Here is a 57,671-nt window from a genome sequence, read left to right on the forward strand (position 1 = left end):
AACGCTGCCGCACCGATGATTGGCGCGGCACGCCTGCTGTTTGAAGAGAGTATTTATTCATCTGATTAATAGCACCTTGCGAGCTTGCTCACGTGGTTCGCTTGCTGTGCCACGGACGAGCCCAGTAGGGTAAGGCTCGTCTAAAAAAACGACGTTGCAGTTGTTGTTATTGCGAATGGTCAGTTGCCAAAGATTATCCGCAGGTCGTGCTCGGCCAGGTTTTTCACACTGTTTTCAATCGAGGCATTCTTACAATGGAACTCAACGTAAATGGCACTGTGTATGAGGTTGAGGCGGATGCGGATACACCATTGTTATGGGTGATTCGCGACGATATCGGCCTGACCGGAACCAAGTACGGGTGCGGTTTGGCGCAATGCGGCGCCTGTTCGGTCATGGTGGACGGCGTGCTGCTTCGCTCATGCGTTACACCGGTTGAAGGTGTAAAGGGCAAACAGATTCGCACAATCGAAGCCATTGAAGACGACGAGTTGGGCAAGCGCGTAGTGGCCGCCTGGGTCAAGCATCAAGTCGCCCAGTGTGGCTATTGCCAGTCTGGCCAGGTAATGGCCGCCACTGCGCTGTTGCAGCGCATTCCCAAACCTTCCCAAGCCGATATTGCTGCCGCCATGACGAATCTCTGCCGTTGCGGCACTTATAACGCGATCAAGACTGCTGTCGATGAGCTTGCTGGTGCTTGAGCACGCGCAATTCGACTGAGCTGCGACGTGCCTGGTGACAATGCCGACGGCTAATCCTGACCACCTTTAATGGAGCAGGGATTGGTCTGCTGCCAGGCCGAGCATTGAATGCAAACACAGGGGAACACTATGTCAAAACTGGATGATTCAATCGCCGAGCGCGGCGTACTCTCCGACGCGCAACCTGTGAACGTCTCTCGCCGCCGTTTTTTGCAGGCATCGGCTGGCGTCACGGCGGGTGCGCTTGTTATCAGCTTCGGAATTCCCCTTGGCCCGTTGCGTGCTGCCGAGCGTGCCCAGGCATTGCCGCCTGGCGCCCGTGTACCGGCGTTCCTGGAGATTCGTCCGGATAATACCGTTCGCCTGCAGAGCCCCTTTATCGAGGGTGGGCAGGGTATTTTCACGGGCATGGCACAGGTCGTGGGTGAGGAGCTCGATATAGATCCAGCCAGCTTTCTGGTGGAGAACGCGGCGCCCGGGAGTGACTTCAAAGTCATGGAAGGTGGCATGCGCTTCACGGGTGGTAGCCGGTCGATGCGCGCGAGCTACATGACCATGCGCCGACTGGGCGCATCGGCGCGCCTGATGCTATTGCAGGCCGCGTCCTCCCACTGGAAGGTGCCTCTGGCGCAGCTAACTACCGAGCCAGGGCGGGTCATTCATGCCGCTTCCAATCGATCGATCACCTACGGTGAACTCGCGCCGCTAACGCTCGATTTGCCCATTCCCGATCCGCAAACCGTTACTCTGCGCGACCCTGCCACATTCCGCTGGATCGGTAAGCCGGTCCAGCGAATAGACGTCTACGACAAGTCCACTGGTAAGGCGCAATACACCATCGATACTCGTGTCGAAGGCATGCTCCACGCCGCGGTACAGCATGCGCCGCGCCTGGGTCTGCAAGTGGGGCTGGTGCGCAACGAGGATCAGATCAGAAACCTCAAAGGCGTGCATTCGGTGCACCGTCTTGAAGGGGCAGTGGCGGTGGTTGCGCAACGCTGGTGGGTGGCCAAGCGTGCCGTCGAGGCTCTGCAAGTGGAGTGGACGGAGCCGGGTGGCGATTCAACCGTGCGCTACATGCCGGCTAATTTCGACACCCAGACCTATGCGGAGCAACTGAGTAAAACCACCGACGCTGGGGATGAGGCCGAACGTGAGGGCGACCTGCAGCAAGGGCTGGCCGGCGCCAAGAAAATCGTCAGCGCGACTTATCATACCCAATACCTCAACCACGCCCAGTTGGAGCCGCCCTCGGCCCTGGCGCGCTTCGGGGCTGAAGGCAATCTCGATTTGTGGCTGCCGAACCAAGCCCCTGATCTGTTTTTAGCCGACGTCGCCAAACGCACCGGCCTGGACCCTTCCAGAATCACTCTTCACTCACCGCTGCTGGGTGGTTTTTTTGGCCGGCATTTTCTGTACCCGAATTCATCACCTTACCCTCAGGCCATCCAGCTGGCTCAATTCACAGGTCGGCCGATCAAGGTGATCTGGAGTCGCGAGGAAGAGTTTTTGCGTGACGTGCTTCGCCCCTCAGCTGTGGTGCGCTTTCGCGCTGGCCTGGATGAACAAGGCATGCCGGTGGCCTTTGAAGCAATCAGTGCCACGGAAGGGCCAACCGAGGGGATCGCTAACAAACAAGGAGACAAAATCGACCCGACCGCCGTCGAGGGCCTGGCCGGTAAAAAATACGCCATTGCCCATCGTCGGATCGCTCAACTGTACTCGCAGACCCCGGTGATGCTGGGCTACTGGCGTTCAGTAGGAAACTCCATCAATGATTTCATGTATGAAGCGTTCCTGGATGAAGTGGCGGATGCCGGGGGGCAGGACCCCTATGAGCTGCGGGCCAAGCTACTGCAGGGCAACGAGCGGCTGAGCAACTTGCTCAAAGCAGTGGCCGATCTCTCCGGAGGGTGGAAGCGAGGGCCTTTCACTGCGCCGGATGGCACCAAGCGAGCAAGGGGCGTTGCGATGGCATCGCCATTTGGTACCGAAACGGCGGTGATCGCAGAGGTTTCCATCAGCAACGGAGCCGTGAAGGTTCACGATATCTGGCAGGCAATCGATCCGGGTAGCATCGTCAATCCCGCGATCATCGAGGCTCAGGTCAACTCAGCCGTGGCCCTTGGCTTGTCTCAAACCCTGATCGAACAAGCCATCTACAAAGGTGGTACGCCGGTGGCGCGCAATTACGACCTCTACCGCATCCTCACACCGGAAATGATGGCCAGGGTTCATGTCCGTGTGGTGGAGAGTGGTGCGCCAATGGGCGGAATCGGTGAGCCGCCTCTGCCTGCGGTGGCACCGGCGGTTGCTAACGCCGTCTCGCGACTGACCGGTCAACGAATTCGCAGCATGCCTCTATCGCAGTACCGCTTCGACACCTGATGAGGAATGGTTCGTGAATAAAACTATAAAGTATCTGCTGCCAGCAGGCATCGTCGTGGCAGCTGGCTTGGGCTGGTTTGTCAATCGCACGCCATTTTCGCCTTTTGCTAATGAGGCATCTGCACCCTCGGCAGATGCACAGCTCGTCCAGCGTGGTGAATATGTCGCCAGGCTTAGCGATTGCGTGGCCTGCCACAGCACGCCCAAAGGTGCGCCGTTTGCCGGCGGCCTGGAGATGGCGACCCCGATGGGATCAATCTATGCCACCAACATTACCCCGGACAAACAAACAGGCATCGGTAATTACAGCCTGGCCGACTTTGATCGCGCAGTACGCAGCGGAGTCGCGGCTGACGGGCATAGGCTGTATCCGGCTATGCCTTACCCATCCTATGCCAAGCTCAGCGACGATGATGTGCGGGCGCTTTATGCGTTCTTCATGGCCGGCGTTAAGCCGGCGCAGCAGCAGAACCAGCAAAGCCATATCCCCTGGCCGCTCAACATGCGCTGGCCGCTGGCTTTGTGGAATACCGCGTTTGTCGATGACGGTGCCTATCAGGCCAAGCCCTCAGAGGATGCGCTGTGGAACCGCGGCGCCTACATCGTCCAGGGCGCGGGGCATTGTGGCAGTTGCCATACCCCACGCAGCTTGACGATGAACGAGAAGTCGCTGGATGAAAGCAGCGCTACTTTCCTCAGCGGTTCGCTGCTCGATGGGTGGTACGCGCCGAGCCTGCGCCAGGATCCGAACACTGGATTGGGGCGCTGGAGCGAGCAGGAGATCGTCGACTATCTGAAAACCGGACGTAACGCTCACAGCGTGGTCGTGGGCACTATGGCGGAAGTCTTCAACAACTCGACGCAATACATGTCCGACCCGGACTTGAAAGCCATTGCGCATTACCTAGTGTCGTTGCCGGGCGACCCAAAGCGTGACGGGCCGCCATGGAAGCCCGCTACCATACAGACGGCTGAACAACCTCAGTTGTCGACACCTGGGGCAGTCAACTACATGGCCAAGTGCAGCAGTTGCCACGGCAGTGATGGCAGCGGGCAGGCGCAATGGATACCTCCTTTGGCAGGCGCATCTTCATCGATGGTGAAGGAAAGCGCTACGAGCATCAATGCGACCTTGAATGGTTCCGAACGTGTCGTTGCCAATGGCATTCCGGATTCGTATCGCATGCCCCCATACCGCAACCAACTCTCTGATCAGGAAGTCGCTGATGTACTGACTTTCGTTCGCACGTCATGGGGTAATCAGGGAGGCGCAGTGAAGGCTGACGAGGTGAAGGAACTGCGTGAACGAACCAATCCGGCCAGCAGCAACCCGATCATCCTGCAGATGCGTTGAGAGAGTATGGTGAGGGCTTGGCCAAGGCCCTCGCCATACACAAGGAGTCCTCGTCGGGGAGAAGTGGTTCGTGAAAAGGTGGTCCGTGTTTTCGATCATTACGCTTCGGCGTGCATGATCCAAGCAGAACTCTGGTGTTAACGCCGTTGTGGGGCTAGCAATCAAGGCGCTACTTTCGACGTTTGGGTGCGTTCAGGGAACGTTGTGGCCAGCCGCTTGGATAAGCCCGTACCATTCGGGGCGGGTGAGCGGGATATTCGAGCCCGCGGCTGCCTCGACGAGGCGCTCGGGTCTCGTGGTGCCCAGTACCACTTGGATGCCGGCGGGATGACGAGTGATCCAGGCGGTCGCTATCGCGGTCGGAGTGGCGTCGTACTTCGCAGCGAGTCGTTTGAGTTCGGCATTAAGCTGCGGGTAGTCGGGAGAGTCAAAGAAGACCCCATCCTGAAAGGCTTTCTGGAACGGAGACCACGCCTGCAGCGTGATTTTATTAATCCGTGCGTAGTCTACGATGCCGCCACCGTCACGAGTGATTGAGTCGTCGAATCCGGTCATGTTCGACGACAGGCCTTGGGCGACGATCGTCGAATGCGTCAGCGAAAGCTGGACCTGGTTGGCCAGGATCGGGTGGGGCACGGCGGTCTTGAGCAAATCGATCTGACGGGGAGTATGGTTGGAAACCCCGAACGCGCGGACCTTGCCGGTGGACTCCAGATGGTCGAAGGCGCGGGCGACTTCTTCCGGCTCCACGAGTGCGTCGGGCCGGTGCAGTAGTAGCACATCCAGATAGTCGCTACCCAGCGCTTTCAGCGACCTCTCGGCCGACGCCACGATGTGCTCGTAGGACTGATCGTAGTGCCACGGGTCGGCGACAATACTGGTCTTGGACTGGAGGAAGATCTGCTCGCGCTCAGCGCTGCTGAGTCGCAGCGCTGAGCCGAACCGGCGTTCGCACAGGTGCGGGCCACCGCCGGGATGGTTGAATCCGTAGAGGTCGGCGTGATCGAAAAAATTGATGCCCGATTCGCGCGCCGCGGTGTAGAGCGCGCGGATCTGGTCATCGGTGCTGCCAGCAATGCGCATCATGCCCGCGACGACATTGGGAACCCGAGTGTCGGTTGATCCTAGTGGTACGGTCTTCATGAAAGCTCCTTGTCAGGACAGTGATGGGCTGTCGGACGCCTTGCGTGACTGCAGTGCACTCACCAAGGCTGGTTCGCAGGGCCAACTGTGAACTCGTTGATTGTCGTGTCATCGGGCTGGTCGATCGCGAAGGCTACGATGTTGGCGATCCGGTCTGGAGAAATGCCGTACTTGTCATAGATGTCCTGCATCTGGTCAAGCGCCTGCTTATCGCTGATCGTCGCCAGCAGTTCCGTCTTGACGGCGGCCGGGTAGATCGTCGCGGTGCGGATATTATTGCCTTCCATGGCGGATTCCATGCGAAGGACTTCCATGAAGTCGCGCACGAACCACTTCGTCCCGCCATAGACGGCGCCGCCCGGATACGCCTTGAGCCCCGCCACCGACGAGGTGGTGATGACGTGCCCAGACTTCTGTGCCAGGAACTCGGGTAGCACCGCTGCCACGCCATTCAAAACGCCCTTGACGTTGACATCGATCATCTGGTGCCAGTCTTCGGTCTTTAGTGCGGACAGGGGTGAGTTCGGCATCAGCCCTGCGTTCAGGAAAATGACGTCCACACGGCCAAATGTTTCTTTGGCCAGTTGGACGATGCGGTCGTTTTCCTCTTGCTTTGTCACATCCAGCATCTGATAAACCACCTGGCCTCCGCTCAGGAGAATCTCGTCCGAGATCTGCTTGAGCTTGTCTTCGCGTCGCGCACCGAGCACGATTTTGGCGCCTTTGCTCGCGAGCAGCTTGGCGGTTGCCTCGCCGATTCCGGACGATGCGCCGGTGATGATGACTACTTTGTCTTTGATCATGATTTCTCTCTCTGGATTCGGGCTGCGAAGGAGGCGCAGCAGATGATGAGGCGATATCTCAGGTCGGTGTTGAGCGCGTGGAGACTACTTTGTCAGCGCACGCTGCTCTTGGGAGAACACCACCCGAACATCGCCACGGCCGAGCGCCTGGGCCAGGCCAGTCGGATCGTCTACGCGGCCCAGACGGGTGTATGAGTAAGCTGAGTCGAAGGTCTTGTAAAAGATGACCACGGTGCGCGATCCCCAAAGCATAAGGTCTCCGTTGCGGATCGTGCCGGGCCGGCTTTCACTGGTGGGCAGCGCGTCATGCAGTTCTTTTTTCTTCTCGTTTCCGTGGAGGTCCTCCATGTCCAGTGTCAGCGGCAGCGTGGCGGCGAATGCGCGAGTGGCCTCGTTGTCGACCAGGGTGATGGCGAAGCGACGTTCCCCGACGGTCATCCACAGGCGTGATTCATCCGATTTCTTGGGTGCTTGAGTGACATCCTGCTCAGCGGCCTCGGGCAGCGCAGTGCTGGCGGCGTGGGCGGGATGGCCGCTGCACAGTGCAAGGAGAAGCAGCGGCATTCCAAGCTGTTGCATGGCCCGCCGGTGCCAGGAATGCCTACGACTTGCAGCGCCAAGAGAGGAGAGAGTGTCGCCTGCACCGACGTCAACGTTTTCGCAATTCATGTTGTTCTCCTTGTAATGCGGAAAATGGGCCAGACGCGTTGCCGCGCCTGCACGTGAATTCGCAGGTATCGAGCGCGAATTCACGCAGCAATATGGCGAAGACGCTCCTCAGCGAGTGGTCTATTGCCAGTTCTGGTTGCGATCCCCACTGGAAAGTCAGAAGTGTTGAGTGGCATGAGTCCATACCGTAGGGCGAGCCAGCCAGGTCAGCCGCATAGTGGCATTTTGCTCGCCAGGATGCGGTCGCCTCAATGCGTCAAGCGACGCCTGCCGCCGTGGCCAGGTGCTGTGTGAAGAAGGTCGTCAGCTTGTCGAAAGGAATCACGTCCACACGGTCATACAGATCGGTGTGGCTGGCCTCTGGAATGATCATCAGCTCCTTCGGCTGCGCCGCGGCCGCGTAAGCGGTTTCGCTGAAGTAGCGCGAGTGGGCGTTTTCACCGTGGATGAACAGGACCGGGCGTGGAGAAATTTCCGCGATGTAGGTCAGGATCGGCATGTTCATGAACGACAGGGGTGTAGTGATCGTCCACGAGTTGCCCGAGTTGACCGCGCGCGGATGGTGTCCGCGGGTTGTGCTGTAGTAATCGTGATAATCGACCATGAACTGCGCTTCACCACCCCTCAGTTCGTTGTAGGGGGGCTGGTACGCAGGGGCACCATTTTTCGCGTCGACCCAACGTTGTGCGCTCAGTTGTTCGAGCCCTTGCGTGCGCTGTTCGAGGGTCACGCTATCGTTGTAGCCCTTGGACATGACGCGGGTCATGTCGTACATGGTGCTGGCGACAACCGCCTTGACGCGCTTATCCAAGGCCACGGCATTCAGCGCCATGCCGCCCCAACCGCAAATGCCGATGACGCCAATTCGCTCGCGATCAACGGAGGGTTGCAGGCCAAGAGCATCCACTGCCGCGCTCACATCCTCGGTGTTGATGTCTGGCGAGGCGACGTTGCGCGGCTCACCGCTGCTTTCCCCGGTGTAGGATGCATCGAAGGCCAACGTGACAAAGCCGCGCTCGGCCATGGTTTGCGCATAGAGCCCGGAGGACTGCTCCTTCACCGCGCCAAACGGGCCACAGACGACAATAGCTGCCAGCTTTGCGCTGGCGTTCTTCGGTTGGTACAGGTCGCCCGCTAGGGTGATGCCATAGCGGTTCGTGAAGGTGATCTTCTTATGGTCCACCTTGTCGCTCTTGGCGAAAGTCTTGTCCCATTCCTGTGTCAGTTGCATGTGCTTGCCTTACATAAAGTTGAGATTGTTCCTGCCAGCCTGAATACCCGTCGAGCAGCAGGGCTTGTCGTCGGCGTAGGGGTCATAGACTTTTACAACCATGGGGAATATTCGTTTCGCAAATGGCGTAGCGCGTCGGGATTGGCTTTGCCAACTAATGTATGCCTGTCACTGCCTCAAAACATCCCATGAAATTGCAAGCATCTATGCACGCTATTGGATAATCGCGCCCCCAGGTCCCAGGCGGTTCGAAATGGAAACCTACCCCGATGAGTTCATGCTTGTTCGAATGACATATCACCACGCTGCGATGACCATTGATCATCGAGTCCCGTACCTGGAAGTATTCGGTCCGCCTGCATCAGCTCAGCCTCGCTATATGACCGGCGGAAAACCCGCCGCAGGCTGCGTTGGTAGCCGATTCGAGTGACTCGGTCTGGGACAGGCGATGGACGAGACCTTGTAGAGAACATCGGCCAAGTGCTTAACGGATGTGAAAGCTTGTTTGGTCAAGGCTTGTTGGGCTGCGTCGAAAGAGAGATCACAACCTCTGTTTCCGTTCCGGCGCTTCCTGCTGAAGCTGCTTCTAAACCCGTTCTTCAGGTCTGTAGGGGCAAGAGACCACTTGAAAAATTAGCCGCAGGCCGAAAAGTAATACTTCATCCAGGTTGTGGGCCGGTAGGTTTTTCCAAAAGAAAAGATGCAAAGCCCTGAATCGGTAACGGTAATCGTCTCAAGCATGTTACTTAGTTGTGAGTCGTGCTCGCTCGTAGTTGAGCGGGCACTAAATCACTGTGTTGATGTGCCATCGATGCGCGGTGATTTCTTGTATTGCGTACTTTTATTCATAGGGCCTAGCACGTGGCTGCATGTTTGAGCCCACTAAGCTCGTGATACTTTCAAACCATGTATAGGTAGCCATTAAGCGACGCCCCGCTAATAGCGCTTTTTAGAGCCAAGATGGCTGAAGAGTTATGGAGCTTCAGATTAACGATAAGACCTATCAGGTCGAAGCTGAGGGCGACACAGCCGCTGCTGTGGGTGATTCGTGACGAAATCGGTATGACGGGAACAAACTATACCTGCAATGGGGATTACGGGGGTGGTCTCGCTCAGTGCGTCGCTTGTTCCGTCTTGATCGACGACGTTGTGGCGCGTTCCTGTGTCATCCTCGCTATCTCCGGCCAGCGTACTTCCAGGTCGGCACGGTAGAAATCAAAGAAGCCGGCATCCCGTTGAGGGGGGCAGACAAAACGCGTCGCAGAGCATCACTCTGGAGCCCGGATGCAGATTCACCATCACCTCGCTGTGCAGTTTTGCCTGGGGGAATAATCGTCGCCACCTGTACTGCTTCTTCTTCGCCGAGCCGCGCGGCCGGCGGCAACGTAACGTTGCTGGCCGGTGCGTATAGAAGTCTTCAGCGCCGTAGCGACTTCGCACAAGGTTTTGAGTAAAGCGTTAAATTCGTTACAGAACTCTCCACTCCGCACTCCGGAAGAAATTTCGATGAACGAGCGACATCCTCACTCCAATAAGTCTTTTCTAGGGCCGCTCGTACTGATCGCGGCGGTGGTTGTCGCCGTCGGCGCCGCGTTCGCATACACAGCCGGTTGGTTGACACCCGCACGCCTCACGCCGACCAAGATCGTCGAGGTGCTGGCGCCGCCCGCAGGACCGGCTCTCGGTTTCCGCCGCGCCCATGCCAAGGGTATCTGCTTCACCGGTACCTTCGAGGCCAACGGCACGGGCAGCGATTTGTCCAAGGCACAGATGTTCGCCGCCGGCACCTATCCTGTGACCGGCCGCTTCAACCTCGCCTCGCCCGACCTCAAAGCGCCCGATGGCACAGCGCGCGTGCGCTCCCTGAGCCTGCGCATCCGAACGCCCGACGGCCAGGAGTGGCGCTCCGCGATGATCAATGCGCCGTTCTTTCCGGTCGCGACGCCGCAGGCTTTCTACGATTTGCAGGTGGCTTCTGCCGACAAGAGCCATCCGGATGCGTTGAAGAACTTCGCCGCTGTGCACCCCGAGATCGGCGCGTTTAGCCAGTGGGCCGGCAGCGCGCCGTTCACCAGCTCGTACGCCGAAGACCGCTACAACGGCATCAACAGCTTCGTCTTCACCAACGCGCAGGGCCAAGACAAAGCCGTGCGCTGGTCCTTTAAGCCGGTCGCCAAACCTGTGCCGGTCTCGGGCGACGAACTCAAGAAGCGCGAGCCCGATTTCCTGCTGACCGACATCACCGAGCGCGTCGCGAAGGCGACGCAGCGCTGGGCTATGACGGTCATGGTCGCCGACCCGGGCGACCCGACCGCCGACCCGAGCAAGGCTTGGCCGGAAGATCGCCGCAGCGTCGGCGTCGGCACCCTGTCGGTGACGAAGATTCAGCCTGAGGCCGATGGCTCATGCCGCGACATCAACTTCGATCCCACCGTGCTGCCGGCCGGCATGCGCACATCCGACGACCCTTTCCCCGCCGCACGTTCGGCCGCTTATTCGGTCTCGTACAACCGCCGGACCGCCGAAGAAAAAGACTATCCGCGCACCCCGTCCACCACCACCGCCGGAGCCAAGCCATGAGCCAAGTCAACCAGCAATTCGCGCCGTTGCAGCGGGCGCTTCATTGGGGCATGGCGATCTGTATCCTCGCGATGCTGTTCATCGGCGTCGGCATGGTCTCGACAATCACGCCCGCGTACCTGATGCTGGTCTCGATCCACAAGCCGTTGGGCATTGCGATCCTCGTGCTCGCGGTGCTGCGCCTGATCGTCCGCTGGCGCCTTGGTGCGCCGCCGCTGCCGCGTGACATGCCCGAGCCGATGAAGCTCGCCGCCAAACTCTCGCATGTCGCGTTCTATGTGCTGATGCTCGCGATGCCCTTGCTTGGCTGGGCCATGTTGTCGGCGGCGGACTACCCGGTGCTCGTCGCCGGGCTGCATCTGCCCGCCATCGTGTCGCCCGACGCCGGCCTGCACAGCTGGCTGTGGAACGCTCACAAGTTCCTCTCGTTCTGCTTCTTCGCGCTGATCCTGCTGCACCTCGGGGCCGCTCTGTTCCACGCGCTGGTGCGACGCGACGGCGTGTTCGAGGCCATGGCGCCATTTCCGGTACATCCGTCGGTCGACGGCAGGGTCGTGACCAAGTGCGCTGACTGACGCAGGCTCCGTTACCACGGGCGCCGTGGCGCACGCGTTCTCGGTGGGGCGAGATGAAATACCTCAGTGGGCATGTACTGTGGGACCACGACCTGCAGTGACCGTCGAGCTGGGAGGCTGGCACGAAGTGACGCTGACCCTCGCCGGATCACCGAGCTTCATAGAGATGTTCGTCGCCAAGTTCAGCGAGCCGCCGACTTGAGGTGCCTTGCCTAAACACCTGGCGTCGAAGCCTCCCGCCATTGGCGTTCGGACGCAGGGGGGCGCTTTCACGATGCAGAAACTTCGGCGCATGAACGGGATCGCAAAAGCAGAGAAATATCTGGATGCACATGCGTAGCACAAAGATTTACTAATTTATATCTTTCTTCGTAGGGTGTGCTAGCGGCTGTCAAATCAACCATTGGAACAGACATGAATCTGAAACTTGAGTGGGTTCTGGTCCCAGCATTTCTTGCCATGGGTTTTGCTGCCAGCGCGCTGGCCGCCGAGGTGCGGGCTGAGCGGGTGGCAACCGGATTGGAGAATCCCTGGGCAGTGGCCTTTCTGCCGGCAAATCGCTACTTGGTGTCAGAACGGCCGGGCCGGCTTCGGGTGGTTGGTGCCGATGGGAGCATCGGCCCGCCGGTTGAGGGGCTGCCGGCGATCGCGGCAGGCGGGCAGGGCGGGCTGCTGGATGTCGTGACCGACAGTGCTTTCGACGTGAATCGCATGGTCTACTTCTGCTTTTCCGAACCGGCCGCTGGTGGCGCGGGCAATAGCACGGCAGTGGCACGCGCGACGCTGTCGAGCAACATGGTGCGCCTCGACAACCTGCAGGTGATTTTCAGTCAGCGACCGAAGGTGAGCAGCTCCGCGCATTTCGGCTGCCGCATCGTCGAGGCGAAGGACGGGACGCTTTTCGTCACGTTGGGCGAGCGTTACAGCCGGAAGGAGGATGCGCAGAAGCTCGATAACCACTTGGGCAAAGTGGTGCGCATCCAGAAGGACGGCGCGGTACCGGCCGACAACCCTTTCGTCGGCCGCGCCGGTACCTTGCCGGAGATCTGGAGCTATGGCCATCGCAATAGTCAGGGCGCTACGCTCGGTCCGGACGGCCGCCTCTGGATGAACGATCACGGTCCGCAGGGCGGCGACGAGATCAACGTTCCGCTGGCGGGTCGCAACTACGGCTGGCCGGTCATCACCTACGGCGAAAACTATGGCGGCGGGAAGATTGGCGACGGCCTGACCGCCAAGGACGGCATGGAGCAGCCGCTGCATTACTGGGTGCCCTCGATCGCGCCGTCCGGCATGGCCTTCCTGACTAGCGACCGTTATGGGCCGGCATGGAAGGGCAATCTCTTCGTCGGTTCGCTCAAGTTCGGTTACCTCGACCGTATCGAACTGAAAGACGGTAAGGTCGTGGCCGAGCACAAGTTGCTGGAGGACGGGCATGCCCGCATTCGGGATGTCAGGCAGGGCCCTGACGGCCTGCTCTACGTGCTCACCGACGAACAGGATGGCAAACTGCTGCGTCTTCAGCCGCGCTGAGCCCCATCAGGGCAGGCATTGCGCAGCTGCAGCGTCGGCAAGCCGCGACGCCTGCCCGCAACCTCTTCGACGGCTTGCGCTCGCCGCCTCCCAAGGAGGAACTCGGCGATATCAAGCTGATCGTCGAGAACGATACCAGCCAGGTCGGTTCTGTGGGGAAATGTGTTTCAGGATCTCGACACCCGCGCTGGAAACAGAAGCGAGAAGCCCATTCAGGGTAACAGAGAGGCCGTCAACTCACATTTTCGAACCAGGCGGGAGCGTCCCAGGCCTTGTATTGATCACTCCAACCGTCAACCGTCAACCGTCAACCGTTCAGGTCAAGACCTCCTCTGGAATAACCTCATCGAAGAAATCAGCTGGGTTTGCGCTTGCTTTGATACGAATGCAGGAGCTCATGGAACATTCCATTGACGGTGCTTTCAGGGGGTAAGACTGTACCGGCAGAAGGTGACAACCGCCGATAGGTCTGCCAAGAGGAGGATCATCCTGCGATAACGCTCCCTGACCTATGTCCCTTAGAAGTCCATGGTCAGCCCCGCGTAAACAGCGCGGGCATCGAATGCGGCGTGCAGTGATTGATCCACTCCAACGCTGGTGTCATACCAGACTTGGATCTTGAAATACTTCAAAAACAAGTCCAGAATTAAGTTTTTTCCTGCTTCGGCAAGAAAAGAAACCCGTTAGATTTCAATGGGTCGGACGCCAGATACGAGTCTCGTTTCCCGCTCCAATTATTTTTCTATAGACTTCCATTGAAGTATGTAGAAACCAAAGAAAGAGGCTTCGGCCTCTTTTTTAGTTGTGCGCCAGGCATGGCGCGTTGCGCGCAAGCGCAACCAGCTTGGCTGTGGTGGCCTCGCTGGTGACTTGGAGGTGAAAGTCCTCTACACACCCGGCAAGGGGAAGTGTTAGCCAGAGGCAAGGGTGTCGCGGGCGACTGCGAATCTGAAGGAAGCCCGAGGCAAAATGCTGGCCTGACGAATAGGAAGCGGATCAGGCGGCGTAGCGGGGTAAGGTGGCAATGACTACCAAAGCCCAATACTTGCACGGAACGCTGCGACGTAGATCCGACAGGCATAAGCAGGAAGGTCACGCGAATTACCCTGGGAGATCTGTACGTTTGCCATTGTGCTACCGGGCGTCGAGAGGCGACGGGATGAGCGTGCAGAAGTCAGCCGAAGCCATAGTAAGTGGCGGTTAACCTCGTCACCAAGGGCCGAACAGGTTATGCCGCCAGTAGGCGTCAGAGTCTCGTTGAATACCGAAATGCAGAAATTTCTCCCAGAGAAGACTGTTACTCCGAGTCCCGGACAGTATCCGAGGATGACGGCTGACAGCGCACAGGTATTGGCGGCGTCTGTGACGTGGACGAACGCGGAGCCGGACACGCTGATGGCGCGGGTGCTTGCACCGGCCAATCTCAGGCGTGCGTATCAACGCGTAGTCAGCAACAAGGGCGCACCGGGTGCCGATGGCATGACGGTCGACGACTTGGCGGGCTACGTGAAACAGTATTGGCCGATCCTCAAGGTTCGGTTGCTGGCCGGTGAGTACCACCCGCAAGGTGTACGCGCCGTCGACATCCCCAAACCCAAAGGCGGGACAAGACAACTGGGTATCCCCAGCGTCGTGGATCGCCTGATCCAACAAGCCCTGCTGCAACAGCTGACGCCAATCTTCGACCCTCTGTTCTCGGACTACAGCTACGGCTTTCGTCCGGGCAGAAGCGCTCACCAAGCCATCGAAACCGCTCGCGGCCATGTGGCAGCGGGTCACCGCTGGTGCGTGGAACTCGATCTGGAGAAGTTCTTTGATCGGGTCAACCACGATGTCCTGATGGCTTACGTGGCGCGTCAAATCGAAGACAAGCGTGTGCTCACGTTGATCCGTCGTTACCTCGAAGCGGGAACGATGTCAGGTGGACTCGTCAGCCGACGGCAGGAAGGGGCGCCGCAAGGCGGCCCGCTTTCGCCGTTGCTGTCGAACATCCTGCTCAACGAACTCGACAGCGAACTGGAACGGCGAGGTCATCGCTTCGTGCGCTACGCCGACGATGCAAACATCTATGTGCGCACTCCTCGTGCTGGTGCACGAGTGATGGCCGGTGTCGAGCGCTTCCTGAATCAGCGTCTGAAACTGACGCTGAATCGGGAAAAGAGCCGAGTAGCGGGGTCTTGGATGTGTGATTACCTGGGTTATGGGATGAGCTGGCATCAACAGCCGAAGCTGAGAGTGGCAACCATGAGCCTGCGTCGCTTGCGTGACCGACTCAGGGAGCTGCTGCGTGGTGCACGGGGTCGCAAGATGGCGAACGTCATCGAACGGATAAACCCCGTGTTGCGTGGTTGGGCGGGTTATTTCAAGTTAACTCAGGGCAAGCGCGCAATGGAGCAGCTTGATGGCTGGATACGTCACAAGCTGCGCTGTATCGTCTGGCGTCAATGGAAGCAGCCTTCAACGAGGGCGCGTAACCTGATGCGTCTGGGGCTCGACGAAGGGCGCGCCTGCAAGTCAGCGTCCAATGGCCGTGGCCCATGGTGGAGCTCGGGAGCGTCACATATGAATCAGGCGTTACCGAAGAAACTCTGGGATCAACTCGGGCTGGTCTCGATACTGGATACGATAAACCGGCTTAGCCGTGTAACCTGAACCGCCGTATACGGAACCGTACGTACGGTGGTGTGAGAGGACGGCGGATGTAAATCCGCCTCCTACTCGATCCAGTAAAGTCTATTCTGGTACATCAATATCCACGAATTTTTAGTACATTTTTTAGTACATCAATTCGACGCTTGGTAAATCAGTTTTTAGAGCTGCTTGGCACTCCGAAAACGGTACAACCCTCCTTCATCCATATGAGTGGAGTTAGTACAATGGTCCTTACCAATACGGCGGTCCGACACGCCAGGCCTCGCGCCAAAAACTACACCCTTCCTGACTTTGATGGCCTTGCGCTTTTCGTGAATACGAAAGGCACCAAGAGCTGGCACTTCCGTTTTTCTTGGGCGGGCAAACAGCCTCGTATTTCGCTCGGTACTTATCCTGAAATAGGTCTACGCGATGCTCGCGCTCTGCGCGATATCGCCAGGGCGCTGGTCGCGATGGGTCTCGATCCCCGCGATCCGCGACGCCTTGAGCGCAATGCCAAACTGTTGGCCGAGAGAACACCTTCTTAGGTCGATGCGGTACAAGTTTTCGGTCCTTAGGGGAGCGGGACCGCCCGGGAATTCAAGCGGTGCTGAGTTGGGTTGCCAACTCTTTCGGTCTGTTGCTGGTCTTTAGCTCGCCCGCACACCTGAAAGCCAAGATCGTGATCCTTAGACTTTTAGTCCCAGAAGTCACCGTGCTGATCGACGGCATGGCGTGCACCCCTCAAACCTACCTATGCATCCAGATGAATGGAGCTTAGGCTGGAGCTAGGGTTATCAAGACTATGCTACGATTAAATAACGTAGATAACTAGTGAGGAGATTTCCATGAGCGTTACAGAGCAGTCGGGTGTCTCCACCTTGGTCGGTACGCCTAAGGAGGCTCGGGCTAGCTTAAGCCGCTCGCATGCGGACCGAGTGCTGGTCGTGTCTTTCGATCAGGTCAACCTCAGTGTATTTGAGGCGTTGGCGGAAAACTTCGCCAACGTGGCCTCCTCGATGTATGAGGTGCTGCAGGAGCGTCAGGACCCTAAGTCGCTCGAGCGACTGGCCGAGGTGTTTGTGACACGTAAGCCGCCTTCGCCTCGCCTGCTCAAGGAAGCGGCGATGCTGGTACAAGCCCGCAAAGCAGTGCTGGAGAGCGGTGACTGGTTGACCTCTGCAGATATCGCGCAGGTGGCCCAGTTGAGTAACCGCAACCCGAGTGCCCAGCCCAACAAATGGAAAAAGCAGGGGCAAATCTTTGCCATAAGTCACGGTGGGGTCGACTATTTCCCTGGTTACGGCTTGGATCCGGATGTGGGCTATCGGCCGCTCAAGGCACTCGCCAAAGTCATTCAGGCTTTTGGTGCCCACAAGGACGGCTGGGGTATGGCTTACTGGTTCCGCTCAGATAACAGTTTTCTGGGCGGCCAAAGGCCCCAGGACCTGTTGGCATCAGCGCCTGATCGGGTGATTGCTGCCGCACAGGATGAAATCCAGGGCATTGTCCATGGCTAAGCAGCGTACCGAGTCCAGTGAGGGTAGGGCGACGCCTCCCACGGACTTAGCGGCGTCCGTTACCCCGGTGCCTGTGGTTACGTTGCACGTCACTTTCACCGTGATCGCCAAAGGCGATGTGCTTCACCGTGTGCACCAGGATAAGTATCAGCCAGATCAATTCAATCCCGGTGTGCACGGCAACGCACGCTTCAGCCCGATTCAAGATGATCAGGGACGGGCGATTCCCACCTTGTATGGCGGCACGACCGTTGAGTGCGCCTTAATGGAGACCGTCTTTCACGACGTTCCCCATACGGCTGGCTTCAAGAGCTTCGACAAAAGCAAGCTAACTGGACAGGTGCATTCTGCCGTCCAGGTTAGCCAACCGCTGCACCTGGTTGATCTGTCCAGCGTGCCTCTGCGGAAACTGGGCATCACGCGCAAACAACTGATCGACACTGAGAAAGATCAATATCCTGCGACGCGCAAATGGGCAGAGGCGATCCACCGTCAGTGTCCAGATACCCAAGGGCTGTCTTGGGTGTCGCGACAAGATGATTCGGCACGTGTGGTGGTGCTCTTCGGCGACCGGATTCCAGACGGCGTGCTCCACCCGCAGGGCGCGTCACGCAGCTTGACCGGGGACTCGACTGTGTTCGACACGGTGCTCAATCTGGCAGAGCGGATCGGGGTTGTTATCATCGCGGGAAAAAGCTGAGTCAAAAGGGCCAAACATTGACCCTCGAATTCGCTCTATGAGGTAGGAATTGCCATTCCCCAATCTCAAGATCAACGCTGATGTCAGCGGGCTTTTCAGGGGCATTGGCGGTAGTTTGGTACGGGCCTGATGAAACATCGACGATCAATAGGTCTCGTGTGCATCCCCAGGAACGAACGGTGCTTGTCCCAGATCGCAGCAGGGACACGATGGCTGGCTCCGTGCTGGCCTTGGATGCGGAGCTCGTTATGATCGCCAACCAACCGTTGAATGATGAACTGGTGAGCCGGCTGGAAGATAAAATTCCAGCCATGGCGAAGGGCGCAATTCATGCGGCTTATATCAATACGCTGGCGGCCGGATTCAGTGTGATGGAAGTCCGTGATGGCATGCTCGTTGAGACAGTAGGCGATGGTCAGCACAAGGTTATTCGAGTGGCCAAGCCCAAGCATAAGGTAGCTTCGGGCAAGATTCTCAAGGTGCGCCGCTTCTTATAACGAAAGGTTGAGAGCCCCCGTATCTTAACGATGTCGCCGCGCAACGCGCGGGAAGTCTGAGACTTCGGCGAGTCCAGCCTTTATGCTGTGCAGGATAACCGCCAAGCTCGCCGGCGCGTTGGGTCCGCTGATCAGTGACCCTGGGCTCTCAGCTTAGCCAAGCCCTGTTTGATATGTCCGGCGTTCTCGCCGATCGTGTGAAGTGCCCCTCGGACGTTGGCGCCAATATCTGTTGCACTTTGGTTTTCTACCTTCAAGGTCAGTTCCATCACCGCAGCCTCCAAGGCGAGCTGATTTTGATATAGCCGCTCAAGAACATCAGAAAGTGAATATTCGCTGGGCATCGTTTTGAACTGGTCAAGTAATCCCGGACACCGATTACGGTGTTTATGCCGCTTTTTGCTCCATGGCTATTGGCGACAGGTAGTTGTTGTAGCTGTGGAGCCTAGTGCGGTTGTAGTACATGAAGAAACGCACCATGTCCGTTTTTGCCTCCTCGATCAGGCCGTAGCCGTTGCGAGGTACCCACTCTGACTTTAGCGTGCCAAAAAAGCGCTCAGTTGGAGCGTTGTCCCAGCACTGCCCTCGATGGCTCATGCTTTGCAAAATGCCGTGGCGCGTCAGTTCTTCTTGAAACTTGCGACTGGTGTACTGACATCCTTGATCTGAGTGAAACATCAGCCCAGGAGGACACGTTCGTACTTCTGTCGCCATGCGTAGCGCTTTGCTGACCAAGTTGGCGTCATTAACCAGAGAAAAAGCCCAGCCAATGACCCTGCGAGCATACAAATCAATCACGATGGCCAGATGAAGCCAGCGTTTGCCCACCATCAGACTGGTCACGTCGCCACACCAAACCTGATCGATTGCCGCCGGTTTGAAGTTGCGTTTTAGCCGATTGGGCGCGACAAATGCCTCCACGCCTCTGGATCTGAAGGGGTGGGGCTGACGTTGTTTACTGACAATGTTGGCCTCCCTCATCAGCGCTCGAACAAGGCTCCTTCCAGCTGTTATTTTCTGAGCCTTCAGGCCTTTGCTAATCATTCTGGAGCCCATGGCTTCGCGGCTTTCGCTGTGCAGCTCAACGACTTTCAACCTGAGTTCTTCACGTCTGATCCGCGGCTTGGCCCGCCGTTGAATCCACTCATAAAAGCTGCTGCGCTTCACACCGAAAACACGACACACCACGGCCGTCGGAAATGACTCTCTTAGCTCTGCGATCATCGGAAACGATCGGGATCCGACATCAAGAGAGCGGTAGCCTTTTTTAATATTTCGGCTTCCATTTCCATGCGCTTGATCTTGGCCTTCAATTCCTGAATCTGGCGTTGATCTTCGGTAATCGCCTTGGTGCCTTTAACTGGCTGCCCCTCACGCTCCTTGCGAACCTGATCAACCCAGCGTCGCAAAGCAGTGGGCCCGATATCCAGTGATGCACACACATCTAGAACCGGGCAGTTATCATCAAGCACCATGCTGGCAGCGTGCAGCTTGAACTCGCGGGTATAGACCTTTCTTTCGTTCATGGAACCTCCAAGTTGGCGAAATCATATCGCCCTTAAGAGGTGTCCGGAATTATTAGGCCAGTTCATTTTGGCTCCAATCAAGGACTCAAGAGCGTAGCAGCGGAAGGGGTGGAAACAAAGGGCGGTTGAATAAGCGAGCGCTACGCGATGCTCGCGCTCTGCGTGATATCGCCAGGGCGCTGGTCGCGAAGGGTATCGATCCCCGCGATCAGCGGCGCCTTGAGCGCAATGCCAAGCTTTTGAACCTGCAAAACACCTCCTGAGCGTCGTTTTAGCGTTGATGTGCTGCAGATCCTCGGCTTTTGGGAGAGGGGCGCGGCACCACCCGAAGATGTTGCCGTCGTGCGATGGGGTTCAAGCAATGCTGAATCGGGTTATGCCAACACCGTCGGTCTACCGTCGCCGGGCTTGAGAGCGATCGCGTGCAACACATCTGAATGCTAACTTTGTGCCCATAGACTCACGCCTCTACGCCATTGCACTGACCGGCGGCACGGCGTGCTCCCTTAAGCCTATCTATGCATCGGGATGAGTGGAGGGCCGGAGAGGGGAATTCTGCCGTCCAGGTTAGCCAGCCACTACATAACGCCCCGACTGGCTAATCGAAAGGTTCGCTGGACGTTCCGTACTCCGTACACGCAAGTTTGCCCTTCGCTGGCTGAGGCGTTATCGCCCTCTATTTCCGTCGACCCTATCAGACGAAGTAGGTTTCGAAATCCTTTTGCTTGTTGCTCCGGAGAGCGTGCGCCATCGACTATGTTGCCCATCGGTCGGGCTGGGCGACAAAGGCTTGGTGTGCATTCGAATTCGGAGGAACCTAACCCGTTTTTCCTAAAATCAATTTAGACAAAGGGGGTAGAGAAGTGAAGCGTAGCTGCTGGATCTGTTGGGGCGATGTATATCGAAAAGGAGACAGCCGCCCAGCTTCTACCGACAGCTGGAGACAACAGCGATTGCTTTCGCTCGGGATCTAGTTTTGCTTCCCTTTGTGGCGTCAGCCCCGTCCAGACACCTTCAGGACAGTTCAGTCGCCATCGCTTAAATCGAGGCGGTGACCGTGCTGCCAATAGCACCTTGCACTGATATCGATGGAGGGGATTCATTCTCACAAAAGACTATTGGCTCCCGACCACTTTGATTACCAACCTTTCACCCCACTCATGTCAGGCAGCTTATGAGCAATGCCCTTGTGGCAATCGATGCAGGTTGCCTCGCCATTGGCCAGTGAGGTCGAGTGCATGCTCGAGGCGCGCTTGCTTTGCCGGGTGAAGTCCATGAATTCGAAGTTGTGACAATTGCGGCATTCTCGCGAGTCGTTGGCCTTGAGTCGGGCCCATTCGTGCTCGGCCAGTTCACGTCGCAGGGCGAGGAATTTGTCGCGGGTGTCGATGGTGCCGAAAATCTTGCCCCAGACCTCCTTGGAGGCCTGCATCTTGCGCGCGATCTTATGGGTCCACTCGTGTGGCACGTGACAGTCCGGACAACTGGCGCGTACGCCGGAGCGGTTGGTGTAGTGGATCGTGTCCTTGAGCTCGACAAACACGTTGTCACGCATTTCATGGCAGGACACGCAGAACGTCTCGGTATTGGTCGCCTCCAGGGCAGTGTTGAAGCCGCCCCAGAAAACGATACCGGCGATAAAGCCCCCAAGCGTCAGGAAACCCAGGCTGTAATACAGGCTCGGACGACGCAGGACGCCCCAGTAGTCCTTGAGCAAGGCGAACAGTGCTTTCATGTTGCCTCCTCAAGGTTTCTTCGTGGCGTTGGCGTTGTCTTGCAGCAGTTTGTCGATTGTCTCGAAATTGTTTCCCACCAAAGGCTTCACGTCCGCCTGCGGTACATGGCACTGGTTGCAGAAGTACCGACGTGGTGAGACGGCCGCCAGCGCTTGGCCATCGCGGTCCATGTAGTGGGTGATGCTGATCATCGTTGCCTGGGTCCGTGCGCTGTTGGCACGGCTGTGACAGGACAGGCACTTGTTGCCGTTCGCGTCGACCTGATAGCCACGGATGGTGTGGGGAATGGTCGGCGGCTGGTCCGGGTAATTACGCTCGCGTTTGAGGTCTTTGTTTTCTTCATCGGTAATGGGCGGGGCGGGCATGTTCTGGGACAGAGTGCCGCCGGGGCGACGCCCATCCGGAGCTGGCGCGTCGAGCGGGTAGTCGATTTCAGCCGCGATCACCACGCCAATCGCGGCAAGCAGAAACAAGGGCAGCATTCGAAAAAGCATCAGGGTTCTCCTCAGGCCACGCTGACCAACTCGATGCGTATCGCGCACTTTTTGTAGTCGGTTTGCTTGGAGATCGGGTCGGTGGCATCGAGCGTGACCTTGTTGATCAGCTTGTTGGCGTCGAAAAACGGCACAAATACCAATCCTTGAGGCGGCTTGTTGCGCCCGCGGGTTTCGATGCGCGCACGGATCTCACCGCGTCGGCTGATCAGCTTCACTTCACTGCCGCGCCGTGCTTTCAAGGCCTTGGCATCCTCGGGATGCATGTACACCAGCGCATCCGGCACGGCTTTGTAGAGTTCTTCGACTCGCTGGGTCATGCTGCCCGTGTGCCAGTGTTCAAGAACGCGCCCGGTGCTCAGCCAGAACGGGTAGTCCGCATCCGGTGCCTCGGCCGGCGGTTCGTAGGGGAGGGCGAAAATGATCGCCTTCTTGTCCGGATAGCCATAGAACTGCACCTCGCTGCCTTTCTCCACATAGGGGTCCAGCCCCTCGCGATAACGCCAGCGGGTTTCCTTGCCATCCACCACCGGCCAGCGCAGGCCCCGTTCACTGTGGTAACGGTCAAACGCGGCAAGGTCATGTCCATGGCCGCGACCGAATTGGGCGTACTCCTCGAATAGCCCCTTCTGCGGGTAAAACCCAAAGGCCTTGGCTTCATCGTTTTTGTAGCCGGCTTCCAACTGCTCGACGGGGAACTGGTCCACCTGGCCATTTTTGAACAGTACCTCGAAGAGGGTCTTGCCCTTGAGCTCAGGTGCCTTGGCGAGCAATTCGGCGGGCCAGGTTTCATCGGTGGTGAAGCGCTTGGAAAATTCCATCAACTGCCACAGGTCCGACCGGGCGTCTCCCGGTGCCGTCACCAACTGATGCCAGAATTGCGTGCGTCGTTCAGCGTTACCGAAGGCGCCTTCCTTCTCCACCCACATGGCGCTGGGCAGAATCAGGTCGGCGGCCTGGGCGGAAACGGTGGGGTAGACGTCGGAGACAATCATGAAATTGTCCGGGTTGCGCCAACCCGGCAGGACTTCCTGCATGATGTTCGGTCCGGCCTGCATGTTGTTGCTGGCCTGGGTCCAGCACACGTTGAGCACACCGTCCTTGAGCATGCGGCTCTGTTCCACCGCGTGGAAGCCGGGCTTTTCCTGGATGGTGCCGGCGGGCAGCTTCCAGATTTTCTCGGCGGTGGCGCGATGCTTGGGATTGGTGACCACCAGGTCGGCCGGTAGTCGGTGGGAAAAAGTCCCCACTTCACGTGCCGTGCCACAGGCCGACGGTTGACCAGTCAACGAGAACGGGCTATTGCCCGGCTCACTGATCTTGCCGGTAAGCAGGTGGATGTTGTAGATCAGGTTGTTGGCCCAGACGCCACGCGTGTGCTGGTTGAACCCCATGGTCCAGAACGACACGACCTTACGCTTGGGGTCGGCATACAACTGCGCCAGGCTTTTCAGTCGCTCAGGTGCAACCCCCGTCTCCCTGGCGGTTCGCTCCAGCGTGTAAGGCTTGACGAAGGCGGCGTACGCCTCGAAGTCAATATCCGTCCAGGTGTTGGCCTTGCCGGCATTCTTCGCGCTGGTTTCCCGTGGGTCGTCAGGACGCAGGCCGTAGCCGATGTCGTCGGCACCCCGGGCAAAGCGAGTGTGCTTGCTGATGAAATCCTGGTTCACCGCGCCGCTTTCAATGATGTGGTTGGCGATGTAGTTAAGAATCAGCAGGTCGGTTTGCGGCTTGAACACCATGGGGATGTCGGCCAACTCGAAACTGCGATGTTCGAAGGTGGACAGCACCGCCACTTTCACATGGGGCTGGCTCAGGCGGCGATCGGTGACCCGGCTCCAGAGCACCGGGTGCATCTCGGCCATGTTCGAGCCCCAGAGCACGAAGGCATCGGTGGCTTCGATGTCGTCATAACAACCCATGGGTTCATCGGCGCCAAAGGTGCGCATGAACCCCATCACCGCCGAAGCCATGCAATGGCGGGCGTTGGGGTCGATGTTGTTGGTGCGAAAGCCGGCCTTCATCAGTTTATTGGCGGCGTAGCCTTCCCAGACCGTCCACTGTCCGGAGCCGAACATACCGACCGATTCCGGCCCCTTGTTTTTCAGGGCTTGCTTGAACTTCAGCTCCATGATGTCGAAGGCTTGCTCCCAACTGACCGGCTGGAATTCTCCCTGCTTGTCGTACTGACCGTTCTTCATGCGCAACAGCGGCTGGGTCAGGCGATCAACGCCATACATGATCTTTGAAAGAAAATAGCCTTTCACGCAGTTGAGCCCACGATTGACTTCGGCCTTCACGTCGCCATGGGTGGCGACCACCCGGTTATCCCGGGTCGCGACCATCACGCTGCACCCGGTGCCACAGAACCGGCAGGGCGCCTTGTTCCAGTCCAGGGTGACCATATCCGCTTCGGTTACCAGGTTGCTGGAAGAGGTTACGATCGGCAGGCCCGCAGCGGCGGCTGCAATGGCGGCGGCCTGGGTCTTGACGAATGCACGGCGGGTCATGCTCATTCGATGTCTCCTTCGGGCTCGAGGAGTTCGTGATAGATCAACGCCGCGTTGAGTACGCCGGGCAGGTTGTTGATCTGGTCGATGCGTTGCAGGATCTGGCTTTCATGCACGGCTTCAAGCACTACCACCAGTTTTCCGGCGGCACTTTCCTGATGCAGTTCCAGGCCATCGAGCAGGCGCAGGTTGGCCTTGACCGCGTCGAACATCTCCGGTCGGGCAAGTACGACAAGACTGGCGATATGCAAGGTTTCGTCCATGAACGGGCTCCAATAGCCTCAAGAAAAAGCCACCGGTCAGAGGGGTGGGCCAGGAGGGCCATACAGCATCTGGAAAAACCAGACGAGGAAACCGTAGCCGCCGACGATGGCGACCGACAGCAGCGGAAAGAGGAACACGACAAGGAAGAGGAACAGCCGGGTTTCCTTGCGGCGATCAGGTTTGCGTTCTTCAGCCAACGACATTGGGGCTTCTCCAGCCGAACCTGAATTTATACTAGGACAGAAAAATCAAACTGGCCTATTTGTCCAGTTTTTATGACGAGCGGCTATGTCCCATATGAGTCCAACAGCGGCAAGTCCTGTTCTTCATCTACTATTTATTTTCTAGGGAGAGGGAGCTTGCTCCCGGTTCCGCAGCGACGTCCTATCGCTGCGCTTGAGTTAGAAAATAGTAAAGATCAGTATTCACCAACGAGCTGGGTACATAAGAATATCAAGTCATTTTGAAACGACTCACCATGACTTGTTGGTGTTCTGCCAACCTGGCTAGCTCCGGGCTAGTCGCTGCTGTTTGATCAGCTCCGGCGCTGACCTGAATAGCGACATCGTTGATTTCCATCACATTTCGGTTGATATCTTCCGCAACGGCACTTTGCTCCTCGGCAGCGGTGGCGATCTGCATGTTGCGGTCGCTGATGCTCGAAACGCCCACGGCAATCTCCGCCAGTAGTTCCCCCGCGCGCTCGATATTGGAGGCACCGGTGCGCGTCTTGCTCAAGGTTTCCTGCTTCGAACTGGTGGCGCGATCCGAGCCAGCCTGCAGTTTGGTGATCATGTCTTGGATGTTTCCAGTGGACTCTTGGGTTCTTTGAGCAAGCGTACGCACTTCAGTCGCGACCACCGCGAAACCACGTCCATGGTCGCCGGCCCGCGCAGCTTCGATGGCTGCGTTCAGAGTCAGCAGGTTAGTCTGTTCGGCGATGCCACGGATAACGTCTAGCACAGTGGAAATCGAATCACTTTCATTTTTCAGCTCGACAACGATGGCGGCGGTTTGATCCGCTTGCTCGGACAGGTCTTGGATGACACGGACGGTCGCCTCGATTTCTTTTCTGCCTTTTTCGGTGCTTTGGCTCACCTGTTGTGACAGGGCTGCCGCATCGCCGGTGCTCTGCGCAACATCACGAACCGTAGCGCTCATCTCATTGATGGCCGTGACCACCAGTTCCGTTCCCTGGCGTTGGCGTTCAAGGCTCTGGCTGGTCTGAAATGTGACAGCCGAAGACTCTTCTGCTGCAGTGGCCACTTGCGCGGTCGCGGTTCCAATTTCTTGAATAATTTGACTGAGCTCGGTGGCCGTGCGATTTAGGTTGTTGGCAATTGTGCCGAACTCATCCCGCCCCTCATAAGTGGCGCGGCTGGTGAGTTCTCTTTCGGAAAGAGCGATCAGCACGTTATTGACTTCGCCTACTGCTGCCCTAATGTTACGGATGATGCAGTACGACAGCAGGGTCACTGCCGCCACTGCACCGCCTACCGAGCCTAGGACAACCCATAACACGAAATATGCGTGGTCGTGCGCCTGATTGGCCAACTTGCATATGTGCAGGCTGAGCGCATTTTCGACGTCACTCATCTGGTCTATTCTGGCTGTCGATAGCTTAAACCAAGACTCGGCTGGGACGTCGAGCGAGTGGCCCATAGGCGTTTCGAAAATCAGTCGCTGAAGCCTAGCCACTTCCATAGCGTCGGCTGCCGCCATCTTATCGTCCAGTTGACGGACGTAGGCCTCATCGGCACTGCCGCGAAAGCCCTCAGCATAAGCTGAAAATTCGCCGAGGTTTCGGCTGAAGGTTGAGAGCAGTTCTGAATCTACACGGTTCTGGTTGAACACCACCCCCAATGTCGCGCGCTCCCGGCCGGCTCGCTCTTTCATCTCGATGAACTGATTGAGTGAGGAAAGGCTTCGCGCCAACTCTGGCTTTTCCACACTGCGTTGAAGTGCATGAGTGTAGGCGATCAAGCAGCCTCGTATTTCGCTTAGTACCTTTCCTGAAATTGGTCTTGGGATGCTCCCGTTCTGTATGATGTGGCCAGGGTGCTGATCGCTAGGCTCCTGGTCATGAAAAATGCCTAAAAAGCGGTTGCTCAGCATTGAAAGTGGTATGCAAGTTGAGCATTTTGTTTCTGGTTGCGGGCCTCAAACATCCGGTCGGACCCAGAACCTCCCGCTTCAATTGACTGCTCCGTCGACTGACAGCTAGGCGCTCAGGTTCAGATGTAGAGGGGGCTGACTTTCGCTGTTCATGGCCAGTTAACCCCTTGAGCCAGGTCGGTGTTCAGTCGTTGGTCAGGTGCAGTTGCACTTCTAGGGCGTCATGCAGGAGTCGGACGACTTCGATCACGTCGTCGTTTGCCACACGATAGAACTCGATATGGCGTGGGCTCTTGACCGTCCCACACCATTTACCTGATGTTGATGATTCTGTTCAGATCGTCGGCAGGCGCTCCCCGGCGCAACTCACTACCTTCGACCTAGTGTTATTGATGGTGATCCGCGAGGCCGCTCAGCAGGTGTTGCTGGGCGATGATTTTTCGTTGACCAACGCCGTTTTGGTCATTGTCACGTTGACGCCATTGACATTGGTTTCTCATTGGTCAAACAGCGCTCACGCTGGTTTTTCCGTGTGCTCGATGGCGGGCCGACGATCGTGGTCGAAGACGGCAGAGTACTCGCTGAGCGCCTCAAGCATTCGCGGCTGGCAACGATGTCGGACTGCGCATTGCCGCACTCGAACCGGAACGCTACACCGGGGCAGGGTTCGCCATAAGCCACGCCAGCACCTTACGATGCGCGAAGTGAGCAGTCATAGTCTGCTATTGTTGATTTCCGATGGCAAACCTAATGATATCGATCAGCATAATGGTCGTTATGGTGTAGAAGACATGCGCCAGGCAGTCACCGAAGCTGATTTACAAGGCATCTATTCCTTCTGTTTGACCATCCACCGGCAGGCAGCAAACTATCTGCCTGCGGTATTTGGCGCGCGTCAATCCGCCTTGTTGCCCAGACCCGAGTTGTTGCCCGGCGTGAAGGGGATCAAAAGGCTGGTGATGGCTTGAACCTCCACAATTCGCCTTCTCTTTGGAGAGTCCTCTTATGCCTAAAGACAAGACCCCATCGTCGGTTGTTGCACAACAACTTCAGATGACGCTTTCGAGATGGGACGCTGAAGACACATCAAAAGCTTTTCCCACCCAAGGCATTAATGAGTTTCCTGAATTATCAAATACCGAGTTGGTTCACCTTCGTGTTCGTGTGATTGCACTGGAAAATCTGGTTATCGCGTTGCTCGCCCAAGGGACGGATCAACAGCTTACGGTCGCGCGTGAAATGGCTGGCTACATTCGGCCTAGACCGGGTTTTACCCAGCACCCTTTGACGATTCATGCTGCATCCCAAATGGTCAACAGCGTCGACCGTGCAGTGAGATTTCGAAAGCTGTCGGAAATATGAACAACCATCCTCCATTCGGTATGCAAGAGACTATTCGCCAATGATCGAGGCCTGCTTCAGTTCGACAACGGCATTGGTGGGTGTAAAGGCTTGTGGCTTGATGCGTGCAACCTTTGATCTGGCTCTGGATTTCTGTCGGATCCAGCGTCGTGGAGGCCTGCTCCCGGTTATTGAGCACCCGGCCTCGGTGTATTGGCTGATGCCAAAGGCGCCATCGAGGCACTGCGCGGCCTGGCCTGCGCGACACAGCTTGCTCTGCATTCAAAGATTTAGGTTTAGAAGTTACTGTGCGCGTCATCGCAGTGTCTCGTCCTGAATAAGGTTTACACCTTCTGACCTATCTTCAGGAGGAACCAATGGATTCAGGAAAAGGCGCAGTCATGAAGTCATCTCCCCACTGACGGGAAACTTCAGTCATGAGCCGAAAACCGCCTGCCATGAAAAAACCTTGGCGGGCGTCTCTCGTTCACGCTGATACCAGTCGTTTGATCCAGTCCAGCAGCACACTGGGTAGCAACTCGGGTCTGTGCAGTAAGGCATATTGCCGCGAGCCGAATACCGCTGGCAGGTAGTTCGCCGCCTGGCGATCGATAGTCAAACAGAAGGGATAGATGCCTTGGAGCTTGGCTTCGGTTACGGCCTGACGCATGTCTTCGACGCCGTAGCGGCCTTCATACTGGTCAACATCGTTGGGTTTGCCATCGGAGATCAGCAATAAGAGACGGTGCGTGGCAGCTTCGCGCATCAGCAACGTGCTGGCGTGGCGCAGGGCGGCGCCGGCCCGGGTGTAGCGTTCCGGTTCGAGAGCCGCTATGCGCCGACCGACTTCAAGGCTGTAACGCTCATCGAAGGTTTTCAGAGTTCGGATCGTGACCCGCTGCGGCCCTTCGCCGGAAAACGCCATCACACTATAAGGCTCGCCCAGGCTCTCTAGCGCCAGGCAGACCAGCAGCAACGCTTCGCGCTCGACATCAATGACCCGACGATGGCAGGACAGCCAGCTGTCGGTGGAGCCGCTGACGTCGATCAGCAACATGATCGCCATGTCGCGACGGCCACGACGCTGGGTCTGATACAGCGCCTGCGGCATGCTCAGGCCAGCTCGGGCCTCGGCGCAAGCGTCGATATACGCTTCCAGATCGATTTCGTCTCCGTCCCATTGTTTGCGTAGCCTGACGCGTTGGGCCCGCAGACTTTCGAATTGCCGACGGATGGCATCCAGCACCGGACGATGAGCATCAAGGGTTCGCTTGACCCATTGCTGCGGGCCTTCCCGAACAGGACACAGTTGCAGGGTCGCCCCCGGATCACGGTACACCTGGTGGTGATAATCCCATTCGGGATAGCTGATCGCGTGGGTTGCGAGGTCCCGTGCACGGTGCTGAAATCGGGTCCGTGGCGGGTCGAGGGACAGCAGCACTTCTTTCGGGCGACCTGCCGTCACCACCAGCCGGGCTTCGTTGAGTTCGGACAAAGACTCAGCGAAATCAGCCGCAGGGGTATCGGTATCCCGGTCGGTCGGGCGCTGCATGCCCATGGGGTCTTCGGCTTTTTCCAGCGGTTCGGCGGGTTGCACCATCCATAGGCCTTGTTCCTGATCGTCGTCCTCATCGGCACAGGCCTCGCGCGCAGTGGGCTGACGTGTGAGGCGGGCACTGCGTGGCAGGGCATCGTCGGTGTCGACTTCACCGGGCGGGGGCGAGACTTCCTGACCCGCCGACGGTTCGCGCAGGTCGCCGGTCCAGGCATCAAGGAGAAGCCTGTCTGGGCCGAGCCCGTGAGATTCTTCGCAGAGGAGGAGACGTTGCGCGAGTGCTTCCGACAGTTGCAGCGAATCGGCGGTGTGGGTGGGGGTCGCCAACTCTTCCAGAGGCGCGCCGCATTCATTGTTCAGCAGTAAACGCAGGAAGTTTTCCAGGGGTTGTCGCTGGCTGGGAAAGGTGTGAAGCGGCGGGCGGGTCGCCAGGGCATGCTGGCGCAAGTCATGGATCGAGGGCGCCAATCCCGGCAACAGGCGTATCAAATCCGCATCAGCCGCCCAAGCTTCGAGAAGTAGATAGACGCTGCGCTGCATCGGGTTGTCGAGGGCTGACAGGGCGTTTGCACTGCCTCGTTGGGCGCGCATCGCTTGTTGCAAGGCCAGGGCTCTATAACGCTTCAGGGTGGGCGGATTCTCGCTGCTTCCCAAATCCTGCGGTAGCCATATAGTCACGCCATCGGTCGCTGGGACGGCGCTTTGCTGACACGGCTTTTCGTGACGCACAAAAAGTTTCTTCAACAGCGTAGGGGGCGAGGGCGGTTGCGCGACGCGCAGCGAATAGTGGGTGTTGAACACTGCCTTGATCAGCAAGTCGAGGTGTTGTGCGACATCCCCGAGGGTGACGATTTTTTCAGTTTCCGAGGGGGGGCGGTGACGACGCCACAATGCCTGTGCATACACCGTCGCGTGACGTGCAACATCGGTAATGAGGTCCTCGGCTTCGGCCATTTAGATAAATGTCAGGTCGACAAGGTCGCGCATGGCAGCGACCAGTACCGCGTCGTCGGACAGCGGCGAGATCAACGCGACCCGACAGGCGATGGGCGCAGCAATGCCGCTGGTAATCAGTCGCGCAGTGGCAATCAACAGACGGGTACTGGGGACTTCCGCCAGGCCCCGGTCCTGCAGGGCGCGTATTCGCTGGGCGAGGGTGACCAGCGCGTGGGCGATGGCGTAGTCGGTTCCACCTTCATGGATGACAATGGCGATTTCGCGCTCGGCCGGCGGGAAATCGAAATCCAGCGCCACAAAGCGCTGTCGAGTGCTCGGCTTCAAATCCTTGAGTATTCGTTGGTAGCCGGGGTTGTAGGACACCACCAATTGAAAGTGTGGCGAGGCTTCAACGATTTCGCCGATTTTGTCCAGGGGCAGAATGCGTCGGTGGTCGGTCAGCGGGTGCAGGACGACAATGGTGTCTTGCCGCGCTTCGACCACCTCATCCAGGTAACAGATAGCGCCTTCGCGCACCGCCCGGGTCAGCGGGCCTTCCGTCCAGTGGGTACCTTGGTGACCGATCAGGAAGCGCCCGACCAGGTCGCTGGCACTCAAGTCGTCATGGCAGGAAATAGTGATCAGCGGGCGCTTGAGACGCCAGGCCATGTGTTCGACAAAACGGGTCTTGCCACACCCGGTGGGTCCTTTGAGCATGACAGCCAGCTGCTGTGCATGGCATTGATCGAAGATCGCCACCTCGTCGCCGCTGGACTGGTAATAGGGTTCAGCTTGCTGCGGCGCGGATTCTGCGGCCGACAGGTTCTGCTGCATTCGCGAACGATCCATTACAACGCTGCGCCCGACGCACGAGGCACCAGAACCGGATCGGCTTCATCGACATTGAATTGCGGCGCATGGCGGAAAAAATCGAAGATAAACAGCCCGACACCCAGGCTGAACATCGACGCCGTCGCCACCAGCATCAGGAAATGCACCTGAATCTTCAACTGCACATCCAGATAGCCCATGCCGAGAATGCGTTCCAGGTACACCTGAGCAATGCCCGCAGTGGCAAATGACAGGGTCATGCCGAACATCCCTCCCAACTGCAGCCAAAATGCCCAATAACCGATACTGCTTTCTTCCACGGGACGACGGGTCATGCCTGGAAGTGCGTAGGTGATCATCGCCAGGACTATCATGGCATAGGCCCCATAGAAGGCCGCATGGCCGTGCATTGCGGTAATCAGGGTGCCATGGGTCCATTTGTTGACGTCGGGGAAGGTATGAGCCAGACCGAGGAGGCCAGCGCCAAACATGGTGAACAGGGCGCTGCCCATGGTCCAGTGCAAGGCCAGTTTGTTGGGATGAGAGAGGCCGGAGCGGCGCATGGCGTTGTAGGCGTAGATCGCCATACCGACCAGCGCCATAGGCTCAAGTGCACTGAAGAAACCGCCCAATGGAAGCCAGTAATGGGGGACGCCGATCCAGTAATAATGGTGGGCGGTGCCAAGGATACCGGCAATGAACACCAGGCCGACAATCACGTACAGCCACTTCTCCATGACCTCGCGATCAGCACCGGACAGTCTGATCAGCAGATAGGCCAGAAAGCCGCCCTGGATCATTTCCCAGACACCTTCGACCCACAGGTGAATCGTCCACCAGCGGTAGTAGATCGATACCACGTAGTTTTCATAATGCAGCAGTGCAGGCAAATAAAGCACGGCGGCACTGGCCAGGCCCAACAAAAGAACGCCTTCGGTGGCAGTGAAACGCCCGGCTTTCTTGATGGTCATGCCGATGTTGTAGAGAAACATCAGCATGCAGATCACGATCACGATCTTGTGCGGCAGCGGTTGTTCGAGCAGTTTGTTCCCGGTGCCATAACCGAACAGATAGCCCAGCACGGCGGTGACCCCCATGGCCGTCCACAACCCGAGCTGGATATACGCCAGTTTGGTGCTGTGCAACTCGCCACGGGACTCGTCCGGCACCATCCAGTAGGTTGCCCCCATGAACCCGGTCAGTACCCAGACGATCAACAGATTGGTGTGTATTGCCTTGGTGACATCAAAGGGCAACACGTCCAGCAGGGGATCCGGTCCGAGGTATTTGGCCGCCGAGAGCAAGCCGAATACCAGTTGCAGACCGAATAGCGCCATGGCAACGGCGAAGTACCAGTAAGCGACGGATTGAGATCTGTAACGCATGGTCATCCCCTTTGATTACTGGAACGACGCCAGATAGGCGACCAGTTGATCGATCTGTTCGGGCGTTAGCGATTTGGCGAAGGTGTCCGGCATGAAAGACATGCCATTGGCGGAATACATGTCGCCCGGATGCAGGTACGCGCTTGGCGTGACGATGGATTCGCGGATGAAGCCTTCGACGTCCTTGGCCTTGCCCTTGTAGTCAGGCGAGGCAATGACCTGTTTGGCCCGAGCAGCCAACCCGGCCAGTGTCGGTCCGGCGAGATTGACTCCCGGTGCAATCGAATGACAAGCGCTGCACACCGGTGTGGCCGTGGTTCGAAACAGCGCCTCGCCCAGGGCGATCGGGTCTTCCTTGTCGGACACCGGGCGTGCGGCGGGTGGCTGGTTGCCACCGGCGACATTCTGTTGCGCAACGGTGAGGTCCATGCCGGGAATCGACGTGCCGGTCACCAGGATCGGCCGCGGCGGCCAGCCTTGATTGTCGACCTTGCTCACCCAATCCATAAAGGCGATCAACGCCGCGATTTCTTCGTCGTTGAGTTTTAGGTTCGGCATCAACCGGCGATGACGTTGCTCGTCATAAAACTTTGAGGGGTCTTTGAGGAACGCGGTGAGATAGGGGGTGCCGCGCTGCTGGGTGATTTTCGTAAGGTCCGGAGCGTAATACGCGCCTTCACCAAACAACGTATGGCAATTGATGCAATTGTATTCATGCCATACATCCTTGCCGCGAGTGACTTCTGGCGTGATCTGTTGAGCGTTGGTCAATTTTGGAAACTGCCGGTGACTATCAACCGTCATGCCAAGAAACACAATGGCGGCGATGGCCGTCGATATCAGCGCGAACGAGCGTGTCTGGCGTTTGTTCATTGCGAACTCCCTAGACGCCGATACCCGTCCAATAGGTGATGCCGATAACGCTGGCATAAACGACCGCGCTGGCCATCAGCACGAGCACGGCATAGCTGACTATCTTCAAAGCTTTTTGCACGGCTGCATCCCGAGTAGAAAGTGCAGTTGGAAAGTTCTTGGAAAAGCGCTCTGCCGGTTGGGTATTATTAACGATACCAAGCGCTGCATATTTGAGTGTGGTGGTTCAAGTTGTGAGAATGAATGATCTTGAGGGTAGTAGGCTTTGCATGGCTGTCAAGAAATTCTATGAAATTTTAACAAGTCGTAGTGACGGATACATAGAAGAAATTGAAATAATCAGGTGAAGCAAATGATCAGCATATCTCTATTGAGGGCGGAGGCGCATGGCATTCAGTCATGGTCAACCGTAAGCTCGATGGCTTCATGATATTTTGAGATCGGTATTTCGTCTCTTTTCATGATCCGGGATTCAAATTTCCGATCTAGATAGAGTCGATCGAGTAATCAAGGGCGGCGCAGCTCGAAAAAGTCCGAACGGTGGGAATCCATTTAGGAATCTGATCAAACATCGAATCGTTAATGATAGATATCAAAAACGACTTAAAAAGGCCCGCAAGCGGGCCTAAAAAGGGGGGGCTATTAGTCGCATGAAACTGTTCCGGCTTCTTACTCCTCAACTGCCACCAGTCGCGCACCTTTACGCGTGACCTGCTGCCCGACTTCAAATCTGGCATTGGGTGAGCGCACTGTACTAGTCTCACCTTGTGTGTTTTTTACTTGATAAGCGGTTTCAGATTTACCAATCCCTGTTTGCACCGCACTGCCTGCGAAAAAACCGCCAGCTGCGCCGACTAATGCACCAATCGGCCCCCCTACCGCGCCAACCATCATTCCGGTCAAGGCGCCGAAACCCTTGCCGGCAGTTGTGTCGGGGACTTCACGGATTATCTGGTCTGCCAGGCATAGCGGAGACAGTAGAGTACACAGGGTAAAACTGAGCGCGATTGAACGAGTCATGACATTGTCCCTTTGGGGTTTGCGTTAAGTTCAATACTCAATACACAAAACGGGCCAAGAATTTTATTCAACAATATCAATTAGTTAAGTATTTGAATGGTCATTACGACCTAGTCCGGAAAGGGTCATAATGACAAAACAATAGTCAATATGACTTCTCGACTGGTGGCTTATTCGGCGCCAGCTTACGGGACAGACGGTGAAGCGCCGCTAATAGACAATCCACCTCCTGAGAAGGTGCGACGCATCGGCGCGGGCAACAAGGGAGCAGCAGTAGAACTGCAATCATGGCGGCTACCGAGATTCCAGAGTTGTCGGGTGCCGAATTAGTCTGCCTTCATATCCGAGCTCTTGCCTTGGAAAAGCTAGTAATCAAAGAGAAGGTAGTCCGCTATGATTCTGCGATGACAACGCCACCAGACGGCCTCCCACATAGGATCGCATCGCTGGTCCTGACTGAGTTCTTGCAAACGCAAAAAAAGCCTGTTCAAGTTCTTCGGACGATGCATGGTCGCCATAGTTATGAAAACTTTATCTGATCCAGAGTCCATTAGTGTGGGCGCGATTCGGATATGTAAGTTGCTGCAACTTGAATATTGGCTCGGTCCAACAATACCAAGAGTGCTAACTATGACAATGAACATCGACTCCGTTTACTGTCTCTTGGAAGGCTTAGGCGTAGGGTTAAACGCTTCACCATCGATTGATGGTCCGTCGCCTGAAATTATATTTGCAGGGGGGGGGCGGAAATTTCGGTCATAGTCAATAAATAATCTATTCAAATCTGTATTTTAGACGAAAGGCGATAAAATCAGGCATGAATGCCCGTCACGAGAGGTTTTCGTGCCATGAGGAAAAATATATCGACCTGTTGGGAGATGCTATTTGTCTACTGGATAATCTTTTAAATAAATATTGAACCACTGGTGCTGATAATTGGTTTGACCCGTTTATAGAATATGATTGCTATTTTCGTGAGTAAGGAGGAGTGTTGATCACATAATTTCAGTTAAGAGCGATTGAGCATAATCGTTGCTCGACGGGTGTTTTTTCAGAGGTCGATCGCTCAGCGAATCCATGCGTGCTTCCAAACTCCCAATGCCCGGTGTCCGGCGTCCATTTCACTATGGGCTGATCATTTTGTTGTGCCTGATGTTCGATGGGTTTTTCGGATTACAGGCGAAGGATTATGGCGGGCTCGAGCAGCAGCGTGTAGAAGCCATATTTCCCGGTAGCGATGGACTTTCCGAGCCTGACGGCGAGTTCAAGGTTCGCACCATCCGCACCGGCAAAGAGGTGCTCGGTTACGTGTTCCAGAGTCAGGACGTGGTGGATATTCCGGCTTACTCGGGCAAACCGATCAACATGCAGGTCATCCTCGATACCCACGGCGTCATCCAGGATGCCTACGTGCTGGAGCACCATGAGCCGATTTTGCTGATCGGCATTCCCGTGGAAAAGCTTCATGCTTTCGATGCCAAATACAAAGGGGTCAAGGCCGACCGAAGGGTGGTCGTTGGCCGGTCCAGTGATCTAGAGGCGGTGACCGTTGATGGGATCTCCGGTGCGACGGTGACCGTCATGGTGGTCAATGAGATCATCATGCGCGCCGCGCAAAAGGTCGCCGTATCGCTGAAGCTGATCGAGGACAGGGCCGGCGCAGCACAAAAGCCCGCCACTGTGCGCCAGGACTTTTACGAACCCGCCACCTGGGAGCAATTGACCGGTAACGGCGCGGTGCGCCGGTTGAACCTGACCCGTGGCCAGGTTGATGCCGCCTTCAAGGGCACCGAAGCCGAAGGTATCGACAACGCCGCCGCCGATCAAGTCGATGACACCTTTATTGAGCTGTACATCGCCGATTTGAACCCGCCAGCCATCGGTCGCAATCTGCTAGGCGACAATCAATACCGTTTCCTCATGCAGGATCTAAAGCCGGGCGAGCAGGCCATCGCGGTGTTGGGCCGCGGCCTGTTCTCCTACAAGGGCTCGGGTTATGTGCGCGGCGGAATTTTCGACCGGGTGCAATTGCGCCAGTTCGGCAATGTCATCAGTTTCCGCGACATGGACCACCAGCGGCTCTCCGACGTGTTTGCCAAGGGCATGCCGGAATTCGATGAAATGTCGATTTTCATTGTGCGTGAACCGGCCCGGTTCGATCCGGGATCGCCCTGGTCGCTGGAATTGCTGGTACGTCGTCAAACAGGCGCAGTCAGCGGCGTGTTCAGTAGCTTCGAGCTGTCTTACCAGATGCCCGAGCAATACCTCCTGCGGCCACCGCCCACTGCCGAAGAACTGGCTGCCATCGAGGTTGCCAACCGGCCGACCTGGGTGAATATCTGGTACCAGAAAGCGTTTCAGATCGGGGTACTGTGCACGGCCCTTGCCGTGTTGATGGTGATTTTGTTCCTGCAGGACTCCTTTACCAAATACCCACGCTTCCTCCACTGGCTGCGTCGGGTTTATCTGGTCTTCACCGTGGTGTTCATCGGCTGGTATGCCCTTGGGCAGATTTCTGTGGTCAATGTGCTGACGTTCGTCCATGCCCTGTTCGAGAACTTCCGCTGGGAACTGTTTCTCACGGACCCGATCATTTTCATCCTCTGGACCTTCACCGCCGCCAGCATCCTGCTCTGGGGCCGTGGTGTGTTCTGCGGCTGGCTGTGCCCGTTCGGCGCTTTGCAGGAGTTGATCAACGAAGCCGCGCGCAAGCTGAAGATTCCGCAATACGAGTTGCCGTTCGCGGTCCATGAGCGGTTGTGGGCGATCAAGTACATCATCCTGCTGCTGCTGTTCGGCATCTCCTTGGAGTCGATGACCACTGCCGAGCAATTTGCCGAGGTGGAACCGTTCAAGACCGCCATCACCCTTAAATTCGATCGCCAATGGTGGTTCGTGGCCTACGCGGTGGCGTTGCTGGTGATCAATATCTTTACCCGCAAGGTTTACTGCCGCTACGTCTGCCCCTTGGGCGCGGCGCTGGCGATTCCGACCAAGCTGCGGCTGTTCGACTGGCTAAAACGCCGAAAAGAGTGCGGTACCCCTTGCCAGCTCTGCGCCAAGGAATGCGAAATCCAGGCAATCCACCCGGACGGCCATATCAACGCCAACGAGTGCCACTACTGCCTCGATTGCCAGATGACCTATCACAACGAAAACAAATGCCCGCCACTGGTCATCAAGAACAAGCGCAAAACGCGGAGCAAACCTGCGCCAGTGCTGGATCGCGAAGAGTTGATTCCTGTTGTGCAAGTGTTCGAGCCCTGAGCCACCTCGCTGCAAACGAGGTATCAAGACTCGATTGACCGAGCTTTTTCATATCTGCCCCCGATGGAGCAACACCCATGAGCGATAACAAGTCGAAAAGCGATCATGAAACCATGAAAGCAAAGCAGGAGACGGAATCGACCGGCCTGAGCCGTCGCGGTTTCCTCGGCACGAGTGCCGTAGCCAGCGTCGCGTTGGCCGGCGCCACGGCCCTGGGTAGCGTGGTATTCACCCGTGAAACCTGGGCGGCAGCGGCCAAGGACGCGCAATCGAAGGTCCACGTGGGGCCGGGCGATCTGGATGATTACTATGGTTTCTGGAGTGGTGGCCACCAGGGCGAAGTGCGGATCATGGGCATCCCGTCGATGCGCGAGCTGTTGCGCATTCCGGTGTTCAACATCGATTCCGCCACCGGCTGGGGCCTGACTAACGAAAGCAAGCGGATCATGGGTGACAGCGCCAAATTCCAGAACGGCGACTGCCACCACCCGCATTTATCCATGACCGACGGCAAGTACGACGGCAAGTACCTATTTATCAACGACAAGGCCAACAGCCGGGTCGCGCGCATCCGCTTGGATGTCATGAAATGCGACAGAATGCTCACCGTACCGAATGTGCAGGCCGTACACGGTTTGCGTCTCCAGAAAATGCCGCACACCAAATACGTGTTCGCCAACGCCGAATTCGTCATTCCTCACCCCAATGACGGCAGCACCTTCGACCTCCAGGACAAGAACAGCTACACCATGTTCAATGCCATTGATGCCGAGAAAATGGAGATGGCGTTCCAGGTCATCGTCGAGGGCAACCTGGACAACACCGATGCCGACTACACCGGCAAGTATGCGGCTTCGACTTGCTACAACTCGGAGAAGGCCTACGACTTGGGCGGCATGATGCGCAACGAGCGCGATTGGGTGGTGGTATTCAACATTCCGCGCATCGAGGCAGCGATCAAGGCCGGCAAGTTCATCACGCTGGGCGATTCGAAAGTGCCGGTGGTCGACGGTCGTAGAACCGAGGGCAAGGACAGCGCATTCACCCGTTATATCCCGGTGCCGAAGAACCCGCATGGCATCAATATGTCGCCCGACGGCAAGTATTTCATCGCCGCCGGCAAGCTTTCGCCGACCTGCACCATCATCGCCACCGCCAAGCTGGACGATCTGTTTGACGACAAACTCAAGGAGCCGCGTGACGCGGTGGTCGGCGAGCCAGAACTGGGTCTGGGTCCTCTGCACACCACCTTCGACGGTCGCGGTAACGCCTACACCACGCTGTTTATCGACAGCCAGGTGGTCAAGTGGAACATGGACGAAGCCGTTCGCGCCTACACCGGCGAGAAGGTCAATTACATCAAGCAAAAACTCGACGTGCAGTATCAGCCTGGCCACAACCATGCCTCGCTGACCGAAACCAGCGAGGCCGACGGCAAATGGCTGATGGTCCTGAGCAAATTCTCCAAGGACCGCTTCCTGCCGACTGGCCCGCTGCACCCGGAAAACGATCAGTTGATCGATATCTCCGGCGACGAGATGAAACTGGTGCACGACGGCCCGGCCTTCGCCGAACCTCACGACTGCGTCATGGCCCGTCGCGACCAGATCCGGACCAAAAAAATCTGGGATCGCAACGACCCGTTTTTCGCCGAAACTGTAGCGATTGCTGCCAAGGATGGGATCAAGCTGGAAACCGATAGCAAGGTCATACGCGACGGCAAGAAAGTGCGTGTGTACATGACCTCGATGGCCCCGGCCTATGGTCTGCCGGAGTTCACCGTCAAACAGGGTGACGAGGTCACGGTGACCATCACCAACATCGACAAGATTGAAGACGTGACCCACGGTTTCGTCATGACCAACCATGGCGTGAGCATGGAGATCAGTCCGCAACAGACGGCCTCGATCACCTTCATCGCCGACAAGGCCGGCCTGCATTGGTACTACTGCAGCTGGTTCTGTCATGCGTTGCACATGGAAATGGTCGGCCGCATGCTGGTGGAGAAAGTCTGATCGTTGCCTATCGTCAGGAGCGCAGGCCAATGACCCCATTCAAGCCAACCCCGATGAAGGTCATTGTGCTGGCGTCGCTGTTGACAGGTGGCAGCGCGCTGGCGGCAGTACAACCCATCACCACGCTGCCGTTGAAGCTGGACGCCGAGCAACGCTGGCACCTGCCGGCGGGGGAATACCGCGGCTCGTTCAGTGTCGATCAATCGATGCAGATTATCTGTGAGCCGGGCGCGGTGATCCAGAGCGAGGGGCAGGGCAACGCTGTGTTCATCAGCGCTCCCGACGTGCGGATCGAGGGCTGCACATTGCGCGACTGGGGGCGCGACATGACGGCCATGAACTCAGCGATTTTCATCGGTCCCAAAGCCCAGGGTGCGGTGATACGCAACAACCGCATGAAAGGACCAGGCTTCGGCATCTGGGTGGATAGCACCCACGACGTCAGCCTGATTGACAACGATATCGAAGGCGACCCGAGCATTCGCTCCCAGGATCGCGGCAATGGGATTCATCTGTATGCCGTGCACGGCGCCAAGGTTATCGGTAATCACGTGCGACAGACCCGGGACGGGATCTACATCGATACCTCGAACGGCAACCTGCTGCAGGGCAATACTTTGGAAGACCTGCGCTATGGCGTGCACTACATGTACGCCAACGACAACCAGTTGCTCGGCAACACCACCCGCCGGACACGCACCGGTTATGCCTTGATGCAGAGCCGCAAGCTGACGGTGATTGGCAACCGTTCCGAGCAGGACGAGAGCTATGGCATCCTGATGAACTACATCACCTATTCCGAGCTGCGCGACAACTTCGTCAGCGACGTGCGCAGCGGTTCCGCCGATGGCGGTATGGTCAGCGGTGCCGAAGGCAAGGCGCTGTTTATCTACAACTCGCTGTTCAATGTCATCGAACACAACCACTTCGAGCGCAGTGCCGTGGGCATTCACCTCACCGCAGGCTCCGAAGACAACCGGATCGCCGACAACGCCTTCGTCGACAATCAGCAGCAAGTCAAATACGTCGCCACCCGCTTGCAGGAATGGTCGGCCGAGGGGCGGGGCAATTACTGGAGTGATTACCTGGGTTGGGATCGCAATAACGATGCGGTGGGCGACGTGATCTACGAACCCAACGACAACGTCGACCGTCTGCTGTGGCTGTATCCGCAGGTCCGTCTGTTGATGAATAGCCCGAGCGTTCAATTATTGCGTTGGGTTCAGAGCAGTTTCCCCGTGACGAAATCACCGGGGGTAAAAGACAGTTTCCCCCTGATGAACCTTCCGACGATGCCCCAAACACAGCGGCCGACCTTATGATCGCCGTCGAAATCGAAGAGGTCAGCCAGCGTTACGGCAGCATGACCGTGCTGCACGATCTGACCCTGAGTCTGGGCGAAGGCGAGGTGCTGGGCTTGTTTGGCCACAACGGTGCGGGCAAGACCACGGTGATGAAATTGATCCTTGGCCTGCTCAAGGCCAGCGCCGGCCAGGTGCACGTACTTGGCTGCCGACCCGCACAAGCCGACGTGCGTCGCCAACTCGGTTACCTGCCGGAAAACGTGACGTTCTACCCGCAACTCAGTGGCCGCGAAACTCTGCGGTATTTCGCCCGCCTCAAAGGAGCCGCCCTGACGCAAGTGGACGATTTGCTCGAGCAGGTCGGGCTTGCGGGGGCCGCAGACCGTCGGGTGAAAACCTATTCCAAGGGCATGCGCCAGCGTCTGGGCCTGGCTCAGGCGGTGCTCGGCGAGCCGCGCTTGTTGCTGTTGGACGAACCCACGGTGGGGCTGGACCCGATCGCTACCCAGGATCTTTACCTATTGATCGACCGTCTGCGCCAACAGGGCGCGAGCATCATCCTTTGCTCCCATGTGTTGGCAGGTGTCGAAGCGCATATCAACCGTGCGGCCATCCTGGCCAATGGCTGCTTACAGGCGATCGGGAGTCTGTCCAGACTGCGTGAAGACGCCGACTTGCCGGCGCGGATCCGGGCCAGTGGTCTTTGCCGACGCGAGCAATGGTTGCAGCGCTGGAATGCCGCCGGGCACACCGCCACAGCGGTGGGCGGCAACGGGATCGAGGTGATGGCTGTCAATGGCTACAAAGTTGATCTACTGCGCCAGTTGTTCCACGAGGATCAACCGCAGGACATCGAGATACTGCAACCGTCCCTCGAAGACCTCTATGGCTACTACATGAGTCGTGCGACCACTGGCACAGAAGGCACCCAGCCATGATGCAGATCTGGAGTATCGCCGGTAAAGAGTTCAGCGACGGGCTGCGCAATCGCTGGCTACTGGCTATCAGCCTGTTGTTCGCCATTCTGGCGGTGGGTATCGCCTGGCTCGGTGCGGCGGCTTCCGGGCAAGTGGGCTTCACTTCCATTCCGGCCACCATCGCCAGCCTCGCCAGCCTGGCGACGTTCCTGGTGCCGCTGATTGCCTTGCTATTGGCCTATGACGCGATCGTCGGCGAGGACGAGGGCGGGACGCTGATGCTGTTGCTGACCTACCCCTTGGGGCGTGGACAAATCCTGTTGGGCAAGTTTGTCGGTCACGGTCTGATCCTGGCGCTGGCCACGCTGATCGGATTTGGCTGTGCCGCCGTGGCCATTGCCTTACTGGTCGATGATGTCGAGTTGGGAATGCTGTTCTGGGCGTTCGGTCGCTTCATGGTCTCCTCCACGCTGTTGGGCTGGGTGTTCCTGGCGCTGGCTTACGTGCTGAGCAGCAAGGCCAGCGAAAAATCCAGCGCAGCCGGAATGGCGCTGGGGGTGTGGTTCCTCTTCGTGTTGGTGTTTGACTTGGCGCTGCTGGCGTTGCTGGTCCTCAGTAAAGGCCGGTTCAACCCGGACCTGTTGCCCTGGTTATTGCTGCTCAACCCGACTGACGTCTATCGCTTGATCAACCTTTCCGGTTTCGAGGGCAGCGGCAATGCCGTCGGCCTTATGGCGTTGAGCAGCGATCTGCCGGTGCCGGGTTCAATGTTGTGGGGCTGCCTGCTGCTTTGGGTCGGCGTTCTGTTGCTGTTGGCTTACTGGATGTTTCGCCGTCGGCTGACCTGATTTTCCAAGCTCGGGAGATTCAAATGAACACTTGGTACCTAACCGGGGCCCGTGTCCTGGTCGTCATCATTACCAGTTTGGTATTGGCGGCGTGCAACGATCGCGCAGAGGAGAAGCAAACCCTTGGACCCGTGGCCTTCCATCAGAGTGACGAGTGTCATGTCTGCGGGATGGTCATCACCGACTTTCCGGGCCCCAAAGGTCAGGTCGTGGAAAAGGGCACGATCAAGAAATTTTGCTCCACTGCGGAAATGCTCGGATGGTGGCTTCAACCGGAGAATCACCACACTGAGGCAAAATTGTATGTGCACGATATGGGGAAAAGTGCATGGGAGAAACCCGACGACCATTTTCTGATTGATGCAACCCAAGCCTACTATGTCGTCGGCACTCAGCTTAAAGGTTCCATGGGTGTAGTTCTGGCGTCATTTTCCGAGGAGGCCACCGCACGCAATCTGGCCAGCGAGCAGGGCGGCAGGGTGTTGCGTTTTGAGGATATCGATCTGGCGCTTTTACAGCAAACCCCGACAATGTAGTCGAGCGACCCGGTTCGCAGAAGAGAGCGGGCTCGCTTCTGCGGTGTGGGTGTTTTTTATTGGGCTCTCTTACTTCAGCGTCAGGATCCAGTCGGCCAAGGTCTTCGCTTCTTCGTCGGTCACCTGGTTGGCCGGCATTGCGATTGGCCCCCATTTGCCCGTACTGCCTTCTTTGATGCTCTTGACCAGGGTTGCCGATGCGTCGGCTTGGCCAGCGTATTTGGCCGCCACTTCCTTGTAACCTGGACCGACCATTTTGGCGTCGACCATATGGCAGGCAACACAGGTTTTGCTCTTGAAGAGCGCCTCGCCATCAACGGCTTGAGCTGACTGCAACGTCAGCGCGGCACTCAGGGCCAGCAGTGGAACCAGAATCCTTTTCATCAGTGTTACCTCAGACTACGAAGCAGATTCGAAACGACCCGCTTCCGGTTTATTCAACAGGCATCGCATTGAATATTATTAGGGTGAATTTATCGGTACTCACATTCTTCATGTGCTGTTGATTGTCGGTGGGGAGCCGAGTTGTGGAAAAAACGCTCTTTTCACCTTTATTAGATTTTTAGATTTGCCATTTTGGGCATTCGTTCAATTTTATCAGGATGTATTGGAGGGTGTGTGGTTAATTGTCGCCAGTGGATAATTAACTGATGCATGCTAAGTGTGTCGTATTCGCAATACCCGGGGTTGAGTGCTGATTAATTATCTTCATGGCCCTTCCTTTAAGTTTGTGTTGTGTAAGTCGCTAAAATATAATGAAATTAAAATAGGGCGTGGAGGATATGCTGGACGTCAGCAAAGCCCTGTGTGCGCTCGGCAATATATCCGGGTTGATTAATTAAAAATAGGTTCTCGAAAAGAAAGAAAACATCATTGAGGTATGGCTTTGCTGAAATGATTGTTGCTGTGACTATGAGGAGCTCGGAGTCAATCATATCCACCCGCCCTTGCCACCCCATTCCTCCCGTAGGAGGCTTCTGGGTGCAACCGCTAAATTAAATCGAGTTCTGCAGGGCGCGCCAAATATCGGCGGAGTCCGGGTAGGAGGTGCTGGAGCATTGCCGGTGTCGGTAGCGGGCCTTGACTGACCTGCAATCGGCCAGTCGATCAATGCTTGGTTCTGGTTGAATTGAGCCCTGATCGGCCGTGAGTGTTATTTCAAACCAAGCCGCTTCGCCAGTCGGTGCAGGTTAGCTACGTCCATATCCAGCATTCGAGCACAGGCAGACCATTTCCTTGCGCAATTATTCAGCGTGTTATCAATCAGCTGACGCTGGAAGTCATCCGTCGCATCCCGCAGACCTTGGTCAACGCCGAGGGAAGGAACATCCAGAGCAACAGGCGGCGCCACCATCTGCTCGGGAACTTGATTGAAATGCTGTGCTTCAAGCAGCAGCTCGTCACTTTGCTGGGTCGCACGGGCAATGATCGTCGCCCGATAAACAGCGTGCTCCAGTTCGCGAACGTTTCCTGGCCACGTGTACTGCTTGAGCAACGACAGACAGTTGGCAGCCAAAGCCACCCGTTTCAATCCCATGCGTTCCCGGCTCTGCTCGCAGAAAAAACCCGCTAGCAACGTGATGTCCTGATCACGCTCACGCAGTGGTGGTACATGCACAGGGAATACGCTTAAACGGTGGAACAGGTCTGCACGGAACCGATTGTTCAACACCTCCTGCTTCAGATCACGATTGGTCGCGGCAAGCACCCGTACGTTGACCCGCAAGACGTTATCGTCACCAACCCGTTGCAGGTCGCCGTATTGCAGTACCCGCAACAGTTTTGCTTGCAGATTCAATGACAGTTCACCGATTTCGTCGAGAAACAGTGTGCCGTTATCAGCCATTTCGAACTTGCCGGTGCGATGATGGATTGCACCGGTAAAAGCCCCTTTGACATGACCGAACAACTCACTCTCAGCCACTGATTCCGGTAGCGCAGCGCAGTTCAGATAAACCACAGACTGACCTGCGCGTGATGAACCTTCATGTATGGCCTTGGCGACCAGTTCTTTGCCGACTCCGGTTTCTCCAGTGATCAAGACGTTCAGGTCGGAACCTGCCACCATTTCGATCTCTCTCTTCAACTGTCGCATGACTTCGCTGAGCCCGACCATTTCGGTGCCGGGTTTGCCCGCCGGGATATTGCTGATGGAGAGAGGCGTAATTGTCTGACTTTCCAGTTGCTCCACCAGCAATGCATTGGCCAAGGCAGCAGAAGCGAGGGCTCCCACAAGTCGCAGCTCTTCGTCGCTGAAGTGATCAAACTGTGCCGGGTCCATGCCATCGATCGTCAACGCACCAATCAGTGTCTGGTCCGCGAACAACGGCAATCCGATGCAGGCATGCACTTTGAGGTCCTGCCGGCTCGGTATCAGTCCGTCATAGGGATCAGGCAAATGACTTTCTGCCGGAAAGCGCACCACGTCACCGGCGCGAGCGATGGCTTCCAGTCGCGGATGCGCATCAAGGCTGAAGCGACGTCCCAGAACATCCGGTGCCAGGCCGTCAATCGCCAGCGGACGGAACTGTCGCTGTTCATAACGCAACAAGGCAGAAGCGTCGCAACCCAGCAATTGGCGCAAGGTATTGATTAGACGTTGAAAGCGATCCTGATGGGAAATGCCGCTTTGCAACTGAATAGCGATGCGCGCCAAGGATTCAACGGACAGACTCATGTTTTGTCACTTTGACAATGATTAGTCATAAAGACAGTAAACGGGTAATGTCATATTGACAATAGTTGTTTTATTTTTCCTTTAAAATCAATGTCTTATTATCTGGCACGAACATTGCCAACTTCGGTGTAGAACATCATTTTTTACCGAGGTAGGTTATGTCAATTCACGTCAAGAACAATATCCATTGGGTCGGTCAGCGCGATTGGGAAGTACGGGACTTTCATGGCACAGAATACAAATGCCACAAAGGTAGCAGTTACAACAGCTACCTGATCCGGGAAGAAAAGACCGTACTGATTGATACCGTCGATCACAGGTTCAGCCGGGAGTTCATACAGAACCTGGCGATGGAAATCGACCTGAACACGCTGGACTATATCGTCATCAATCATGCCGAAGAGGACCATGCAGGGGCGCTGACAGAGTTGATGTCGCTGATCCCGAATACGCCGATCTATTGCACCGCCAATGGCGTGGACTCGATCAACGGTCATCACCATCATCCAGAGTGGAATTTCCACGTTGTACATACCGGCGACACCCTGGATGTCGGTAATGGCAAACAGCTGGTTTTCGTGGAAACTCCGATGCTGCATTGGCCGGACAGCATGATGACGTACATGACCGGTGATGCCGTATTGTTCAGTAATGACGCCTTTGGCCAACATTACTGTGACGAACACTTGTTTAATGATGAAGTGGATCAAAACGAACTGTTCGATCAGTGCCAACGCTACTATGCCAACATCCTCACGCCATTCAGTCGCCTGGTCATTCCTAAGATTACTGAGATCCTCGGGTTCAACCTGCCGGTCGATATGATTGCGACCGCGCATGGCGTGGTGTGGCGTGATAATCCGACGCAGATTGTACACCGCTATCTGGAATGGGCAGCGGATTATCAAGAGGACCGCATCACACTGTTCTACGACACCATGTCGAACAACACCCGCATGATGGCCGATGCCATCGCACAAGGCATTCACGACGGCGATCCGCGTGTGGCGGTAAAGATTTTCAACGTCTCGCGCCACGACAAGAATGAGATTCTGACCAACGTGTTCCGCTCAAAAGGTGTTCTGGTGGGCTCGTCCACCATGAACAACGTCATGATGCCGAAAGTCGCTGCCCTGCTGGAGGAAATAACCGGTCTGCGTTTTCGTAACAAAAAGGCTTCGGCGTTTGGCAGTTACGGCTGGAATGGTGGGGCGGTGGACCGTATCCAGACGCGCTTGATGGACGCTGGTTTTGAAACCACATTGGCGCTCAAAGCCAAGTGGCGGCCAGACGGTGACTCGCTTGAGGTTTGCCGAGCTCATGGCCGTGAAATCGCTCGGCAATGGGCGCTGCATCCATCGACGGATGCACATGTCGCACCCGCCGCAGCCACCGCAACTGCCCAGGCAGAACCGAGCGCGGACAACGGCCTGCGTATGCGGTGCAGTGTCTGCCAATGGATTTATGATCCCGCGATCGGGGAGCCGATGCAGGATGTGCAGGCCGGTACGGCCTGGTGTGATGTGCCTGATTACTTCCTGTGCCCGGAATGTTCACTGGGTAAATCGGTATTCGATGAGCTGGCTTCGGAGGCGAAATGAACAAGGAAATTGTCATTGTGGGCTCCGGCTTCGCGGCTCGTCAGGTGGTCAAGAACTTGCGCAGGCTCGATGCAGCGGTGCCCATTCGGTTGATCGCTGCAGACAGTTGCGATGAGTACAACAAGCCCGACCTGAGTCACGTCATCAGTCTCAATCAGACAGCGGACGACATGACTCGTCAGTCTGCTGCGGAGTTTGCCGAGATGTATCGGTTAACCCTTAATGCCGGTTGCCAGCTGACTGCAATAGATCGCGTAAACAAGCGTATCAGCGCCGGTAGTGAGGCATTCAGCTACGACAAACTGATTCTTGCCACGGGTGCGCAAGCCATCGTTCCGCCGATTCCCGGACGGGAGTGGCTGGTGACTTTGAACAGTCAGCAAGAATACCGTCATGCACAACATGCTCTGAGAGCGGCAGAGCGCGTACTGATTCTGGGAGCCGGCTTGATTGGCAGTGAACTGGCAATGGATGTCAATCGTGCCGGAAAGCAAGTGGTACTGATGGATAAGTCCTGCAGCCTGCTGGCATCGTTGCTGCCTGTTGAGGTGAGTAGCCGCTTGCAGCATCGGTTATGCCAGATGGGGGTGGAAATGGTGTTCAACCAGGCTTTGGAATCCATTGAAAAGAGAGACGATAGCCTGTTGGCGACTTTGTCCAATGGCCGGCAAATCACCACCGATGTGATCATTGCCTCAATCGGATTGAAACCTGATACGACGTTAGCGGCGCAGGCTGGCCTACGGGTTGATCGTGGCATTGAAGTTGATGAACGCATGTGCACCTCTGACCCACACATATTTGCCGTTGGCGATTGCGCGCAAATCCAGGGCAAGCTGCTGCCGTTTCTACAACCCATTCAGTTAAGCGCCATGACCCTGGCGAGTAATGTGCTTGGTGGCGATGAGCAAGTGAAGTTCCCGGCGATGCTGGTGAAGATCAAGACCCCAGAAATGCCGCTGCACCTGGCCGGAGAAACCAACCGGAAGGACTTGCAATGGCAGATCAACCTTGAGGCACAGGGGCTGGTAGCCAAAGGGCTGGACATGGCAGGGCAGCTACGGGCGTTCGTCGTCAGTGAAGACCAAATGAAGCAGGCCTTTACATTACTACGGCAACTCTCGTTGTAAATAAAATTGGCAGGGCTCACCCGGATCGACCAATCGCGCTGAGTGTTTTGTTCTTCCTAGACTTATTATCGACGTCAAGTCTGCAATCGCCAGATCGGCTTTGAGTAATTGACGTTAGACCGTCTTGCCGAACAAAAGCCGGACTTGTGTGATCGCGACTTGTATATCATGCAACCGGCCTTGACCTGCGTTGGCATGGTTTACTATCAAGAGTTCCCGAGCAAAATGCAGCTGTACCGCTTGATGTGGGCCTCGTCAGCCTTCGAAAACAGGAGAGCACAGTTCTAGGCCTAGGCTAGGCCGAACGGGTTGCGTTTCGTGCCGGGGGTGGCAGAAGGCGCGGATGGAGCAGCAGGTTCTTGTTTGGTTCGGTGGGTTCCGAGTTTCATCATCACCCTAGCCGCTCAATTCCTCAATCGTTGAGCCAGCGCAGCGCCATAAAGTTCTGTGTACTCATCGAACACGAGCCGCGCCCACTGGTTTTGGGAATGTATTGAGGTTGGGCGCGGTCAGGCGTTGCATCATGTTATTTACCGTTCTGGTAGGCTCACCGTTCGTAACGGCGGCGCGCGTTCGTCCAATTGGCTACGGATGTAATCCAGTAGCGCAGCTTGGAATAAACCCCTTTTTGACCGTTGAAGTACTTTAAAAACAAGTCCAAAATTAAGTCTTTTCCTGCTCCGGCAAGAAAAGAAACCCCTTATATTTCAATGGGTCGGACGCCAGATACGAGTCTCGTTTCCCGCTCCAAGATTCAGAAAAAAGCCACTCAGATGAGTGGCTTTTTTTCGTGTTTGGGAAATGCCTTCACTCATGGCGATGGGATATCGAAGCGAGTGGGCGCCTCGCCAGTGCGATGGGGGGATGCTTTTTCCTTCTTTCCGATTTTTGTGGTAAATACACTCGCCTCAAGAAGTGCATCCCCCTGATGTGTCGCTTCGCGAAACCTCTGGTCAGACGGCTGGATCAATGGAGAAAAGAGGTTCGGCATGGAGCCACAGTCGACACATACACTCATCGCCATGAGCGATGTCTGCCAGTCTTATCCTATGGCGGGGCACAACATGCCCGTTCTGCGCGATGTGACGCTCAATATTCGACGTGGGCAAACGTGCGCTATTCTCGGTACATCCGGTTCCGGCAAAAGCACGCTGCTGAACATCCTCGGACTGCTTGACCGTCCGGTGTCTGGCCAATTCTGGTTCGCTGGCCGCAACATGATCGAGGCGACGGCTGACGAGCGCGCTCAGCTACGCAACCGTGAGATCGGTTTCGTGTTCCAGAGTTTCAATCTGCTTCCTCGTCTGACTGCGCTCGATAACGTTGCCCTGCCTCTTTTCTATCGGGGCTTTACGCGCAGCGAAGCGCGTGAATGCGCGCGGGCCCAGATAGCACGTGTGGGGTTGGCCGATCGAGCTCATCATCGGCCCGCCGACCTATCCGGTGGGCAGCGTCAGCGTGTGGCGATTGCGCGAGCCTTAGTGGGCAGTCCTTCATTAATTCTTGCCGACGAGCCGACGGGTAACTTGGACCGTTCAACGGCCCATGACGTGATAAATCTGCTGCTCGGCCTCAACGATGAGAAAGCTGTGACACTAGTCATGGTGACTCACGATGCGCAGTTGGCCGAACGTCTTGAGCGCTGTTTTCAGGTACAGGACGGGATTCTGAAAGAATCTGCGAGCAGACGAGCGATGACGGATGCTTGAAGGTTCGCTTCATCGTCAAGGTCCGGGCCATCTGCAAACACTGATTGAGTCCCTAGACAGCCTGCGCCTCTTGGGACGGCGTTCGTGGTTGGCGATGCTGGGCATTGCAGTTGGCTGCGCGGCGATTGTTGCGCTGTTGAACATCGGTCAGAGCGCCGCGAATGAAGCGATGACGGCTTTCAAGGGGATGGGGGCAGAGAGCATTGTGGCGTCGTTTCCATTCTCGCCGCTCAACAGTCGAGCGCTGCCGCCCACGCTTGACACTCGCTCGCTCCTGAAAAAACTCCCTGCCATCGCCCAAGTGGCCCCAACGACATTTCATTCTGGTCAAGTTCGTTACGCAGGGCGAACAGTCGACGCGGTGGTTTTGGGGACGACCGGAGGATTAGCCGAAACCCTGGATCTCAAACTCGCTCAAGGACGCTTTATTTCCGATTTCGATCAACAGGCCACCTACATCGTCGCAGGGGCCAAGGTTGCTCATGAGTTGGGAATCGGTGTACCGGGCAGGCCGCTGATTGCGGGTATGCAGCTTCAGATCGAAGGGTATCTGTTTGAAGTGATCGGTATTGCACGACCTCAGGCTCCGAACCCCTTGATCCCGATTCAGGTAGATGAAGCGTTGTTTATACCGATAGAGAGCATGAGGCGGCTTCAGCCGTCTCCACAACTCAGCAGTGTGATTGCCAAGGTGCGCGATGGTGCAGTGATCGCGGAAAGCGCACAGGACTTACGTACTTATCTGGAAGAAGTGCTCAAGGGTCATGACGTTGAGGTTCTCGTGCCACAACAGCTGATCGACAGCCTTACCCATCAATCCAACACATTCTCCTATTTGCTGGCCGGTCTTGGGGGGATTTCCCTCCTGGTCGGAGGGGCCGGCGTGATGAATGTGATGCTCATGAATGTCTCTGAGCGTCGTCGCGAGATTGGCGTGAGAATGGCCCTCGGTGCCCGGGCACGCGACATTCGAATGTTATTTCTTCTGGAGGCGGCCTGTTTGTCAGTGACGGGCTCACTGGTCGGGGCGGCTGTCGGACTGCTTTCAGCTTTTTTGTTCGTATGGTTTTCAGGGTGGCGATTTACCTTGGCCATTGAATCTCTGCCGCTGGGAGTGGGAAGCTCCTTGTTTATCGGCCTATTCTTCGGCCTCTATCCCGCCGTTACCGCGTCTCGCCTGCAACCGGTTCAGGCCTTGCGAGATGATTGAGCACAAGAGATTTTCGATCTTGCTGGGGCTGCTGTGGACGCTATCTGCGTCGACGGTGTTCGCCGCGCTCGCGCCGTCTCAGGCATCGATGCCAGGTACCCCTGTGTCGTTGCGGGCTGAAACAATCAATCTGACGTTGGCCGATGCTGTCTATCTGGGGTTGCGAAGCAACCGCTCCATCCGTAGTGCCTACCTTGAGCGTGTTGCGCAGAAGTTCGATTTGCGCGTCGCAGAGGACCTGTTCACACCCAAGTTGGTATTGAGGGGTGACTATCGGGGTGAGCGCAGTGAAAGCGATGGTTCACGCTATCGGCAGTTGTCGCCAACGACCACTCTGTTGGGGGAGTTCGGTACACGGCTAAGTCTCTCTTGGGCCAATCAGTTGACCGATAGCAATAATGACGGGCGTACCCGCAGCGATGGTGCGACGTTTACGCTCATACAGCCCTTGCTTCGGGGGGCTGGAGTGGAGGTCACGACAGCGCCGATGCGTTCAGCAAGGCTTTCCGAGCTGACGAACCGTCTTGCCTTGAAAGCGGCGGTGGCTCAAACCGTCACGCAAATCATCACGTCTTACCGGGACGTACTTCGCGCGCAAGAGCAGTTGCGTATCGCGACAGAGGCATTAAGCCGTTCACAGCAGTTACTTGACGTCAACAGAGCCATGATTACTGCCGGCCGTATGGCTGAATTTGAGATTGTGCAAACCGAGGCCGACTACGCCACTCAGGAGCTGGGTGTTCAAGAGGCCCAAAACCAATTGGATGCCTATCGCCTGGAGTTGCTTCAGCTTTTGGCATTAGGACTGGAGTCGCGTATTCAGGCGGTAGAAACACTGGATGCGACGCCTGTTCAGCTCAGTCGAATGCAGGCGCTGGATACTGCGTTGGAGCAGCAGCCTGCTTACCTTGGGCAGTTGATCGCACATGAACAAGCCAGCATCAACCTGGCGGTCGCCCGCAATAACCAGCTATGGGATGTCTCATTGGTCGGCGGAGCAAGCCAGGTCAGTGACCGTTACCCTGATAGAGAGGGGCAGCGTTCGGATCGTCGCTGGGAGGGCTATGCGGGGCTTCAGGTTGAGATTCCGATTGGCGATCTTAACCGTCGACAGGAGGTGGTTCGTGCTCAGGTGAATCTGGAGAACCAGGGGATTGAGGCAGTCGAGGCTCGACAGACGCTTGAGCGAGATGTCACGAACGCGGTACGCACGGTCGGCACGCGCTGGCGCCAGTATGAAATTTCATTGCGTGCGCGGGATCTATCGCGCCGAAAACTTGATATTGAACGACAAAAATTACAGGTCGGTCGCTCCAGCAATTTTCAAGTCATCAGTTATGAGACTGATTTTCGTAACGCACAAAATACGAGCCTTGATGCGCTCATAGCCTACTTGAATGCAAGAACGCTGCTGGATCAGGCATTGGGCACCACATTGTCGAGCTGGGATATTGCCCTTAATGATTAAAGAAATCGGATTGGCTTGTCGGCGCAACGTACGTTTGCTCCTAATGGCGGCTTGTATGGTGATGGCGGTCGTTGCGGTGGTGATTGCAATATCTCGGCTTCCTCAAGAGCAGGTCGCGGCGGCCAGTTGGCTCAAGGTGGACTATCAACCTTTGGAAAATCGACTGGGACTTGTCGGACGTATTGAGGCTGCGATGCAACAAACCATGTCGTCACCTTTCGAGGGGCTTGTCGCGGAGGTTGCGGTAAAAGAAGGTCAACGTGTTGAGCGTGGACAACGCCTACTGAGCCTTGATACGACGCAACTGGATATCCAGTTGCGTTCCGCCTTGGCTGAGCAGTTGATCGCCAGGCGCAATGTGTTGGAAGTCGAGAGCTGGTCTCAGGGGCAGGATGTCGCTCGGGCAAAACGGACGCTTTCCAGCGTCCAGTCCACCTTGGCAGATAACGAACGCCGATTGGTAGAAACCAAAGTTCTTCTTGATCAGGGCATTGTGCCGCGAATGGAGTTGGAGGCAGTTGCGCAGCAGGTCAGGTCGCAACGGCTAGATCTGTCGGCTGCCCAGTCGGAACTCGGCGAAGTCTTGAAAAAAGGTGGCGAAGAACACCTTCAGATAGTCCGGATGCAATGGGCCAACGCTCAGTCACGTTATCAATCACTGCTTGAGCAGCAGGCACAGCGAGAAGTGCTCGCACCGTTCGCAGGCGTGGTGATCCGTTCTCGTACGCCTCAGGGAAGTGGCGCTAATCTGCCGTTTGTACAAAAAGGCCAGCGTGTCGGTCAAGGCGTTCCCTTGTTCGAGTTGATCAATATCGAGCAGGTGCAGGTTGTCGCACGGGTCGAGGAAAGCGATGTTCACCAACTCCGTGCGGGGCTGCCGGTGGAAATTACCGGTGATGGTTTCGGTGGCATGGTGCTGCATGGTCAGATTGAGAGCGTCGGTGTACAGGGGGTCGATGCGCAGGCCACGTCTGGTGGCGCATTTTATGAGGTGATCGCCTCTATACAGGGTATCGCGAGTGAGCAACTGCAGCGATTGCGACTTGGTATGAGTGCGAGGCTGCAAATTGTCACCTATCACCGTGATCGTGGTCTGGTGGTGCCGCTTGAGGCACTGTCTAGCGACAGCCATGGGCAATCTATTGTGACTTATCGCCCTACCTTGTCTGAGAGAGCAAATCAGGTGGTCGTAAAGACAGGGCGGGCCATGCCTGGTGGCATTGAGGTAGAAAATCTGGCGCCGGGATATGTTGAGTTGAGATCCTCGCTATTTTAACAAAATTGCTAGGGTTAGTATTTGAAGTCATAAAGTTTATGATACAGTCCTGCTGTTGATAGGGATGTCATAGTGTGTGTCACTAGGATTTGTCGTGTTTGCGGGATACAAGAGCACGTCATACGCCTTACGCATTATTTTTCTCATCATCTAGATGGCAGAGCTGATCTTCTTCGGTGGAAAGGGTGTGTCTGGACTTTCATGTTTCTATAATGTGTGAGTTTTTGCTTTTTATCGAGTTGTTGTGGTGTGGAGAGGTTTCGCTACGCCATGAAAATGTATGTATGGAATTTAAATCAAAAGGAATAAGTGCATGAAGATGTCGAAATCTGTTTTGTCGGTACTGACTGTTGGTATGTTGGCGGCAGGTTCTGCGCTGGCAGGTCCTCCAGTAGCTGTTACTTTCAAGAATCTTGGAACCGCCGACGCTACGTACACGATCATTACAAATAATGAAGCCACAACTAATGTAAATTCGGTCCCGAAGCCAGTGACTACTGTCAAGGCGGGTGGTGCTGACACCTATACTGTTCAGAGCAACCTTTCGCCTATTGCCAACTATGCGAACCTGCGCTACACCATTGGCGGGAAGACTTGCACGTTCCTGGCAACCTATGTTGGGACAGTCGGCTCAGGAGGCTCGACTATTCCAAAATGGAACAATACGGCAACACCTAGCGGTGGCGCAGTGTGTACGGCAAAAGTAACCTCGACCAATATCTCCACCTACGCCTGGTCTGTTGAATTTACCATGAAGTAAGGCCCAAGCCGGGCCTGGCGGTTTGGCTGCTTGCGCAAAGGCTGCCCTTGCCGCTGGGCCTGCGCCGGTTTTGTTCGTCCATTCATCGTGAAGCACTACAGTTTTTATGAGTGCTGCCGATAATAAATTTACTAGCCACGTTTTCAGGAATGGCTGATAACAGGGAGGACATTATCTTGGTCGGTTCAATTAATTCAAATGCGTTTTCTGGTTCGCAGGTTTCCCATGTGACGGCGAGCCAAAATGAATCGCTAACGAAAACTCAGGTGGCAACTGAAAGCGCTGATGTGGGTAGTCATAAAGATACCAGTCGCCTTTCTTCACTCTCTCTACAGTTGAGTGAAAGTGCCGCGCGTGCGGCGGCTAGAGATTCGAGTATGAGCAGGAAAGAGCTTGGCGCGAAAGCGAATGAGCTTTTGAGCAAGATTTCCGGTGATGGTTATTTTATCAACAAAAAAGCTAATGATGCTGAGGTGCCTGACACTCAGGATCCTGTGTTATTGGCTCGTGCGGCCAATGCAACGCAGTTTGTCAATGGCAGTGGCAAAAATCCATTTGCGGGTATGTCGAGCGATCAGCTCTCATTGATTATCTATGATGACAGTGGAAGTTTTACGACTAACGAACGTCGCGCGGCGTGGAGTGAATCGTCCGATCAGGAATATGCCTGGCGGCAGAAGGTAGTTGCCAATTCGATCGCGGAATATAATGAAACCGGAAAGCTGACGAAATTCTTTACTGCAGCACTTGAACACTATAAGGAGTTGCCCGCTATTGAGCAGGCACAGTACCCTAATAGTTATGAGGCAAAGTTGCAGGGTTGGATAGCACTCGATTTCAACTACAAGACCCATACGGTTGAGGGAAAGGGTAGTCCTCAGGACGTAATGGACAAGGTCTTGAATCTCGACAAGCAACTGTTTGATGACGCTGGGGCAGATACGGTTTGAGTGCGGCACTCACCCAAGATTGAGCATGCCCAAACAAAATGCCCCGCATCGTCGTAATGCTGGTCACTTAAGCGGAGCAGTCTTATGATCCGCCGGAAACCGGGTCTTTGAAATCTTCACCGTCCTTGGCCCCTAAGGCCTTGGACGGTGATCCAAAAATACTCCTCCAATCCCAGCTCTTAACTCCGCCCAACGTCTGCCTGTTGCTGATGTCGAGTTCGCCGCTGCCATGACGATTAACTGAGCGGCGATGTGCCTTGATACCCTCAAAAAACAAGTCCAGAATCAAGTCTTTTCCGCCCCGGCAAGAAAAGAAACCCCTTAGATTTCAACGAGTCGGACGCCAGATAAGAGTCTCGTTTCCCGCTCCAAGTATTTAAAAAATGGATCTCTGAAAAGAGGTCCATTTTTTTCGTCCAAAGAAAAGTCTTTCTTCGACTTTTGCCGCGCCGTCCCGTGAAAACATTATCGGCGGATGGAGCGTAATGCTAGGCGCCTGGCAAAACGCCTAGGAACAGAATTGGCCAATGCTGCCCACCTGCAACGGGAGTTTCAGAAAGGTGCATTTCGGCGTTGCGTGCTACGTTCCGTAGCGCGGTGTTACGGCATACCGAATGCCATAAGACATCACGATGATTCCTGATATCGCTCTATTCTGCCGCTTTCCGAGCCTTCCGATACTATGGCGTGCATATTGCTTGCCTGACGGAACTAACCCCAAGAGTCTACGTCATGGTCAGTTCCGCATTTCGACCCGGCATAACGCGCATCAGCCTGCTTGGCTGGGCAACGTTAGTCCCGTGCGGAGCCATGAAGAACTTTCTACGTCGATCGGTTGCGCCTTCCCACGTGACTCTGAAGCGCCTTCCCTCCTGCGTTGCCGCTAAGCAAAACGGTTTTTGGCAAATAGTCAGGTAATCCTTCCTCGAGAATCTCGAACTTTCCGTAGCCCGCGATTGCGGTGCCTGCGCCTGAGCATTCGTTAGCGACCAGCGAGCCTTGCGGCTATCGACTGGTGCTCTGCAATTGGAAGAAACCTGATGACCCAAGACATGGCTTTGCTCGTGATCGATCTTCAGAAAGAAGACGGCT

46 protein-coding genes and 10 pseudogenes (1 of these 56 running past the window's edge) are annotated in these 57,671 nt (G+C 56.4%); 32 read left to right on the forward strand and 24 right to left on the reverse strand.

Annotation, left to right across the window (positions count from 1 at the left end; translation table 11 throughout):
• Window positions 1–254: 254 nt before the first annotated feature.
• The 3 genes from HU749_RS12080 (at window position 255) to HU749_RS12090 (ending at window position 4,443) form a co-directional block, all read left to right on the forward strand.
• Entirely contained in the window at window positions 255–701 is a 447-nt protein-coding gene (locus tag HU749_RS12080; RefSeq protein ID WP_013692840.1) for a (2Fe-2S)-binding protein, read from the forward strand.
• 129 nt (window positions 702–830) lie between these two features.
• Window positions 831–3,089: a xanthine dehydrogenase family protein molybdopterin-binding subunit gene (locus HU749_RS12085; protein WP_186652253.1), complete on the forward strand. Its 2,259-nt coding sequence runs from the start codon at window positions 831–833 to the stop codon at window positions 3,087–3,089.
• 13 nt (window positions 3,090–3,102) lie between these two features.
• Window positions 3,103–4,443 (forward strand): c-type cytochrome, encoded by a 1,341-nt coding sequence (locus HU749_RS12090; RefSeq protein WP_186652255.1) that lies wholly within the window; start codon window positions 3,103–3,105, stop codon window positions 4,441–4,443.
• A 192-nt stretch (window positions 4,444–4,635) separates the two neighbouring features.
• Here the strand turns inward: HU749_RS12090 and HU749_RS12095 are convergent, their stop codons facing one another.
• The 4 genes from HU749_RS12095 to HU749_RS12110 all read right to left on the reverse strand — a co-directional run bounded on the left by HU749_RS12095 (window position 4,636) and on the right by HU749_RS12110 (window position 8,289).
• Window positions 4,636–5,586 carry an aldo/keto reductase gene (locus HU749_RS12095; RefSeq protein ID WP_186652257.1) on the reverse strand — a complete coding sequence of 317 codons (951 nt, stop codon included), beginning with the start codon at window positions 5,584–5,586 and terminating at the stop codon, window positions 4,636–4,638.
• A 59-nt stretch (window positions 5,587–5,645) separates the two neighbouring features.
• A complete protein-coding gene (locus tag HU749_RS12100; RefSeq protein ID WP_079302863.1) occupies window positions 5,646–6,389 on the reverse strand; it encodes an SDR family oxidoreductase in 744 nt (247 codons plus the stop codon).
• 84 nt (window positions 6,390–6,473) lie between these two features.
• Window positions 6,474–7,058 carry a cyclophilin-like fold protein gene (locus HU749_RS12105; protein ID WP_225919159.1) on the reverse strand — a complete coding sequence of 195 codons (585 nt, stop codon included), beginning with the start codon at window positions 7,056–7,058 and terminating at the stop codon, window positions 6,474–6,476.
• A gap of 256 nt (window positions 7,059–7,314) precedes the next feature.
• Window positions 7,315–8,289 (reverse strand): alpha/beta hydrolase, encoded by a 975-nt coding sequence (locus HU749_RS12110; protein ID WP_013692848.1) that lies wholly within the window; start codon window positions 8,287–8,289, stop codon window positions 7,315–7,317.
• Window positions 8,290–9,263: 974 nt separating this feature from the next.
• Here HU749_RS12110 and HU749_RS12115 point away from each other — a divergent pair.
• Window positions 9,264–9,456 (forward strand): annotated as a pseudogene (locus tag HU749_RS12115) ((2Fe-2S)-binding protein); the annotation flags it as partial.
• A 14-nt stretch (window positions 9,457–9,470) separates the two neighbouring features.
• Here the strand turns inward: HU749_RS12115 and HU749_RS29210 are convergent.
• A pseudogene (locus HU749_RS29210) lies at window positions 9,471–9,621 on the reverse strand (urease accessory protein UreD); the annotation flags it as partial.
• 174 nt (window positions 9,622–9,795) lie between these two features.
• Here HU749_RS29210 and HU749_RS12120 point away from each other — a divergent pair.
• From HU749_RS12120 to HU749_RS12155, 8 genes and pseudogenes are all read left to right on the forward strand, one after another.
• Window positions 9,796–10,869, forward strand: coding sequence for a catalase family peroxidase (locus tag HU749_RS12120; protein ID WP_079302860.1), 1,074 nt, complete (start codon window positions 9,796–9,798; stop codon window positions 10,867–10,869).
• Entirely contained in the window at window positions 10,866–11,444 is a 579-nt protein-coding gene (locus HU749_RS12125) for a cytochrome b (RefSeq protein ID WP_079303444.1), read from the forward strand. The genes HU749_RS12120 and HU749_RS12125 overlap by 4 nt, the downstream gene beginning before the upstream one ends.
• Before the next feature lie 414 nt (window positions 11,445–11,858).
• Window positions 11,859–12,977 carry a PQQ-dependent sugar dehydrogenase gene (locus tag HU749_RS12130; RefSeq protein ID WP_202888921.1) on the forward strand — a complete coding sequence of 373 codons (1,119 nt, stop codon included), beginning with the start codon at window positions 11,859–11,861 and terminating at the stop codon, window positions 12,975–12,977.
• Window positions 12,978–14,207: 1,230 nt separating this feature from the next.
• Window positions 14,208–15,629 (forward strand): group II intron reverse transcriptase/maturase, encoded by a 1,422-nt coding sequence (ltrA, locus tag HU749_RS12135; RefSeq protein WP_052967978.1) that lies wholly within the window; start codon window positions 14,208–14,210, stop codon window positions 15,627–15,629.
• A 224-nt stretch (window positions 15,630–15,853) separates the two neighbouring features.
• Window positions 15,854–16,141, forward strand: a pseudogene (locus tag HU749_RS12140) (Arm DNA-binding domain-containing protein); the annotation flags it as partial.
• Window positions 16,142–16,456: 315 nt separating this feature from the next.
• The gene (locus tag HU749_RS12145; protein WP_095973912.1) at window positions 16,457–17,128 is read left to right on the forward strand and encodes a hypothetical protein; all 672 of its coding nucleotides are present in this window, start codon (window positions 16,457–16,459) and stop codon (window positions 17,126–17,128) included.
• Entirely contained in the window at window positions 17,121–17,828 is a 708-nt protein-coding gene (locus HU749_RS12150; RefSeq protein WP_095973913.1) for an RES family NAD+ phosphorylase, read from the forward strand. The genes HU749_RS12145 and HU749_RS12150 overlap by 8 nt, the downstream gene beginning before the upstream one ends.
• A gap of 248 nt (window positions 17,829–18,076) precedes the next feature.
• Window positions 18,077–18,325, forward strand: a complete 249-nt coding sequence (locus HU749_RS12155; protein ID WP_025214378.1) for a hypothetical protein — start codon at window positions 18,077–18,079, stop codon at window positions 18,323–18,325.
• A 131-nt stretch (window positions 18,326–18,456) separates the two neighbouring features.
• Here the strand turns inward: HU749_RS12155 and HU749_RS12160 are convergent, their stop codons facing one another.
• The 3 genes from HU749_RS12160 to HU749_RS29215 are packed head-to-tail and all read right to left on the reverse strand — an operon-like array spanning window position 18,457 to window position 19,851.
• Entirely contained in the window at window positions 18,457–18,669 is a 213-nt protein-coding gene (locus HU749_RS12160; protein WP_025214377.1) for a hypothetical protein, read from the reverse strand.
• Between the two features lie 43 nt (window positions 18,670–18,712).
• The gene (locus HU749_RS12165) at window positions 18,713–19,549 is read right to left on the reverse strand and encodes an IS3 family transposase (protein WP_202600572.1); all 837 of its coding nucleotides are present in this window, start codon (window positions 19,547–19,549) and stop codon (window positions 18,713–18,715) included.
• Window positions 19,546–19,851, reverse strand: coding sequence for a transposase (locus HU749_RS29215; protein ID WP_181286468.1), 306 nt, complete (start codon window positions 19,849–19,851; stop codon window positions 19,546–19,548). Before HU749_RS29215 ends, HU749_RS12165 begins: the two co-directional genes overlap by 4 nt.
• Before the next feature lie 122 nt (window positions 19,852–19,973).
• Between HU749_RS29215 and HU749_RS29465 the strand changes: the two are divergent.
• Together HU749_RS29465 and HU749_RS12170 are read left to right on the forward strand one after the other, a co-directional pair.
• Window positions 19,974–20,114: pseudogene (locus HU749_RS29465) on the forward strand (hypothetical protein); the annotation flags it as partial.
• Between the two features lie 646 nt (window positions 20,115–20,760).
• Window positions 20,761–20,931: pseudogene (locus tag HU749_RS12170) on the forward strand (transposase); the annotation flags it as partial.
• 58 nt (window positions 20,932–20,989) lie between these two features.
• On the opposite strand, the gene HU749_RS12175 reads toward HU749_RS12170, so the two are convergent.
• The 8 genes and pseudogenes from HU749_RS12175 to HU749_RS29470 form a co-directional block, all read right to left on the reverse strand.
• Complete coding sequence (locus tag HU749_RS12175) at window positions 20,990–21,586, reverse strand: cytochrome c3 family protein (protein WP_013692861.1); 597 nt, start codon at window positions 21,584–21,586, stop codon at window positions 20,990–20,992.
• Between the two features lie 9 nt (window positions 21,587–21,595).
• Window positions 21,596–22,081 carry a nitrate reductase cytochrome c-type subunit gene (locus tag HU749_RS12180; RefSeq protein WP_013692862.1) on the reverse strand — a complete coding sequence of 162 codons (486 nt, stop codon included), beginning with the start codon at window positions 22,079–22,081 and terminating at the stop codon, window positions 21,596–21,598.
• 11 nt (window positions 22,082–22,092) lie between these two features.
• The gene (napA, locus tag HU749_RS12185; protein ID WP_025214375.1) at window positions 22,093–24,597 is read right to left on the reverse strand and encodes a nitrate reductase catalytic subunit NapA; all 2,505 of its coding nucleotides are present in this window, start codon (window positions 24,595–24,597) and stop codon (window positions 22,093–22,095) included.
• Entirely contained in the window at window positions 24,594–24,854 is a 261-nt protein-coding gene (locus HU749_RS12190) for a chaperone NapD (RefSeq protein WP_025214374.1), read from the reverse strand. The genes napA and HU749_RS12190 overlap by 4 nt, the downstream gene beginning before the upstream one ends.
• Window positions 24,855–24,890: 36 nt before the next feature.
• The gene (gene napE / locus HU749_RS12195) at window positions 24,891–25,058 is read right to left on the reverse strand and encodes a periplasmic nitrate reductase, NapE protein (protein WP_025214373.1); all 168 of its coding nucleotides are present in this window, start codon (window positions 25,056–25,058) and stop codon (window positions 24,891–24,893) included.
• A 250-nt stretch (window positions 25,059–25,308) separates the two neighbouring features.
• Window positions 25,309–26,016 (reverse strand): methyl-accepting chemotaxis protein, encoded by a 708-nt coding sequence (locus tag HU749_RS29600; protein WP_374046026.1) that lies wholly within the window; start codon window positions 26,014–26,016, stop codon window positions 25,309–25,311.
• A 153-nt stretch (window positions 26,017–26,169) separates the two neighbouring features.
• Window positions 26,170–26,970, reverse strand: a pseudogene (locus tag HU749_RS29605) (nitrate- and nitrite sensing domain-containing protein); the annotation flags it as partial.
• 184 nt (window positions 26,971–27,154) lie between these two features.
• Window positions 27,155–27,274, reverse strand: a pseudogene (locus tag HU749_RS29470) (type II toxin-antitoxin system RelE/ParE family toxin); the annotation flags it as partial.
• A gap of 14 nt (window positions 27,275–27,288) precedes the next feature.
• On the opposite strand from HU749_RS29470, the pseudogene HU749_RS29475 reads away from it, so the two are divergent.
• The 3 genes and pseudogenes from HU749_RS29475 to HU749_RS12215 all read left to right on the forward strand — a co-directional run.
• A pseudogene (locus HU749_RS29475) lies at window positions 27,289–27,577 on the forward strand (DUF421 domain-containing protein); the annotation flags it as partial.
• A gap of 2 nt (window positions 27,578–27,579) precedes the next feature.
• Window positions 27,580–27,938: pseudogene (locus tag HU749_RS12210) on the forward strand (nitric oxide reductase activation protein NorD); the annotation flags it as partial.
• A 37-nt stretch (window positions 27,939–27,975) separates the two neighbouring features.
• Entirely contained in the window at window positions 27,976–28,332 is a 357-nt protein-coding gene (locus HU749_RS12215) for a hypothetical protein (RefSeq protein ID WP_025214371.1), read from the forward strand.
• 466 nt (window positions 28,333–28,798) lie between these two features.
• Here the strand turns inward: HU749_RS12215 and HU749_RS12220 are convergent, their stop codons facing one another.
• From HU749_RS12220 to HU749_RS12240, 5 genes are all read right to left on the reverse strand, one after another.
• The gene (locus HU749_RS12220; RefSeq protein ID WP_025214370.1) at window positions 28,799–30,820 is read right to left on the reverse strand and encodes a nitric oxide reductase activation protein NorD; all 2,022 of its coding nucleotides are present in this window, start codon (window positions 30,818–30,820) and stop codon (window positions 28,799–28,801) included.
• Window positions 30,821–31,636: a CbbQ/NirQ/NorQ/GpvN family protein gene (locus HU749_RS12225; RefSeq protein ID WP_025214369.1), complete on the reverse strand. Its 816-nt coding sequence runs from the start codon at window positions 31,634–31,636 to the stop codon at window positions 30,821–30,823. It lies immediately after the preceding gene.
• Between the two features lie 14 nt (window positions 31,637–31,650).
• A complete protein-coding gene (locus HU749_RS12230; protein ID WP_013692871.1) occupies window positions 31,651–33,018 on the reverse strand; it encodes a cbb3-type cytochrome c oxidase subunit I in 1,368 nt (455 codons plus the stop codon).
• Between the two features lie 15 nt (window positions 33,019–33,033).
• The gene (locus tag HU749_RS12235) at window positions 33,034–33,891 is read right to left on the reverse strand and encodes a c-type cytochrome (RefSeq protein WP_025214367.1); all 858 of its coding nucleotides are present in this window, start codon (window positions 33,889–33,891) and stop codon (window positions 33,034–33,036) included.
• A gap of 669 nt (window positions 33,892–34,560) precedes the next feature.
• Window positions 34,561–34,911, reverse strand: coding sequence for a hypothetical protein (locus HU749_RS12240; protein WP_034114485.1), 351 nt, complete (start codon window positions 34,909–34,911; stop codon window positions 34,561–34,563).
• Between the two features lie 1,077 nt (window positions 34,912–35,988).
• On the opposite strand from HU749_RS12240, the gene nosR reads away from it, so the two are divergent.
• From nosR to HU749_RS12270, 6 genes are all read left to right on the forward strand, one after another.
• Window positions 35,989–38,178 carry a transcriptional regulator NosR gene (nosR, locus tag HU749_RS12245; RefSeq protein ID WP_025214364.1) on the forward strand — a complete coding sequence of 730 codons (2,190 nt, stop codon included), beginning with the start codon at window positions 35,989–35,991 and terminating at the stop codon, window positions 38,176–38,178.
• Window positions 38,179–38,255: 77 nt separating this feature from the next.
• A complete protein-coding gene (gene nosZ, locus HU749_RS12250; protein WP_186651976.1) occupies window positions 38,256–40,193 on the forward strand; it encodes a TAT-dependent nitrous-oxide reductase in 1,938 nt (645 codons plus the stop codon).
• A gap of 29 nt (window positions 40,194–40,222) precedes the next feature.
• The gene (locus HU749_RS12255) at window positions 40,223–41,515 is read left to right on the forward strand and encodes a nitrous oxide reductase family maturation protein NosD (protein ID WP_025214362.1); all 1,293 of its coding nucleotides are present in this window, start codon (window positions 40,223–40,225) and stop codon (window positions 41,513–41,515) included.
• The gene (locus HU749_RS12260) at window positions 41,512–42,435 is read left to right on the forward strand and encodes an ABC transporter ATP-binding protein (protein ID WP_060613715.1); all 924 of its coding nucleotides are present in this window, start codon (window positions 41,512–41,514) and stop codon (window positions 42,433–42,435) included. The genes HU749_RS12255 and HU749_RS12260 overlap by 4 nt, the downstream gene beginning before the upstream one ends.
• Window positions 42,432–43,262 (forward strand): ABC transporter permease, encoded by an 831-nt coding sequence (locus tag HU749_RS12265; protein ID WP_025214360.1) that lies wholly within the window; start codon window positions 42,432–42,434, stop codon window positions 43,260–43,262. Before HU749_RS12260 ends, HU749_RS12265 begins: the two co-directional genes overlap by 4 nt.
• A 23-nt stretch (window positions 43,263–43,285) precedes the next feature.
• Complete coding sequence (locus tag HU749_RS12270) at window positions 43,286–43,798, forward strand: nitrous oxide reductase accessory protein NosL (protein WP_025214359.1); 513 nt, start codon at window positions 43,286–43,288, stop codon at window positions 43,796–43,798.
• A gap of 69 nt (window positions 43,799–43,867) precedes the next feature.
• Here HU749_RS12270 and HU749_RS12275 read toward each other — a convergent pair whose 3' ends face one another.
• The gene (locus tag HU749_RS12275) at window positions 43,868–44,182 is read right to left on the reverse strand and encodes a c-type cytochrome (RefSeq protein ID WP_025214358.1); all 315 of its coding nucleotides are present in this window, start codon (window positions 44,180–44,182) and stop codon (window positions 43,868–43,870) included.
• A gap of 769 nt (window positions 44,183–44,951) precedes the next feature.
• A complete protein-coding gene (norR, locus tag HU749_RS12280; protein ID WP_060613717.1) occupies window positions 44,952–46,475 on the reverse strand; it encodes a nitric oxide reductase transcriptional regulator NorR in 1,524 nt (507 codons plus the stop codon).
• 158 nt (window positions 46,476–46,633) lie between these two features.
• Between norR and norV the strand changes: the two genes are divergently transcribed.
• The 8 genes from norV to HU749_RS12320 all read left to right on the forward strand — a co-directional run bounded on the left by norV (window position 46,634) and on the right by HU749_RS12320 (window position 56,579).
• On the forward strand, window positions 46,634–48,076 hold the full coding sequence (gene norV, locus HU749_RS12285; protein ID WP_060613718.1) for an anaerobic nitric oxide reductase flavorubredoxin: 1,443 nt from the start codon (window positions 46,634–46,636) through the stop codon (window positions 48,074–48,076).
• Window positions 48,073–49,206 carry an NADH:flavorubredoxin reductase NorW gene (gene norW, locus HU749_RS12290; RefSeq protein ID WP_060613719.1) on the forward strand — a complete coding sequence of 378 codons (1,134 nt, stop codon included), beginning with the start codon at window positions 48,073–48,075 and terminating at the stop codon, window positions 49,204–49,206. The genes norV and norW overlap by 4 nt, the downstream gene beginning before the upstream one ends.
• Window positions 49,207–50,195: 989 nt before the next feature.
• A complete protein-coding gene (locus HU749_RS12295; RefSeq protein ID WP_079302859.1) occupies window positions 50,196–50,915 on the forward strand; it encodes an ABC transporter ATP-binding protein in 720 nt (239 codons plus the stop codon).
• Entirely contained in the window at window positions 50,908–52,125 is a 1,218-nt protein-coding gene (locus HU749_RS12300; protein ID WP_095973914.1) for an ABC transporter permease, read from the forward strand. Before HU749_RS12295 ends, HU749_RS12300 begins: the two co-directional genes overlap by 8 nt.
• Complete coding sequence (locus HU749_RS12305; protein ID WP_186651974.1) at window positions 52,118–53,593, forward strand: TolC family protein; 1,476 nt, start codon at window positions 52,118–52,120, stop codon at window positions 53,591–53,593. Before HU749_RS12300 ends, HU749_RS12305 begins: the two co-directional genes overlap by 8 nt.
• Window positions 53,586–54,869, forward strand: a complete 1,284-nt coding sequence (locus HU749_RS12310) for an efflux RND transporter periplasmic adaptor subunit (protein ID WP_186651972.1) — start codon at window positions 53,586–53,588, stop codon at window positions 54,867–54,869. Before HU749_RS12305 ends, HU749_RS12310 begins: the two co-directional genes overlap by 8 nt.
• Window positions 54,870–55,182: 313 nt before the next feature.
• Window positions 55,183–55,629 carry a hypothetical protein gene (locus tag HU749_RS12315; protein WP_079302855.1) on the forward strand — a complete coding sequence of 149 codons (447 nt, stop codon included), beginning with the start codon at window positions 55,183–55,185 and terminating at the stop codon, window positions 55,627–55,629.
• A 176-nt stretch (window positions 55,630–55,805) separates the two neighbouring features.
• Window positions 55,806–56,579 (forward strand): hypothetical protein, encoded by a 774-nt coding sequence (locus HU749_RS12320; RefSeq protein WP_225919160.1) that lies wholly within the window; start codon window positions 55,806–55,808, stop codon window positions 56,577–56,579.
• A gap of 63 nt (window positions 56,580–56,642) precedes the next feature.
• Here HU749_RS12320 and HU749_RS12325 read toward each other — a convergent pair.
• Window positions 56,643–56,831: pseudogene (locus HU749_RS12325) on the reverse strand (IS4 family transposase); the annotation flags it as partial.
• 788 nt (window positions 56,832–57,619) lie between these two features.
• Between HU749_RS12325 and HU749_RS12330 the strand changes: the two are divergent.
• Window positions 57,620–57,671 carry the 5' end (the start) of a cysteine hydrolase family protein gene (locus HU749_RS12330; protein ID WP_095962673.1) on the forward strand. 635 nt of this gene lie beyond the right edge of the window, so the window shows 52 of its 687 coding nt (coding positions 1–52); it begins with the start codon at window positions 57,620–57,622; its stop codon lies beyond the right edge, outside the window.

The organism is Pseudomonas ogarae, assembly GCF_014268695.2.
Classification (GTDB): domain Bacteria; phylum Pseudomonadota; class Gammaproteobacteria; order Pseudomonadales; family Pseudomonadaceae; genus Aquipseudomonas; species Aquipseudomonas kilonensis.

What these genes read in the sequence shown, in the direction of transcription:
- HU749_RS12160 (WP_025214377.1), bottom strand. Translation starts at nt 18,669, where the DNA reads ATGCCCAGCGAATATTCACTTTCTGATGTTCTTGAGCGGCTATATCAA.
- nosR (WP_025214364.1), top strand. Translation starts at nt 35,989, where the DNA reads ATGCGTGCTTCCAAACTCCCAATGCCCGGTGTCCGGCGTCCATTTCAC.
- HU749_RS12145 (WP_095973912.1), top strand. Translation starts at nt 16,457, where the DNA reads ATGAGCGTTACAGAGCAGTCGGGTGTCTCCACCTTGGTCGGTACGCCT.
- HU749_RS12080 (WP_013692840.1), top strand. Translation starts at nt 255, where the DNA reads ATGGAACTCAACGTAAATGGCACTGTGTATGAGGTTGAGGCGGATGCG.
- HU749_RS12110 (WP_013692848.1), bottom strand. Translation starts at nt 8,289, where the DNA reads ATGCAACTGACACAGGAATGGGACAAGACTTTCGCCAAGAGCGACAAG.
- HU749_RS12255 (WP_025214362.1), top strand. Translation starts at nt 40,223, where the DNA reads ATGACCCCATTCAAGCCAACCCCGATGAAGGTCATTGTGCTGGCGTCG.
- norV (WP_060613718.1), top strand. Translation starts at nt 46,634, where the DNA reads ATGTCAATTCACGTCAAGAACAATATCCATTGGGTCGGTCAGCGCGAT.
- HU749_RS12095 (WP_186652257.1), bottom strand. Translation starts at nt 5,586, where the DNA reads ATGAAGACCGTACCACTAGGATCAACCGACACTCGGGTTCCCAATGTC.
- HU749_RS12310 (WP_186651972.1), top strand. Translation starts at nt 53,586, where the DNA reads ATGATTAAAGAAATCGGATTGGCTTGTCGGCGCAACGTACGTTTGCTC.
- HU749_RS12100 (WP_079302863.1), bottom strand. Translation starts at nt 6,389, where the DNA reads ATGATCAAAGACAAAGTAGTCATCATCACCGGCGCATCGTCCGGAATC.
- HU749_RS12105 (WP_225919159.1), bottom strand. Translation starts at nt 7,058, where the DNA reads ATGAATTGCGAAAACGTTGACGTCGGTGCAGGCGACACTCTCTCCTCT.
- HU749_RS12275 (WP_025214358.1), bottom strand. Translation starts at nt 44,182, where the DNA reads ATGAAAAGGATTCTGGTTCCACTGCTGGCCCTGAGTGCCGCGCTGACG.
- napE (WP_025214373.1), bottom strand. Translation starts at nt 25,058, where the DNA reads ATGTCGTTGGCTGAAGAACGCAAACCTGATCGCCGCAAGGAAACCCGG.
- HU749_RS12175 (WP_013692861.1), bottom strand. Translation starts at nt 21,586, where the DNA reads ATGAAAGCACTGTTCGCCTTGCTCAAGGACTACTGGGGCGTCCTGCGT.
- HU749_RS12300 (WP_095973914.1), top strand. Translation starts at nt 50,908, where the DNA reads ATGCTTGAAGGTTCGCTTCATCGTCAAGGTCCGGGCCATCTGCAAACA.
- napA (WP_025214375.1), bottom strand. Translation starts at nt 24,597, where the DNA reads ATGAGCATGACCCGCCGTGCATTCGTCAAGACCCAGGCCGCCGCCATT.
- HU749_RS12220 (WP_025214370.1), bottom strand. Translation starts at nt 30,820, where the DNA reads ATGGCCGAAGCCGAGGACCTCATTACCGATGTTGCACGTCACGCGACG.
- HU749_RS12265 (WP_025214360.1), top strand. Translation starts at nt 42,432, where the DNA reads ATGATGCAGATCTGGAGTATCGCCGGTAAAGAGTTCAGCGACGGGCTG.
- HU749_RS12155 (WP_025214378.1), top strand. Translation starts at nt 18,077, where the DNA reads ATGATCGCCAACCAACCGTTGAATGATGAACTGGTGAGCCGGCTGGAA.
- HU749_RS29600 (WP_374046026.1), bottom strand. Translation starts at nt 26,016, where the DNA reads ATGAGCGCTACGGTTCGTGATGTTGCGCAGAGCACCGGCGATGCGGCA.
- HU749_RS12315 (WP_079302855.1), top strand. Translation starts at nt 55,183, where the DNA reads ATGAAGATGTCGAAATCTGTTTTGTCGGTACTGACTGTTGGTATGTTG.
- HU749_RS12180 (WP_013692862.1), bottom strand. Translation starts at nt 22,081, where the DNA reads ATGCTTTTTCGAATGCTGCCCTTGTTTCTGCTTGCCGCGATTGGCGTG.
- HU749_RS29215 (WP_181286468.1), bottom strand. Translation starts at nt 19,851, where the DNA reads ATGAACGAAAGAAAGGTCTATACCCGCGAGTTCAAGCTGCACGCTGCC.
- HU749_RS12190 (WP_025214374.1), bottom strand. Translation starts at nt 24,854, where the DNA reads ATGGACGAAACCTTGCATATCGCCAGTCTTGTCGTACTTGCCCGACCG.
- HU749_RS12165 (WP_202600572.1), bottom strand. Translation starts at nt 19,549, where the DNA reads ATGATCGCAGAGCTAAGAGAGTCATTTCCGACGGCCGTGGTGTGTCGT.
- HU749_RS12230 (WP_013692871.1), bottom strand. Translation starts at nt 33,018, where the DNA reads ATGCGTTACAGATCTCAATCCGTCGCTTACTGGTACTTCGCCGTTGCC.
- HU749_RS12260 (WP_060613715.1), top strand. Translation starts at nt 41,512, where the DNA reads ATGATCGCCGTCGAAATCGAAGAGGTCAGCCAGCGTTACGGCAGCATG.
- HU749_RS12130 (WP_202888921.1), top strand. Translation starts at nt 11,859, where the DNA reads ATGAATCTGAAACTTGAGTGGGTTCTGGTCCCAGCATTTCTTGCCATG.
- HU749_RS12150 (WP_095973913.1), top strand. Translation starts at nt 17,121, where the DNA reads ATGGCTAAGCAGCGTACCGAGTCCAGTGAGGGTAGGGCGACGCCTCCC.
- nosZ (WP_186651976.1), top strand. Translation starts at nt 38,256, where the DNA reads ATGAGCGATAACAAGTCGAAAAGCGATCATGAAACCATGAAAGCAAAG.
- HU749_RS12240 (WP_034114485.1), bottom strand. Translation starts at nt 34,911, where the DNA reads ATGACTCGTTCAATCGCGCTCAGTTTTACCCTGTGTACTCTACTGTCT.
- HU749_RS12085 (WP_186652253.1), top strand. Translation starts at nt 831, where the DNA reads ATGTCAAAACTGGATGATTCAATCGCCGAGCGCGGCGTACTCTCCGAC.
- HU749_RS12295 (WP_079302859.1), top strand. Translation starts at nt 50,196, where the DNA reads ATGGAGCCACAGTCGACACATACACTCATCGCCATGAGCGATGTCTGC.
- ltrA (WP_052967978.1), top strand. Translation starts at nt 14,208, where the DNA reads ATGCCGCCAGTAGGCGTCAGAGTCTCGTTGAATACCGAAATGCAGAAA.
- HU749_RS12225 (WP_025214369.1), bottom strand. Translation starts at nt 31,636, where the DNA reads ATGCAGCAGAACCTGTCGGCCGCAGAATCCGCGCCGCAGCAAGCTGAA.
- HU749_RS12270 (WP_025214359.1), top strand. Translation starts at nt 43,286, where the DNA reads ATGAACACTTGGTACCTAACCGGGGCCCGTGTCCTGGTCGTCATCATT.
- HU749_RS12235 (WP_025214367.1), bottom strand. Translation starts at nt 33,891, where the DNA reads ATGAACAAACGCCAGACACGCTCGTTCGCGCTGATATCGACGGCCATC.
- HU749_RS12215 (WP_025214371.1), top strand. Translation starts at nt 27,976, where the DNA reads ATGCCTAAAGACAAGACCCCATCGTCGGTTGTTGCACAACAACTTCAG.
- HU749_RS12305 (WP_186651974.1), top strand. Translation starts at nt 52,118, where the DNA reads ATGATTGAGCACAAGAGATTTTCGATCTTGCTGGGGCTGCTGTGGACG.
- HU749_RS12120 (WP_079302860.1), top strand. Translation starts at nt 9,796, where the DNA reads ATGAACGAGCGACATCCTCACTCCAATAAGTCTTTTCTAGGGCCGCTC.
- norR (WP_060613717.1), bottom strand. Translation starts at nt 46,475, where the DNA reads ATGAGTCTGTCCGTTGAATCCTTGGCGCGCATCGCTATTCAGTTGCAA.
- norW (WP_060613719.1), top strand. Translation starts at nt 48,073, where the DNA reads ATGAACAAGGAAATTGTCATTGTGGGCTCCGGCTTCGCGGCTCGTCAG.
- HU749_RS12125 (WP_079303444.1), top strand. Translation starts at nt 10,866, where the DNA reads ATGAGCCAAGTCAACCAGCAATTCGCGCCGTTGCAGCGGGCGCTTCAT.